The 55,988-nt window shown below is 61.3% G+C and carries 52 protein-coding genes (1 of these 52 running past the window's edge); 28 read left to right on the plus strand and 24 right to left on the minus strand.

All coding sequences use genetic code 11. The features are described from left to right. Positions 1 to 13: 13 nt before the first annotated feature. From AB5Y97_RS06540 to nudF, 8 genes are all read right to left on the minus strand, one after another. Positions 14 to 1,282, minus strand: a complete 1,269-nt coding sequence (locus AB5Y97_RS06540) for an IS4-like element ISAeme4 family transposase (protein WP_041206016.1) — start codon at positions 1,280 to 1,282, stop codon at positions 14 to 16. 83 nt (positions 1,283 to 1,365) lie between these two features. Further along, on the minus strand, positions 1,366 to 2,412 hold the full coding sequence (locus AB5Y97_RS06545) for an IS481-like element ISAs19 family transposase (protein ID WP_368157385.1): 1,047 nt from the start codon (positions 2,410 to 2,412) through the stop codon (positions 1,366 to 1,368). A 110-nt stretch (positions 2,413 to 2,522) separates the two neighbouring features. Then, positions 2,523 to 4,817: a DNA topoisomerase IV subunit A gene (gene parC, locus AB5Y97_RS06550; protein WP_368157386.1), complete on the minus strand. Its 2,295-nt coding sequence runs from the start codon at positions 4,815 to 4,817 to the stop codon at positions 2,523 to 2,525. Between the two features lie 83 nt (positions 4,818 to 4,900). Beyond that, positions 4,901 to 6,811: a DNA topoisomerase IV subunit B gene (parE, locus tag AB5Y97_RS06555; RefSeq protein WP_368157387.1), complete on the minus strand. Its 1,911-nt coding sequence runs from the start codon at positions 6,809 to 6,811 to the stop codon at positions 4,901 to 4,903. 132 nt (positions 6,812 to 6,943) lie between these two features. Beyond that, on the minus strand, positions 6,944 to 7,531 hold the full coding sequence (locus AB5Y97_RS06560; protein WP_159158138.1) for a YqiA/YcfP family alpha/beta fold hydrolase: 588 nt from the start codon (positions 7,529 to 7,531) through the stop codon (positions 6,944 to 6,946). Between the two features lie 12 nt (positions 7,532 to 7,543). Further along, positions 7,544 to 8,362 carry a 3',5'-cyclic-AMP phosphodiesterase gene (cpdA, locus tag AB5Y97_RS06565; protein WP_041202814.1) on the minus strand — a complete coding sequence of 273 codons (819 nt, stop codon included), beginning with the start codon at positions 8,360 to 8,362 and terminating at the stop codon, positions 7,544 to 7,546. A 22-nt stretch (positions 8,363 to 8,384) separates the two neighbouring features. Then, on the minus strand, positions 8,385 to 8,834 hold the full coding sequence (locus AB5Y97_RS06570; RefSeq protein WP_005335899.1) for a DUF1249 domain-containing protein: 450 nt from the start codon (positions 8,832 to 8,834) through the stop codon (positions 8,385 to 8,387). 1 nt (position 8,835) lies between these two features. Further along, positions 8,836 to 9,477, minus strand: a complete 642-nt coding sequence (gene nudF / locus AB5Y97_RS06575) for an ADP-ribose diphosphatase (RefSeq protein ID WP_058057940.1) — start codon at positions 9,475 to 9,477, stop codon at positions 8,836 to 8,838. Positions 9,478 to 9,781: 304 nt separating this feature from the next. On the opposite strand from nudF, the gene tolC reads away from it, so the two are divergent. After that, entirely contained in the window at positions 9,782 to 11,101 is a 1,320-nt protein-coding gene (gene tolC / locus AB5Y97_RS06580) for an outer membrane channel protein TolC (protein ID WP_236563475.1), read from the plus strand. A gap of 116 nt (positions 11,102 to 11,217) precedes the next feature. Here tolC and hldE read toward each other — a convergent pair whose 3' ends face one another. Further along, the gene (gene hldE / locus AB5Y97_RS06585; RefSeq protein ID WP_236322772.1) at positions 11,218 to 12,645 is read right to left on the minus strand and encodes a bifunctional D-glycero-beta-D-manno-heptose-7-phosphate kinase/D-glycero-beta-D-manno-heptose 1-phosphate adenylyltransferase HldE; all 1,428 of its coding nucleotides are present in this window, start codon (positions 12,643 to 12,645) and stop codon (positions 11,218 to 11,220) included. A 204-nt stretch (positions 12,646 to 12,849) separates the two neighbouring features. On the opposite strand from hldE, the gene lpxL reads away from it, so the two are divergent. From lpxL to AB5Y97_RS06620, 7 genes are all read left to right on the plus strand, one after another. Continuing rightward, positions 12,850 to 13,773 carry an LpxL/LpxP family Kdo(2)-lipid IV(A) lauroyl/palmitoleoyl acyltransferase gene (lpxL, locus tag AB5Y97_RS06590; protein ID WP_368157388.1) on the plus strand — a complete coding sequence of 308 codons (924 nt, stop codon included), beginning with the start codon at positions 12,850 to 12,852 and terminating at the stop codon, positions 13,771 to 13,773. Positions 13,774 to 14,400: 627 nt separating this feature from the next. Next, positions 14,401 to 16,323 carry a PTS mannitol transporter subunit IICBA gene (locus AB5Y97_RS06595; protein ID WP_368157389.1) on the plus strand — a complete coding sequence of 641 codons (1,923 nt, stop codon included), beginning with the start codon at positions 14,401 to 14,403 and terminating at the stop codon, positions 16,321 to 16,323. Between the two features lie 37 nt (positions 16,324 to 16,360). Continuing rightward, a complete protein-coding gene (locus tag AB5Y97_RS06600; protein WP_047436917.1) occupies positions 16,361 to 17,506 on the plus strand; it encodes a mannitol-1-phosphate 5-dehydrogenase in 1,146 nt (381 codons plus the stop codon). 133 nt (positions 17,507 to 17,639) lie between these two features. Beyond that, a complete protein-coding gene (locus tag AB5Y97_RS06605) occupies positions 17,640 to 18,161 on the plus strand; it encodes an MltR family transcriptional regulator (protein WP_047436914.1) in 522 nt (173 codons plus the stop codon). 190 nt (positions 18,162 to 18,351) lie between these two features. Beyond that, a complete protein-coding gene (locus tag AB5Y97_RS06610) occupies positions 18,352 to 20,139 on the plus strand; it encodes a cation:proton antiporter (RefSeq protein WP_368157390.1) in 1,788 nt (595 codons plus the stop codon). Continuing rightward, positions 20,136 to 20,708, plus strand: a complete 573-nt coding sequence (locus AB5Y97_RS06615; protein ID WP_368157391.1) for a DNA-J related domain-containing protein — start codon at positions 20,136 to 20,138, stop codon at positions 20,706 to 20,708. The genes AB5Y97_RS06610 and AB5Y97_RS06615 overlap by 4 nt, the downstream gene beginning before the upstream one ends. 64 nt (positions 20,709 to 20,772) lie before the next feature. Beyond that, positions 20,773 to 21,021, plus strand: a complete 249-nt coding sequence (locus AB5Y97_RS06620; RefSeq protein ID WP_005363113.1) for a hypothetical protein — start codon at positions 20,773 to 20,775, stop codon at positions 21,019 to 21,021. 61 nt (positions 21,022 to 21,082) lie between these two features. Here the strand turns inward: AB5Y97_RS06620 and AB5Y97_RS06625 are convergent, their stop codons facing one another. Both AB5Y97_RS06625 and zntB read right to left on the minus strand, forming a co-directional pair. Then, the gene (locus AB5Y97_RS06625; protein WP_368157392.1) at positions 21,083 to 21,595 is read right to left on the minus strand and encodes a mechanosensitive ion channel domain-containing protein; all 513 of its coding nucleotides are present in this window, start codon (positions 21,593 to 21,595) and stop codon (positions 21,083 to 21,085) included. Positions 21,596 to 21,608: 13 nt separating this feature from the next. After that, a complete protein-coding gene (gene zntB / locus AB5Y97_RS06630; RefSeq protein WP_005341467.1) occupies positions 21,609 to 22,574 on the minus strand; it encodes a zinc transporter ZntB in 966 nt (321 codons plus the stop codon). A 140-nt stretch (positions 22,575 to 22,714) separates the two neighbouring features. Here zntB and AB5Y97_RS06635 point away from each other — a divergent pair, with 140 nt between their 5' ends. Continuing rightward, positions 22,715 to 23,164, plus strand: a complete 450-nt coding sequence (locus AB5Y97_RS06635; protein WP_005335916.1) for a YaiI/YqxD family protein — start codon at positions 22,715 to 22,717, stop codon at positions 23,162 to 23,164. 125 nt (positions 23,165 to 23,289) lie between these two features. Beyond that, entirely contained in the window at positions 23,290 to 23,790 is a 501-nt protein-coding gene (locus tag AB5Y97_RS06640) for a metal-dependent hydrolase (RefSeq protein WP_368157417.1), read from the plus strand. A 64-nt stretch (positions 23,791 to 23,854) separates the two neighbouring features. Here the strand turns inward: AB5Y97_RS06640 and AB5Y97_RS06645 are convergent, their stop codons facing one another. Further along, entirely contained in the window at positions 23,855 to 25,060 is a 1,206-nt protein-coding gene (locus AB5Y97_RS06645; protein ID WP_005363118.1) for a NupC/NupG family nucleoside CNT transporter, read from the minus strand. Between the two features lie 542 nt (positions 25,061 to 25,602). Here AB5Y97_RS06645 and dbpA point away from each other — a divergent pair. Next, positions 25,603 to 26,982, plus strand: coding sequence for an ATP-dependent RNA helicase DbpA (gene dbpA, locus AB5Y97_RS06650; RefSeq protein ID WP_042053613.1), 1,380 nt, complete (start codon positions 25,603 to 25,605; stop codon positions 26,980 to 26,982). A gap of 89 nt (positions 26,983 to 27,071) precedes the next feature. Beyond that, entirely contained in the window at positions 27,072 to 27,362 is a 291-nt protein-coding gene (locus AB5Y97_RS06655) for a YkgJ family cysteine cluster protein (RefSeq protein ID WP_005341481.1), read from the plus strand. Positions 27,363 to 27,388: 26 nt separating this feature from the next. Here the strand turns inward: AB5Y97_RS06655 and AB5Y97_RS06660 are convergent, their stop codons facing one another. Next, positions 27,389 to 27,796 (minus strand): hypothetical protein, encoded by a 408-nt coding sequence (locus AB5Y97_RS06660; protein WP_005354927.1) that lies wholly within the window; start codon positions 27,794 to 27,796, stop codon positions 27,389 to 27,391. 268 nt (positions 27,797 to 28,064) lie between these two features. Between AB5Y97_RS06660 and AB5Y97_RS06665 the strand changes: the two genes are divergently transcribed. Continuing rightward, entirely contained in the window at positions 28,065 to 29,459 is a 1,395-nt protein-coding gene (locus tag AB5Y97_RS06665) for a PepSY-associated TM helix domain-containing protein (protein ID WP_368157394.1), read from the plus strand. A 75-nt stretch (positions 29,460 to 29,534) separates the two neighbouring features. Here AB5Y97_RS06665 and AB5Y97_RS06670 read toward each other — a convergent pair whose 3' ends face one another. Continuing rightward, positions 29,535 to 30,440 carry a 1,4-dihydroxy-2-naphthoate polyprenyltransferase gene (locus AB5Y97_RS06670; RefSeq protein WP_201948034.1) on the minus strand — a complete coding sequence of 302 codons (906 nt, stop codon included), beginning with the start codon at positions 30,438 to 30,440 and terminating at the stop codon, positions 29,535 to 29,537. A 208-nt stretch (positions 30,441 to 30,648) separates the two neighbouring features. Between AB5Y97_RS06670 and AB5Y97_RS06675 the strand changes: the two genes are divergently transcribed. The 9 genes from AB5Y97_RS06675 to AB5Y97_RS06715 all read left to right on the plus strand — a co-directional run bounded on the left by AB5Y97_RS06675 (position 30,649) and on the right by AB5Y97_RS06715 (position 41,950). Further along, complete coding sequence (locus AB5Y97_RS06675; RefSeq protein WP_368157395.1) at positions 30,649 to 31,971, plus strand: isochorismate synthase MenF; 1,323 nt, start codon at positions 30,649 to 30,651, stop codon at positions 31,969 to 31,971. Between the two features lie 32 nt (positions 31,972 to 32,003). Then, positions 32,004 to 33,761, plus strand: a complete 1,758-nt coding sequence (gene menD, locus AB5Y97_RS06680; RefSeq protein WP_368157397.1) for a 2-succinyl-5-enolpyruvyl-6-hydroxy-3-cyclohexene-1-carboxylic-acid synthase — start codon at positions 32,004 to 32,006, stop codon at positions 33,759 to 33,761. Then, complete coding sequence (gene menH / locus AB5Y97_RS06685) at positions 33,721 to 34,518, plus strand: 2-succinyl-6-hydroxy-2,4-cyclohexadiene-1-carboxylate synthase (protein WP_157161916.1); 798 nt, start codon at positions 33,721 to 33,723, stop codon at positions 34,516 to 34,518. The genes menD and menH overlap by 41 nt, the downstream gene beginning before the upstream one ends. Further along, positions 34,511 to 34,636 (plus strand): hypothetical protein, encoded by a 126-nt coding sequence (locus tag AB5Y97_RS06690; RefSeq protein WP_265114016.1) that lies wholly within the window; start codon positions 34,511 to 34,513, stop codon positions 34,634 to 34,636. Before menH ends, AB5Y97_RS06690 begins: the two co-directional genes overlap by 8 nt. A 4-nt stretch (positions 34,637 to 34,640) precedes the next feature. Then, positions 34,641 to 35,489 (plus strand): 1,4-dihydroxy-2-naphthoyl-CoA synthase, encoded by an 849-nt coding sequence (gene menB / locus AB5Y97_RS06695; RefSeq protein ID WP_197971580.1) that lies wholly within the window; start codon positions 34,641 to 34,643, stop codon positions 35,487 to 35,489. Further along, positions 35,489 to 36,418, plus strand: coding sequence for an o-succinylbenzoate synthase (gene menC / locus AB5Y97_RS06700; RefSeq protein WP_201937876.1), 930 nt, complete (start codon positions 35,489 to 35,491; stop codon positions 36,416 to 36,418). The genes menB and menC overlap by 1 nt, the downstream gene beginning before the upstream one ends. Continuing rightward, the gene (locus AB5Y97_RS06705) at positions 36,411 to 37,838 is read left to right on the plus strand and encodes an AMP-binding protein (protein ID WP_201937875.1); all 1,428 of its coding nucleotides are present in this window, start codon (positions 36,411 to 36,413) and stop codon (positions 37,836 to 37,838) included. The genes menC and AB5Y97_RS06705 overlap by 8 nt, the downstream gene beginning before the upstream one ends. Before the next feature lie 219 nt (positions 37,839 to 38,057). Next, a complete protein-coding gene (locus AB5Y97_RS06710) occupies positions 38,058 to 40,817 on the plus strand; it encodes a collagenase (protein ID WP_201948042.1) in 2,760 nt (919 codons plus the stop codon). A 185-nt stretch (positions 40,818 to 41,002) separates the two neighbouring features. Next, positions 41,003 to 41,950: a vancomycin high temperature exclusion protein gene (locus tag AB5Y97_RS06715; protein WP_201948044.1), complete on the plus strand. Its 948-nt coding sequence runs from the start codon at positions 41,003 to 41,005 to the stop codon at positions 41,948 to 41,950. A gap of 84 nt (positions 41,951 to 42,034) precedes the next feature. On the opposite strand, the gene AB5Y97_RS06720 is transcribed toward AB5Y97_RS06715, so the two are convergent. The 3 genes from AB5Y97_RS06720 to AB5Y97_RS06730 form a co-directional block, all read right to left on the minus strand. Continuing rightward, positions 42,035 to 42,649 (minus strand): superoxide dismutase, encoded by a 615-nt coding sequence (locus tag AB5Y97_RS06720; protein WP_201948046.1) that lies wholly within the window; start codon positions 42,647 to 42,649, stop codon positions 42,035 to 42,037. 17 nt (positions 42,650 to 42,666) lie between these two features. Further along, entirely contained in the window at positions 42,667 to 43,146 is a 480-nt protein-coding gene (locus AB5Y97_RS06725; protein ID WP_113739896.1) for a hypothetical protein, read from the minus strand. A 174-nt stretch (positions 43,147 to 43,320) separates the two neighbouring features. Then, positions 43,321 to 44,337 carry a chemotaxis protein gene (locus AB5Y97_RS06730; RefSeq protein ID WP_368157401.1) on the minus strand — a complete coding sequence of 339 codons (1,017 nt, stop codon included), beginning with the start codon at positions 44,335 to 44,337 and terminating at the stop codon, positions 43,321 to 43,323. A gap of 201 nt (positions 44,338 to 44,538) precedes the next feature. On the opposite strand from AB5Y97_RS06730, the gene AB5Y97_RS06735 reads away from it, so the two are divergent. Then, positions 44,539 to 45,258: an SDR family NAD(P)-dependent oxidoreductase gene (locus tag AB5Y97_RS06735; RefSeq protein ID WP_201948047.1), complete on the plus strand. Its 720-nt coding sequence runs from the start codon at positions 44,539 to 44,541 to the stop codon at positions 45,256 to 45,258. Here AB5Y97_RS06735 and AB5Y97_RS06740 read toward each other — a convergent pair. After that, on the minus strand, positions 45,245 to 47,311 hold the full coding sequence (locus AB5Y97_RS06740; protein WP_368157403.1) for a tRNA(Met) cytidine acetyltransferase TmcA: 2,067 nt from the start codon (positions 47,309 to 47,311) through the stop codon (positions 45,245 to 45,247). The two genes, AB5Y97_RS06735 and AB5Y97_RS06740, sit on opposite strands and share 14 nt — an antisense overlap. Further along, positions 47,308 to 47,619 carry an HlyU family transcriptional regulator gene (locus AB5Y97_RS06745; protein ID WP_150389778.1) on the minus strand — a complete coding sequence of 104 codons (312 nt, stop codon included), beginning with the start codon at positions 47,617 to 47,619 and terminating at the stop codon, positions 47,308 to 47,310. Before AB5Y97_RS06745 ends, AB5Y97_RS06740 begins: the two co-directional genes overlap by 4 nt. A gap of 136 nt (positions 47,620 to 47,755) precedes the next feature. On the opposite strand from AB5Y97_RS06745, the gene AB5Y97_RS06750 reads away from it, so the two are divergent. The 3 genes from AB5Y97_RS06750 (at position 47,756) to AB5Y97_RS06760 (ending at position 49,213) form a co-directional block, all read left to right on the plus strand. Continuing rightward, positions 47,756 to 47,962, plus strand: a complete 207-nt coding sequence (locus tag AB5Y97_RS06750; protein WP_005335965.1) for a bacterioferritin-associated ferredoxin — start codon at positions 47,756 to 47,758, stop codon at positions 47,960 to 47,962. A 144-nt stretch (positions 47,963 to 48,106) separates the two neighbouring features. Then, on the plus strand, positions 48,107 to 48,583 hold the full coding sequence (bfr, locus tag AB5Y97_RS06755; RefSeq protein WP_005354959.1) for a bacterioferritin: 477 nt from the start codon (positions 48,107 to 48,109) through the stop codon (positions 48,581 to 48,583). 171 nt (positions 48,584 to 48,754) lie between these two features. Further along, positions 48,755 to 49,213: a methylglyoxal synthase gene (locus AB5Y97_RS06760; protein ID WP_005363178.1), complete on the plus strand. Its 459-nt coding sequence runs from the start codon at positions 48,755 to 48,757 to the stop codon at positions 49,211 to 49,213. A gap of 89 nt (positions 49,214 to 49,302) precedes the next feature. On the opposite strand, the gene AB5Y97_RS06765 is transcribed toward AB5Y97_RS06760, so the two are convergent. Continuing rightward, entirely contained in the window at positions 49,303 to 50,454 is a 1,152-nt protein-coding gene (locus tag AB5Y97_RS06765; RefSeq protein ID WP_201948051.1) for an iron-containing alcohol dehydrogenase, read from the minus strand. Between the two features lie 143 nt (positions 50,455 to 50,597). Continuing rightward, the gene (locus AB5Y97_RS06770; RefSeq protein WP_019446593.1) at positions 50,598 to 51,053 is read right to left on the minus strand and encodes a hypothetical protein; all 456 of its coding nucleotides are present in this window, start codon (positions 51,051 to 51,053) and stop codon (positions 50,598 to 50,600) included. A 473-nt stretch (positions 51,054 to 51,526) separates the two neighbouring features. Between AB5Y97_RS06770 and AB5Y97_RS06775 the strand changes: the two genes are divergently transcribed. Further along, positions 51,527 to 52,999, plus strand: coding sequence for a C69 family dipeptidase (locus AB5Y97_RS06775; RefSeq protein WP_368157406.1), 1,473 nt, complete (start codon positions 51,527 to 51,529; stop codon positions 52,997 to 52,999). 60 nt (positions 53,000 to 53,059) lie between these two features. Here the strand turns inward: AB5Y97_RS06775 and AB5Y97_RS06780 are convergent, their stop codons facing one another. From AB5Y97_RS06780 to AB5Y97_RS06790, 3 genes are read right to left on the minus strand one after another with little or no spacing between them, the layout of a single operon-like run. Next, positions 53,060 to 53,806 (minus strand): SDR family oxidoreductase, encoded by a 747-nt coding sequence (locus AB5Y97_RS06780; protein WP_129503218.1) that lies wholly within the window; start codon positions 53,804 to 53,806, stop codon positions 53,060 to 53,062. A 57-nt stretch (positions 53,807 to 53,863) separates the two neighbouring features. Beyond that, positions 53,864 to 54,109 carry a DUF3624 domain-containing protein gene (locus AB5Y97_RS06785; protein WP_129503217.1) on the minus strand — a complete coding sequence of 82 codons (246 nt, stop codon included), beginning with the start codon at positions 54,107 to 54,109 and terminating at the stop codon, positions 53,864 to 53,866. A 31-nt stretch (positions 54,110 to 54,140) separates the two neighbouring features. Then, positions 54,141 to 54,662, minus strand: a complete 522-nt coding sequence (locus AB5Y97_RS06790) for an N-acetyltransferase family protein (protein ID WP_368157408.1) — start codon at positions 54,660 to 54,662, stop codon at positions 54,141 to 54,143. Between the two features lie 186 nt (positions 54,663 to 54,848). Here AB5Y97_RS06790 and AB5Y97_RS06795 point away from each other — a divergent pair, with 186 nt between their 5' ends. Further along, on the plus strand, positions 54,849 to 55,988 hold the 5' portion of the coding sequence (locus AB5Y97_RS06795; RefSeq protein ID WP_368157410.1) for a RimK family protein. The gene runs 300 nt beyond the window's last position; the window shows 1,140 of its 1,440 coding nt (coding positions 1-1,140); the start codon lies at positions 54,849 to 54,851; its stop codon lies off the right edge, out of view.

A 55,988-nucleotide genomic window follows, 5' to 3' on the forward strand; every position in this document is an offset into this window, starting at 1 on the left:
CATATACAGGACCTTAAGAAAACACTTCATTTGAAATTCCTTCTAAGGTCCTGTTCTGTATCGATTTTCGCTGCTTGGTTCGACGGGCATTTTTCGCCAAGTAAACGGCAGCCCATTCCAGACGCTCTCTTATTTCCACCAACACCCGATGAGCCACCGCTTCCAATAACGGGAACCACCAGGTTCCGCTATTTTTCGCCGCTTTCAGTGTGGATAAACCGTCCCCCATCAGCGTCTGAGCTACCCGTCTTTTCATCACCAGCGACAACAGGCTGGCCCACACCAGCCCCTCGGCAATGGCTTTCTGACCTGTCACAAAGCCCTTGAGCCGGTTGTGCGACTTCCACTCCTTAAACAGCAGCTCCACCTGCCAACGACAGCGGTACAGGCTCATCACCCGCTCTGCTGGCCATGCCTCTCGTGGCAGATTGGTCATCCAGATACAGAACCGTTTCTCCTCGGCAAACCAGCGTCGGATCAGCCGATACTCGAACTTGCCCGATTTCACCACCATATCCAGTACCTCTGCCCGACAGTGCCGCCGTCCAGCATCCTTGAGTGACAGGCCCGCCAGCTTCGGCACTTCCCGTTCGTCACCGCGCCATGCCCGGATAATCTTCGGGTTCAGGCTCTTACTACCCCTGACCAGATAGAAACCGCCCGCCTCGTTTAGTTTCGCAAAGTAGGCCATATCGATGTAACCCGCGTCCGCCAACAGCAGGCTGTTATTGAGCCGCTCGGGCTCAGGCAGGAACTGGCGCTCTGACGCCGTATCGGCAGAGACCTGCATGCAAACTGGACTTTGCTCCAATAGAGACATGAGCATATGACACTCGATTGCCGCCGGGCTAATGGTCTTGAACCTTCCCGGAAACACTTCGGCCAGGCTTTTGTGGACGGCAAAGGAAGTACCATCCTGCAACAACACCTGTTTGAATGCGCCAAGGGATGCAGTCTTCATCTGTTGGCCGATACGCAAGGCGATAGCCCGTTCAACCAGCGCCTTCATGAACAGGGCGAACGACGCTTTGCGCAACTGGTTGTGAAAGGGCTTGTAGGAAACCTGATGGGCATCAACCAGTTGCAAGGCATTGAAATGATGGTGCAATCCAGCGATACCATCGACCTGGTCGCAGCCAAGTGCCCGCAAGAGTGCAGTCACCAGCATGGCAGGCGTAATGGCTCGTTTGCGCAAGCAAAATTGGCAGTCACGGGCAATGCGGTCGAGTTCGGCAGGAGAGAGAAGTTGCTCAAGATAGTGGTTGGCATCGATAATGGTCATGGCTTCGTGCGTGGCGGTTTTGTTTGGCGATAAAATCAGATCACAATCGAAGCCATTTTTATATCTATTTCAATTGGTTGCTGCTAAAGATCCTGTACATGAGAGCGCACTTCCTTCGGTATCAATTTCAGACCCTTTTTGAACATGCTGTAGGGGGTTTGACCCTCCATCATCCTGCCCTGATGTGGCCGCTGGGTGTTGTAGTGATCCAGATAGCTGTCCAGGTCTGTCTGCATCTGCTCCACTGATTCATACCAGGTCGTCCTCCCCTTGATACGGAAGTGTTCATCCAGCAGGGTGCGATGTAGCCGCTCGATAAAGCCGTTGCTCTGCGGCCTGCGTACCTTGGTGGTCCGGTGCTCAATCCCCTCCAGTTGCAGGAACAGCTCGTAGGGATGATGGTCAGGGCGCCCGCAGAACTCGCGCCCATTGTCCGACAGGATGGTATAGACCCGTGCCTCATGAGCCTCGAAGAACGGCAGCACCGTTTCGTTGAGCACATGGACCGACGTCACCGGCAGCTTGCTGGTGTAGAGCCGTCCCCAGGCGTGGCGGCTGTAGCAATCGAGCACGGTTTGCAGATACACCTTGCCCACCCCCTTGAGTGCACCGACGAAGAAGGTGTCGACCGCCACCAGTTCCCCGGTGTAGTGGACCTCAATCTGGCGTTCGCGAAACTCGGGGCTGAAGCGCTCTAACAGGCGAATTTGCTCGTCATTGAGTTCAATGGTCTGCTCCCGGTGGGTTTTCTCGAGGCGCAACAAACGGTCGTGTTTAGAGAGCAAGTCATGACGTTGCCACACGCCACGCACACCGCCTGCACTGACGTTGATACCCTGCAAAGCCAGTTCTTGCACGACCCGCAGCGGGCCATGGGTTGGTCTGGTGAGAGAGTAATCGAGGATAGCCTGTTCAATCTCGGGAGCGACCCGGTTGGGATGCGCCCCTTTACAGCCGGGGAGTTTGTCGAGCAAGCCCTCAGCCCCATAGGTCTGGTAGTTACGGCGAATCTCGTAGAACTGCTGGCGGCTGTAGCCGATGAGCTTGCAGGCTTTGCTGACGTTATTGAGCTCTTTGGCGAGCTCTAGCAGGCTGAGTTTACGACGTGCTACTTTCTCGTTGGTGGTCATACGGTGACTCCGGATAACACGGTAGGGGTACCGTTTTGTTATCCGGTTTGAAGCCGTATGACCACTCCCTTTTGTGGGCAACTGTCAGGTAAATACCATCTCCATACAAATTACCCTTCCTGATTTTCCCCGGCTGCCGGCTCGGCGCCGGCGACGGGTTCAATCTCGATGCGATCGACCCGCTGCAAACCGCGGGGCAGTTTGGCGCCACGGCGGCCGCGCTCGCCGCGGTAGTAGTCAAGATCAGCTGGTTTTAGGGTGAGCTTGCGCTTGCCGGCAAACAGGGTGACCGACTGGCCCTGGGGGATGACGGCGGCCATCACCATAAACTCCTCCCGCGCCTTGACGCGCGCCGACGGGATGCTGATGAGCTTGTTGCCCTTGCCCTTGCCGAGTACCGGCAGGGTATTGAGCGGGAACAGCAGCATGCGCCCCTCGTTGGAGATGGCCATGCAGAGATCCGTGTCCGGCGCGCCTATCCTCTGGGGCGCCATGACGATGCCCCCTTCCGGCACGGTCAGCAGCGCCTTGCCGTTCTTGTTTTTACCGATCAGGTCGTCATATTTGCAGACGAAGCCGTAACCGGCGTCGGAACAGATGAGGTACGGCTCGCCTTCATTGCCCATCACCAGATGGCGTACCTCTTCGCCGGCCCCCAGCGCGAAGCGGCCGGTGAGCGGCTCGCCCTGACTGCGGGCCGACGGCAGAGTGTGAGCCTCCAGCGAGTAGGTTCTCCCCAGGGTGGAGAGGAACACCGCCTGCTGGTTGCTACGGCCATGGGCGTGGGCCAGATAACCGTCCCCCGCCTTGTAGGAGAGGCCCTCCACATCCACGTCGTGACCCTTGGCGGCGCGCACCCAGCCCTTGTCGGAGAGGATCACGGTCACCGGCTCACTCGGGGTGAGCTCCTTCTCGGTCAGGGCCACGGCGGTGGCGCGCTCCACCAGCGGGGTACGGCGATCGTCGCCGTACTTCTCGGCATCCGCCAGGATCTCTTTCTTCAGCAATGTGCTGAGACGGCGCTCGGAACCCAGGATCAGTTCCAGCTTGTCGCGCTCTTCCGCCAGTTCGTTCTGTTCGGCGCGCAGCTTGAACTCTTCGAGCTTGGCCAGGTGGCGCAGTTTCAGCTCGAGGATCGCCTCGGCCTGGGTTTCGCTGATGTTGAAGCGCTCCATCATCACCCGGCCCGGCTCCTCCTCGGTGCGGATGATCTCGATCACCTCGTCGATGTTGAGATAGGCGATGAGCAAACCTTCGAGGATGTGCAGGCGGGCCAGCACCTTGTCGAGGCGATACTGCAGGCGGCGGCGCACCGTCTCACGGCGAAAACTCAGCCACTCGGTGAGGATGGTCTTGAGGTCTTTGACCTGGGGCCGGTTGTCCAGACCCAGGATGTTGAGGTTGACCCGGTAGTTCTTCTCCAGATCCGTGGTGGCGAACAGGTGGGCCATCAGCCCCTCCACATCCACCCGGTTGGAGCGCGGCACGATCACCAGACGGGTCGGGTTCTCGTGGTCCGATTCATCCCGCAGATCGGTGACCATGGGCAGCTTTTTGGCCACCATCTGGGCGGCAATCTGCTCCATGATCTTGGCGCCTGAGGCCTGATGGGGCAGCGCGGTGATGACAATGTCGCCATCTTCTTCGCTCCACACCGCCCGCTGCTTGATGGAACCCTTGCCGGTCTCGTAGATTTTGCGGATATCGTCGCGCGGGGTGATGATCTCGGCGTTGGTCGGGTAGTCCGGCCCCTGAATGTGCTGCATCAACACATCGAGCCCCGCATTGGGGTTGTCGAGCAGCTCGGCACAGGCGTAGGCCACTTCCCGCGCGTTGTGGGGCGGGATATCGGTCGCCATGCCCACCGCGATACCGGTCACCCCGTTGAGCAGGATGTGCGGCAGGCGGGCAGGCAGCACCACCGGCTCCTTCATGGTGCCGTCGAAGTTGGGCGTCCACTCCACCGTGCCTTGCCCCAGCTCGGAGAGCAGCAGCTCGGAGAAGCGCGACAGCCGCGCTTCGGTATAACGCATGGCAGCGAAGGATTTGGGATCGTCCGGCGCACCCCAGTTGCCCTGACCATCCACCAGCGGGTAGCGGTAGGAGAAGGGCTGGGCCATCAGCACCATGGCTTCATAACAGGCGCTGTCGCCGTGGGGGTGGTACTTACCCAGCACGTCACCCACGGTACGGGCAGACTTCTTGTGCTTGGAGAGCGCCGACAGCCCCAGCTCGCTCATGGCGTAGATGATGCGCCGCTGCACCGGTTTGAGGCCATCGCCAATATGCGGCAAGGCCCGATCCATGATGACGTACATGGAGTAGTTCAAGTAAGCCTGTTCGGTAAAGGTGCGCATTGGCTGGCGCTCTACCCCGTCCAGACTGAGCTCGATAGCATCACTCATGTGATTTTCTCTTTCGGTTCGGGAGCCGCCACAGGGCGACTCCGGCTAAATGCTTGCCGGCCCCGACAGGGCCGGCCGACGGCTTAGATGATGGCGAGGTTCCCCTTCTCCTCTAACCACTCGCGGCGATCGCTCGCCCGCTTCTTGGCCAGCAGCATATCCATCAGTTGCAGGGTCTCGTCAGCCGCATCCCCTTCGCTCTCCCCTGCCGGCTCCATGGTGAGCTGCACCAGACGGCGGGTGTTGGGATCCATGGTGGTTTCCCGCAGCTGTTTCGGGTTCATCTCACCCAGACCCTTGAATCGGGTCACCATCACCTTGCCCTTCTTCTTCTCGGCTTCGACCCGCTGCAGCACGCCGTTCTTCTCGTCCTCGTCGAGGGCGTAGTAGACCTCTTTACCGATATCGATCCGGTAGAGGGGCGGCATGGCGACATAGACGTGCCCCTTCTCCACCAGCGTGCGGAAGTGCTTCACAAAGAGGGCACAGAGCAGAGTGGCGATGTGCAGACCGTCCGAGTCCGCATCCGCGAGGATGCACACCTTGCCGTAGCGCAGGCCGCTGAGATCCTCGGAGTCGGGGTCGAGCCCGATGGCGACCGAGATATCGTGCACTTCTTGCGAGGCGAGCACCTGACCGGCCTCCACCTCCCAGGTGTTCAGGATCTTGCCGCGCAGGGGCATGATGGCCTGAAACTCGCGATCCCGCGCCTGCTTGGCGCTGCCGCCTGCGGAGTCCCCCTCCACCAGGAACAGCTCCCCCTGCATAGGGTCGGCGCAGTTACAGTCGGTCAGCTTGCCGGGCAGCGCCGGGCCCTGGGTAATCTTCTTGCGCACCACCGTCTTGGCGGCGCGCATCCGGCGCTGGGCGCTGCTGATACAGATCTCGGCGATCTGCTCCGCCAGCTCGGTGTTGCTGTTCAGATAGAGGCTGAAGGCATCCTTCACCACGCCGGAGACAAATGCCGAGCTCTGGCGCGAGGAGAGGCGCTCCTTGGTCTGACCGGCGAACTGCGGATCCTGCATCTTGATGGAGAGGATGTAGGCGCAGCGATCCCAGATATCTTCCGGAGTCAGCTTGACCCCCCGCGGCAACAGGTTGCGGAACTCGCAGAACTCGCGCATGGCGTCGAGCAGTCCCTGACGCAGACCGTTGACATGGGTACCGCCCTGCGCGGTGGGAATGAGGTTCACATAGGATTCGGCGAGGCATTCGCCCCCTTCCGGCAACCAGCAGAGCGCCCAGTCCACCGCCGACTGTTCGGTACTGAACGCACCGACGAAGGGCTGCTCCGGCAGGCAGGTGAACTGCTTGACCGCATCGATCAGATAATCCTTGAGGCCATCTTCGTAGCACCACTCCAGCTTTATGCCAGTGTTCTTGTCGAGGAACTTGATAGTGAGGCCGGGACAGAGCACCGCCTTCGCTTTCAGCAGGTGTTCCAGCTTGGTGACCGAGAATTTGGGCGAATCGAAGTAGCTCGCCTGCGGCCAGAAGCGCACCCGGGTGCCGGTGTTGCGGCGACCGCAGGTGCCGGTGATGGTCAGCTCCTGCACCTTCTCGCCACGCTCGAAGGCGATGTCGTAGACCTGACCATCGCGACGTACCGTCACCTCGACCCGATCGGAGAGGGCGTTTACTACCGAAATACCCACCCCGTGCAGACCGCCGGAGAACTGGTAGTTCTTGTTGGAGAATTTGCCGCCCGCGTGCAGCTTGCAGAGGATCAGCTCCACCCCGCAGACCCCCTCTTCCGGGTGGATATCGACCGGCATGCCGCGGCCGTCGTCGATCACTTCGAGGGACTGGTCTTCATGCAGGATCACCTCCAGATTGCGGGCGTGACCCGCCAGCGCTTCATCGACGCTGTTGTCGATGACCTCCTGGCCGAGGTGATTGGGCCGGGTGGTGTCGGTATACATGCCGGGGCGGCGACGCACCGGTTCAAGGCCATTGAGGACCTCAATGGCATCCGCATTGTATTGAGTAGACATGGAGGGCCTTGCGAATTGACGTTTGGAGGGAATCTTAACTGCTAGGCGGGGGTAGAACAAACTCCCCGCACCGAAAGCTTGATCTGGAGAAGAACAAGCAGGGCGAGACCGCCCTTATTGACTCAAACCTGACTATAACCCGAGGAAACGGATGATCTGGGCGGGGTAACGCTCGAACGCCACGAAGGCGTGGTTGCCACCGCACTCCAGCGAGAGGCGGGCAAAGCGGTATTCATCCAGCGCCTTGCGATAGTCGAGCACCTCATCCCCCTGCTGTTGCAGGATCCAGAGTCGCTCCGGCGCCGTCACCGGTACCGCCAGTGCCCGCAGCTCATCCATATGTTCAGGCAGCAGTACATACTGCTCACCCGTATAGGGATTGGTCTGGGGGCCAAGGTAGTCACAGAGCAGCTCGTGCGGGCGCACCGCCGGATTGATCAGCGCGGCGCGGCAGCCGTACTGCTCGCTCACCCGGGTCGCCATAAAGCCACCAAGGGAACTACCCACGGCGCCGAGCTTGAATTCACTACCATAACGACGCTGCAGATCGGCAATGGTCTGTTCGATAGCCGCCCAGGCCGCCGCTGGCGTATTGGGCTGGGCCGGAATGATCACTTCGATGTCGGGCCGATTGGCGGCCACCCAGGCAGCCATCTGCTGCGCCTTGGCGGAGCCCGGTGAGGAGTTGAAACCGTGCAGATAGAGGAGAACCGACTTCATGGAGTGCTCTCCTCAATAACCGGTGGCGTTGGGGTCAGGCACAAACTGTCCCACCGGCAGGCGCCACACCTCGCTGGCCACCCGCCCATCCGGATAGAGGGTCAGATAGCGCCAGCCCGGGCCTGACTCGTCCAGCGCGAAGCCGTCGGATAGCGGTTTGAACTGAATGCAGGTGGAGGGGCTGGCAATCAGCCGTACCCCGCGGTGCACCTCGTCAAACTCCTGATGGACGTGGCCGAACAGGATGGTCTTCTGCTGCGGATGACGGGCCAGCACGGCGAACAGGTCGTCGGCATTCTTGAGATTATGCTGATCCAGCCAGGCGCAGCCCACCGGTACAGCCTGATGGTGCAGGGTGATAAGAGCGTGCCGATCAGGATATTGACGCAGGGCACGGTCGAGGGCGGCCAGCTGGTGATCGCCAATCATGCCGTGGGGTTTGCCGCGCACCTGGGTGTCGAGCAGGATCACCTGCCAGTGGTCGCCCACCAGCTGCTTGGATTCACTGATCCCGGCGGCATGGAGATATTCGGTCATCAGCGGGCTGTCATCGTGATTGCCCGGCAGCCAGTAGATGGGGCGGCCAAGAGGCGCCATCATGGAGGCGAAACGCTGATAGGATTCCGGGCTGTGATCCTGCGACAGATCGCCGGTCGCCAGAATCACCTCGTAGGGGTGTTCATTGGCCTGCACCTGTTCCAGCACGGCGGCCAGACTCTCTGCGGTGCGCACAGCCAACAGCCGCCCTTCGGCACTCGCGAAGAGGTGGGTGTCGGTAATTTGCAACAGGCGCACACTGCCGTCCTGCGCCTGGGGGAGCTCTGTTTCCAAAATCACGCTTCTTTTTATTTGTTCAACTGGAGATATTGATCGGGCTGGTACCATGTCTGAGACAAAATTTTAGCCATTCGGCCAGAAACAGATTTACCTGCTCCTTTTCGTCCCGCTGGTGCATCTTTTTATTGGGATAATCATAACGTGGTTGCAAACGGGAAATCTGTTGCGCTGCACACACTTCCGCCATCCGCACATCATGATACAAACGAATCTCTATCTGAGCTTGTAAATATTCGGGCAATTCGGGGTTGTGCTGGCTCAGGATCACCTGATTGGTGAAGCGACTCTCGCCAATGATGGTGAGCTGGAACTGCAGATCATTGCCGACCCGATAGCGGCGCTCGGCCCCGACTTCCCCATCTGGCGGCAGCAGTTTCATTAATGCCATGTAGTTGACCTCGCAGGTACGCTGCAAGGACATCAGATCAGGCACATAGCGCCTGCTCTGTTGCAGGGTCAGCGCCACCTCAGCGATCCGCCAGCCAGCGGGCGCGCAGCTCGCCATGGTTGAGGGCCAACCACTGCAGGGCAATGACCGAGGCCGCATTGTCGATGCGCCCCTCTTTGAGCCAGGCATAGGCCTGTTCGCGGCTCACCACGTGCACCCGGATATCCTCGCCTTCATCAGCCAGACCGTGCAGCCCCTCGGCCTTGCTGGCATCTACCTCGCCCACAAAGACCTCGATCCGCTCGGTGCTGCCGCCCGGGCTCACCAGATAGCTGATGGCATGCTCGCAGCGGGCCACCTCGATCCCGGCCTCTTCCACCGCTTCCCGGCGCACCACGTCTTCAGCGACCTCGCCTGGGTCTATGATGCCGGCCACCAGCTCCAGCAGCCAGGGGGTCGGGCTGGTCTCCATGGCGCCGATACGAAACTGCTCCACCAGCACTATCTGGTCGCGTACCGGATCATAGGGCAGCAGCGCGGCAGCATGGCCCCGCTCGAACAGCTCGCGCACGATGGGCTGGTTCCAGCCGCCCGCAAATAACCGATGCTGCAGACGATAGACATTCACCTTGAAGAAGCCGTTATATCCAGCTGATTTTTCAATGATTTTCACATCATCGGCGGCGTAATGCCGATCTTGCGGCAAGGGTTGCTGCGACATCCGGGGCTCCCGTCAGCTTGACTTGTATCAGTTTGACCATAAAATCCGAGGAACATGAATGAACGTTCATTCACTCGGCGTGCCATGGTAATGAGGGGTGGATTTTAGCAGCCACAGACCATTTGGCTAGGCGCGCGGGGAGAAAACTGCGTCCGGTTCTTGACGTTCCCGTCACCGGACCTGAGACTCTTAGCATTAAATTTTGCTTATAGTAGAGTGATTAAGCTGCAATCAAGCTTGGTCGGTGACAATATTTGCCTCTCCAGCAACCAGTTTGGGTTACTACATAAGGTTAAAACGATCTATGAAAAGAACACTTTTGTCAGTCATGGTGTTGCTGGGCGTCAGTGCCGGTGCCCATGCCGAAAACCTGCTCGACATCTACCAGCAAGCCCAGATCAAAGACCCGCAGTTGCTGCAGTCCAAAGCCGTTCGCGACCAGGCCTTCGAGAAGATCAACGAATCCCGTGCTCCTCTGCTGCCCCAGATCGATCTGGGTGCCGGGCTCAATTATCTGCAAAACAAGAACGATACCAATACCAATACCAACGCCAAGGGTGAGGTAAAGCTGTCTCAATCTCTCTATCGTCGCAGTGACTGGGTCAATCTGGATATCAGCGAGAAGCAGGCCACCCAGTCAGATGTCGCCTACAACCTCGAAATCCAGAGCCTGATGGTGCGCACCGCCAAAGCCTACTTTGATGTGCTCAAGGCGATGGATACCCTGGAGTTCGTCCGTGCCAACAAGGTTGCGGTAGAGCGTCAGCTGGAGCAAACCCAGCAGCGTTTCGAAGTGGGCCTGACCGCCATCACCGACGTCCATGAAGCTGAAGCCTCCCGCGACCAGGCGCTGGCTGACGAGATCAATGCCGAAAACTCGCTGGACAACAGCTACGAGACCCTGCGCGAGCTGACCGGTATCGATCACCGCAATCTGGACGTGCTGAACACCGATCGTTTCAGCCCGCAGAAGACCGCTTTCGGCTCCGACAAGTGGCTGGAGCTGGCGCTGGACAAGAACCTGCAACTGCACAGTGCCCGCATCAGCAAGGACATTGCCAAGGAGCAGATCGATCTGGCCAAAACCGGCCATGAGCCGACGCTGGATCTGGGTGCCGGACTGCAAACCAGCAATACCGATTACAAGCTGGATAGCATGCCGGGCGGCAATGACAATCAGGCCAATATCGGTCTGACCTTCAAGCTGCCCATCTACAGCGGTGGCGCCACCAGCTCCAAGGTGAAACAGGCTCAATACAACTACGTAGCGGCCAGTGAACTGCTGGAGAAGAACTTCCGCTCGGTGCAGAGCACAGTACGCTCCTCCTACAACAACGTGAACGCCAGCATCGGCTCGGTGCGCGCCTACAGCCAGTCTGTGGTCTCCGCCGACAGCGCCCTGAAGGCAACCGAAGCCGGTTACGAAGTGGGTACCCGTACCATCGTCGACGTGCTGGACTCTACTCGCAAGCTGTACGAGGCCAAGCAGAAGCTCTCCGAAGCCCGTTACAACTACATCCTCAATATCCTGAGCCTGAAACAGGCTGCCGGTATTCTGGAAGCGCAGGACCTGGTGGAAGTGAACCAGGGTCTGATGCCTGCCACGGCAAAAGCCAAAGGCTGATAGCCGCTATCGGACATGAAAAAGGCGACCGCAAGGTCGCCTTTTTGTTATCCGTATTTCTGTCGGCTTGCAGCCGCCGATAGTGAGCCCCGCCAGATTGCGGGGCCAGCAGAACGTTAGCCGCGCTCGCGGATCGTCTTGATGATGTCGGTGGTGGAGCAGCCATCCTCGAAGTTGAGAACCCGCACCTCGCCGCCATTGGCGGTCACCTCGGCGTAACCGGCGATATCTTCCGGCTTGTAGTCGCCGCCCTTGACCAACAGGTCGGGCAGGATTTCGGCGATCAGACGCTGCGGGGTATCTTCACCGAACGGCACAACCCAATCCACCGCGCCCAGCGCAGCCAGCACCGCCATGCGGCGCTCGGTCGGGTTGACCGGACGACCCGGCCCTTTCAGACGGCGAACCGACTCGTCGGTGTTGACCGCCACGATCAGGCGATCCCCCAGCTTGCCCGCGTTGGCCAGATAGGAGACGTGGCCGGCGTGCAGGATGTCGAAGCAACCGTTGGTCATCACCACCTTCTCGCCGCGCAGACGGGCGGCACGAACCGCCACTTTCAGCTGGGCTTCGGACATGACGCCGAAGCCTGTCTCCTGCTCGGTGTAGAGGGCATTGGCCAGCTCGACCGGGCTGACGGTAGAGGTACCCAGCTTGCCGACCACGATACCGGCAGCGGTATTGGCCAGTGCGCAGGCTTCGTCCAGGCTCTTGCCTGCCGCCAGCGAGGTGGCGAGGGTCGAGATGACGGTATCACCGGCACCGGTCACATCGTAAACCTCGTGGGCCTGAGCCGGCAGATGCAGCTCCGGCTGACCTTCGCGGATCAGGGTCATGCCGTTCTCGGAACGGGTGACCAGCAGGGCATCCAGCTCGAAACGCTTGACCAGACCCAGCCCCTTGGCGACCAGCTCCTCTTCGCTCTTCACCTTGCCCACCACGGCCTCGAATTCGGACATGTTGGGGGTCAGCAGGGTGGCACCGCGATACTTCTCGAAGTCGGTCCCCTTGGGGTCGACCAGCACCGGAATACCGGCGGCACGGGCGCGCTGGATCATGCCGGGCACGTCGTTGAGAGCACCCTTGCCGTAGTCGGAAAGGATCATCACGTCGCTATTCGGCAGCGCCTGCTCAACCTTGCTCATCAGCAGGGTGGCATCGACGGAGTGGAAGGGCTCTTCAAAGTCCAGACGCAGCAGCTGCTGGTTGCGGGACAGCACCCGCAGCTTGGTGATAGTCGGGAAGTCGGCCAGACGAACGAAATCACAGGCCACCTTGACGCCAGCCATCTGACCGGCCAGCGCATCGGCCGCTTCATCCTGACCGGTCAGGCCAAGCAGCACGGCGTGAGCGCCAAGGGCGGCAGAGTTGAGGGCCACGTTGGCCGCGCCACCGGGACGCTCCTCAATGTGTTCAACCTTGACCACGGGCACCGGAGCCTCGGGGGAGATCCGACCGGTAGGGCCATGCCAGTAACGGTCCAACATGACATCGCCAACGACCAGAACGCGGGCTTTTTCAAAATCGGGCAGGGTGATCTTCATCTGTATCGACTCTCAAAACCTGAAAAATCAGCGGGCGATTTTATCACACTCTTTTGTCCGGTGTAGAAAAAGCCGACCGCAGTTGCCGCCGCTGTCACGCTAACCGGACGCAGGCTACCCCTCTGACCAGCACACAGCCATTCGCCCCCGCCCCCCCTTTTCGGCTAGAATCCCCCGATTGTGTTTGCGAACAAGAGATTAGCCATGGCCCACGACAACGCTCCCCGCCTGGAGCCCCGCCTGTTTCATCCCCGTTACTGGGCCAGCTGGTTCGGCCTCGGCCTGCTCTGGCTGCTGACCCTGCTGCCGTGGCGTAGCCAGATGTGGCTGGGCCGTCAGCTCGGTCGTCTCGCCGCCAGGATATTGAAGTCCCGGGTCAAGATTGCCCGTCGCAATCTGGAGCTGGCGATGCCCGAGCTGACCCGAGATGAGCGGGAGAAACTGCTCAAGGCCAACTTCGAGAGCGTGGGCTGCGCCGTGTTCGAGGTGGGGATCGCCTGGTTCTGGCCAGACTGGCGGATGCGCAACCTGATGAAGGTGGAAGGGGAGGAGCACGTCATCGCCGCCATGGAAAAAGGTCAGGGCATGCTGCTGCTCTCCTGCCACTTCCTGACGCTGGAACTCAACGCCCGCTGTTTCGGGCTGGTGCGCCCCGGCGTGGGGGTCTATCGCCCCAACACCAATCCGGTGCTGGAGTATGCCCAGTACCACGGGCGCTGCGCCTCCAACAAATATCTGGTAGACCGGATGGACGTGAAGGGGATGATCAAGGCGCTGCGCAACGGTGACGCCCTCTGGTACGCGCCGGATCACGACTATGGCAGCCACGCCAGCGTGTTCGTGCCCTACTTCGCGGTAGAGCAGGCCGCCACCATCACCGGCACCGCCACCCTGGCGCGGGTGAAGAACACCGTCACCCTCCCCTGCTACAACATCCGCACCAGAGAGGGTTACACCCTGCATATCGGGGCACCGCTCGCCGACTACCCCAGCGGTGACGACATGGTCGATGCCGCCCGCGCCAACCGCGAGATTGAAGCCGCCGTGCGCAAGGCGCCGGAGCAGTACATGTGGCTCCATCGCCGCTTCAAGACCCGCCCCTCCTCCGAGGATACCGGCTTCTACTAAGCCGCTGCCCCGACAGGGCTCAGATCGCAAAAACCGACAAACCGCCTGCTGGCGGTTTGTTTTTATCTGCTATCAGCCCTGCGCGGCAAGCAAGCGCCCCGAACATCTGCCGCTCGATAACATCCTGCATGTTGGCGCCCATTCCCATCGGCCAGCAGCAAAAGAGACCTCATCACCGACCGTAAAAACTGAAAGCGGGTTACAAATTTATTGATTCATTGATAAGCAATGGAGTGTTTCGATAGATCCATCGTCACTACCCGCTGATGAGTGACTGAGTGATTTGTCCCATTCGAATACAAAAATTGAATTTGTGACGAAAGTCACCATTCAACAAGAGGGCCACAAAACAACTTTAGTGATTTGAGTCACAAAAAATGACCATGCAAAACAGAAAAGATCGAAATGTAGCCGAATTACAGCATGGGAATGTGATGCAGGTCACTGGTTATGGAGGAGGTATCGCTGGGTATCTGAGAGCTGGATCACAAGACACCCCGTTTTCAGCCTAATTTGATCGCAAGCTGGTAGATTGAAGTTGCTTAGACGACAGGGATGGAGGTTCGGCAAAACCGGCCATCCCGAACTACCACTTTTAATCAAACAGGCTTAAAACGGGGTCCCGACATGTTATCACCGGATACCAAAGTCAAGATACAGAATTTTGGACGCTTCCTGTCCAATATGGTCATGCCCAACATAGGCGCCTTTATCGCCTGGGGCTTTATCACCGCCCTCTTCATCCCCACCGGCTGGCTGCCCAATGAAACCTTGGCCAAGCTGGTCGGCCCCATGATCACCTACCTGCTGCCGCTGCTGATTGGCTACACCGGTGGCAAACTGATGGGCGGTGAGCGTGGCGGCGTGGTCGGTGCCATCACCACCATGGGCGTCATCGTGGGCACCGACATCCCGATGTTTATGGGCGCCATGATGGTCGGCCCGCTCGGTGGCTGGGCCATCAAGCGCTTCGACAAGGCGATGGACGGTCGCGTCAAGAGCGGCTTCGAGATGCTGGTCAACAACTTCTCCGCCGGGCTTATCGGCATGCTGCTGGCGATCCTCGCTTTCTTCGTGATTGGCCCCTTCGTCAAGGTGCTCTCCGGCCTGCTGGCCGGTGGCGTCGGCTTCCTGGTAGAAAACCACATGCTGCCGCTCACCTCCATCTTCGTCGAACCGGCCAAGATCCTGTTCCTCAACAACGCCATCAACCACGGCATCTTCTCGCCGCTGGGGATCCAGCAGGCCACCGAGCACGGCAGCTCCATCTTCTTCCTGATTGAAGCGAACCCGGGCCCAGGCATGGGCGTGCTGCTGGCCTACATTGTGTTCGGTCGTGGTGCGGCCAAGCAGTCCGCGGCTGGCGCCTCCATCATTCACTTCTTCGGTGGCATCCACGAGATCTACTTCCCGTATGTGCTGATGAACCCGCGCCTCATTCTGGCGGTGATCGCCGGTGGCATGACCGGGGTCTTTACCCTGACCCTGTTCAACGCCGGTCTGGTCTCCCCTGCCTCACCGGGCTCCATCTTCGCCGTGTTGTTGATGACGCCGAAAGCCTCCCTGATCGGGGTCGCCCTCTCCATCATCAGCGCGACTCTGGTCTCCTTCCTGGTCGCCGCCGTGTTCGTTCGCGCCCAGCAACCGGAAGCCGACGAGGCCGATGCCCTCGGTGAAGCCACCCGCAAGATGAAAGCCATGAAGGGCGGCAAGCCCGAAACCGCAGCGGCCAAGAAGCCGGGCGGCGAACTGATGGCGGTACGCAATATTGTGGTCGCCTGCGATGCGGGCATGGGTTCCAGCGCCATGGGCGCCGGCATGCTGCGCAAGCGGGTACAGGCCGCCGGGCTCGATATCAGCGTGACCAACCGCGCCATCGATCAGCTCGACGATCAGGTGGACTGGGTCATTACCCACAAGGATTTGACCGAACGGGCCCGTCGCCATGCGCCGCATGCCCACCACATCTCGCTCACCAACTTCCTCGACAACGGCCTCTATCAGGAGCTGGTACAGAGCCTGACTCAGGCCGCCAACGATGATGTCGCCAACCCGCAACTGCTGGTGGCGGCCAACGACGACAGCTATGAGCCGCAGGCAGCCGAAGTCTTTACCCTGAGCCGTCATGACGTGCATCTGGGACTGAAAGCGGACAACAAGGAGGCCGCCATCCTGACCGCAGGCCGACTGCTGGCGGAGCGGGGCTACGTGGCGCCCGACTACGTCAACGCCATGCTGGAACGTGAACAGCTGGTCTCCACCTACCTCGGCGAATCCATCGCCGTGCCGCACGGCACCATCGCCGCCAAGGAGTTTGTGAAGCGTACCGGCATCGTCATCTGCCAGTACCCGGCCGGGGTCGCCTTTGGCGAGGCTGCCGATGAGGTAGCACGGCTGGTGATCGGTATCGCCGCCCGCAACGACGAACACATGCAGGTGATAACCCGCCTGACCAATGCACTGGATGAACCCGGTCTCATCGACCGGCTGGCCAGCACCACGGATCCCCAGGCCTTCCTGGATCTGCTGGGTGCCGAACAGGCTGCGTAATCATCTTTCATCGTCTTTGGTTCAAGAGGTTAATATCATGAAAACATTGCATTTTGGTGCTGGTAACATCGGTCGCGGCTTTATCGGTAAAGTGCTGGCGGATGCCAGCCATCAGGTCACCTTCGCCGACGTCAACGACACCCTGATCGACCAGCTCAACCACCGTCAGGAGTACAAGGTCCATGTGGTGGGAGCGGATCAGAAACTGGATGTGGTGCGCAACGTGGCGGCGGTGAGCTCCGCCGGTCACGAGGTGATCGCCCGTATCATCACTGCCGATCTGGTCACCACGGCAGTGGGCCCCAACATTCTGGACAAGATTGCCAGTACCCTGGCCAAGGGGCTGCAGGCCCGTTTCGATGCTGGCAACCTGACTCCGCTCAACGTCATCGCCTGCGAAAACATGGTGCGCGGCACCAGCCACCTCAAGCGGGAGGTACTCAAGTACCTGCCGGTCGCGTATCATGCCACGCTCGAATCCTGTATCGGCTTCGTCGACTCGGCGGTGGATCGCATCGTGCCGCCCGCCGCGGCTGCCAACGATGATCCACTGGAAGTGACGGTAGAGAGCTTCAGCGAGTGGATCGTCGACCAGACCCAGTTCAAGGGGGAACTGCCACAGGTGGCGGGCATGGAGCCCACCGATAACCTGATGGCCTTCGTCGAGCGCAAGCTGTTCACCCTCAACACCGGCCACATCGTCACCGCCTACCTAGGTAAACTGCGGGGCTACCGCACCGTGCGCGAGGCGATCGAGGATCCGGTGATCCGCAGCAAGGTACGCCGCGCCATGGAGGAGAGTGGTGCCGTGCTGGTGAAACGCTACGGCTTCGACCCGCGCCTGCACGCCGCCTACATCGAGAAGATCCTGGCCCGCTTCGCCAACCCCTATCTGGTGGACGAGATTGACCGGGTCGGTCGTCAGCCGCTGCGCAAGCTGGCGGCGGGAGATCGACTGGTGAAGCCGCTGCTGGGCACCCTGGAGTACGGCCTGCCGAGCGATCAGTTGCAGGAGGGGATCGCCGCGGCGCTCCACTATCGCAATGCCGATGACCCGCAGGCGGTGGAGTTGCAAGCCCTGCTCGCGGAGCTTGGCCCGGCCAAAGCGCTGGCCCGCGTCACCGGACTGGATGAAGAGAGCGAGGTGGTTCGCGCCATCGTCGCCCGTTACGAAACCCTGTAATGACCCTGCTTGCGGCGCATTCAGCCACCACTGATAGCGCACCAAGCGCTTGAATGGCAAGGGAATGTGCCCCATATGATAAAAACCGGGAGAGAGGCCCACTCTCTCCCTGTCAGCTGGACCCAATGCACCTATGACCACACACCAGGAAGATGAAGTACTGGAACGACTGAACGAGCAGGATGGCCCCCGCGGCTTCTTTCTCGAAGCCGTGACCATCCTGGAAGAGGCGGTCGACTCCCTGATGCGACGCGCGTTCCGTCAGGAGGAGTATGCCGTCAAATACGCCATCGAACCCCTGCTCAACCAGAGCGGCCCCCTCGGCCAGCTGGAGGTGCGCCTCAAGCTCATCTTCGCCCTCGGCCTCATCTCCCTCGAGCGCTATCAGGATATCGAAGCCTATATCAAGATCCGCGACTTTCTGGTGCGCGACCCCAAGGATTACCGCTTCAGCGACAAGCCGATCCGCGATCTGCTCGACCGCCTGCACGGGGTCAATCAGGGCGGCATGATGAAGCTGGAGCCCCCCGCCAGCGAAGAGGATTGGGCCTTCTACCAGATGCAGCTCAACCGGCTCGATCAGATGGTGCGCTCCGCACTGGTACTGACGCTGGCCGACTGTGTCGGCGAGCTCCACAAGGAGAGCCCCATCTAATCCGGCCCCAAGGCCACCCCATCACCACGGTTGGCGTCTGGCTGGCGCCCTGCACACCACCGCCAGCCACCATGACGCCGACTGTCGCACATCTCCCCATCCCGGCCATGACGCCCGCTCCTTCGGGTGTCAATCTGACCAACTTAGCCACTACACTAGCTCCATACTCACTGCCTGAATCGAGGTCTGCATGATTGCCCTCTCTCTGGCCGGGATCGCCCTGGTCTCCGTGCTGGCCCAATGGCTTGCCTGGTCGCTGCGGGTACCCGCCATCCTGTTTCTGCTGCTCACCGGCCTGACTCTGGGCCCGGTCAGCGGCCTGCTCGACCCCGATGCCCTGCTCGGGGATCTGCTGTTTCCGCTGGTCTCCCTGTCGGTGGCCATCATCCTGTTCGAGGGGGCACTGACCCTCCATCTGGCCGAGCTCAAGGGGATCGGCAAGGTGGTGCGCAATCTCTGCTCCACCGGCATGCTGGTCAGTTTCGCCGTCATCGGCAGCGCCGGTTACTTCCTGCTGGGGCTGGACTGGCGGGTCGCCACCATGCTCGGCGCTGTGCTCGTGGTAACAGGCCCGACGGTGATCGCCCCCATGCTCAACGTGATCCGCCCCACCCGGGAGGTGGACCGTATCCTGCGCTGGGAGGGGATCGTCATCGACCCTATCGGTGCCCTGTTTGCAGTGCTGGTGTTCGAGGCGGTGCGCCTCGGCAGTCAGGGGGATCTCATCAGCCATACCCTGCTGGCGCTGGGCAAGACAGTGCTGGTCGGTTCCCTGATCGGGGTGGCGGCAGGCTGGCTCACCACCCTGCTCATTCGCAAGGACTGGCTACCGGTCAGCCTGCACAAGTTCGGCGTGCTGGCGCTGGTGCTGGTCACCTTCAGCCTCTCCAACTGGCTCAGCCACGAATCTGCCCTGCTGGCGGTGACCGTGTTCGGCATCTGGCTCGCCAATCAGGAGGGACTGGATCTGGAGGAGGTGCTGGCGTTCAAGGAGGATCTCGCGGTCATCCTTATCTCCAGCCTGTTTATCCTGCTGGCGGCCCGCCTCGATCTGGCCCAGCTCTGGCAACTCGGCCCCATGGTGCTGGCGCTGCTCTGCGTGGTGCAATTCGTGGCGCGTCCGCTCTGTATTCTGGTCTCGACCTGGGGCTCGGATCTCTCCTGGCGGGCTCGCGCCCTGCTGAGCTGGATCGCCCCGCGCGGCATAGTCGCGGCGGCGGTCAGTGCCTCGTTCGCCATCAGCATGCACGAGGCCGGCATTGCGGATGCCGACAAGCTGGTGCCGCTGGTATTTGCGGTGATCATCTCCACCGTGGTGTTGCAGAGCCTCACCTCGGCACCGCTGGCAAGCCTGCTCAAGATGCGCCAGAGCGCCCCCAATACCTGGCTCATCATAGGGGCCAACTCGGTGGCGCGAGCCATAGGCCGGGCGCTGGCGGATCAGGGTGTGCCGGTGCAACTCTGCGATCCCGCCTGGGAGTTCTGCAAACAGGCGCGGATGAGCAACCTGCCCTGCTACTTCGGCAACCCCCAGTCGGAACATGCCGAGCTGCACCTGCCGCTTACCAGCATCAGTACCGTGCTGGCACTCTCCCCCAACCGCCACAACAACGCCCTCGGGGTGCTGCACTTTGCCCACCTCTACGGCGAGGAGCAGGTCTACTCCCTGCGATCCAGCGAGCAGCACGGCAAGGCTAACCGGGAGAGCGCCACCTTTCGCGCTCGCCAGAACCTGTTTGGGCCCGATATCAACTATGCCCGCTTGAGCGGCCTGCTGAGCCGGGGCGGCCAGATCAAGGCGACCCGCCTGAGCGAGGCGTTCGACTGGGCCCAGTATCAGGTCGCCAATCCCGGCGCCATCCCGCTGTTCATCATGGATGGCAAGGGCAAGCCCCAGATCGTCACCGGCCCCGTCACCCCGCAGGCGGGTGAGCTGCTGATCGCCCTGCAGCCGCCCAGAGAGCAGGGCGCCGAATGAACGAAGCCAACCACAATCCGCTGCTCGCCCCTCTGCTGGTGCTATTGCAACAGGCGGCGGGCAGCTACAAGGTGCATGAACTGATGGCCGCCCTGCGCCAGCAGGGGGCGATCCCCCGGCTGGCCGACGACGAGCAGTTGCAGCTGTTTCGGGTCAACTTTCTGATCATGAACGCCCTCTACCAGTTGCAGGCCGAGCTCTGGCAAGAGGGATGGTGGCTGGTGATCAGCACCCTGGATATCCGGCTCGAACCGCTGGCCGGGAACCAGGAGGTCAACCACGGCTTTGCCCTTGGCGAAAATCTGCGTAGCTACTATCTCGACTGGCAGGTGTTCTGGCAGACCGATCGTGCCGAAGTTGAGGCCCTGCTCAACCGCTTCTGGCGCGCTTACGACGGTGAGGGGCACAAAGCCGAGGCGTTGGCACTGTTCGAGTTGAATGAAGGGGCGAGTCAGGAGGCGATCCGCCGCCGCTGGCGGGAGCTGGCATTGCAGCACCATCCGGATCGGGGCGGCAATGCCGAGACCTTTATCCGCATCCGCTGGGCATGGGAGGTCCTGCGGGGATGATCCCGTTGCCGCATATAAAGGGCAGGCATAGACTGGAGCTGGATATTCCCCACAGGAGAGCATCATGACAGTCAGTGAACTTCGTAAGCTCTATCAGCAACAGATCCTGCAAGAGGCTGAAATACTCCACGATGTGGCTATTCCCGGCTGGCTCATCGAATTCAGAGGCAAGGATGGCGCCCTCTACGAGCTGACCGACACCCTCGGCTGCCCGGTCAGCTTCGGCACCGTCGAGCAGGCCCGCGAACATCTGCATCAGGTGGCCGACTGCCCGGTTCAGGTGGAGCACCTCTACCGCTTCTTCGAACGCTAGCGCCATCCACCACACACTAAAAAGGCTCCCGAGGGAGCCTTTTTGTTATCCCGGTTGCTTTCTATTCCGGTTGCAGCGGTTCCGCCACCTTGCCCTCCAGCTTTCTTACCGGCTTTTGCAGGATCAGGTTGGCCGGATAGGTGACCAGATCGCCGTTGTCATCACGCACCCGCACATAGAAGAGACCAATCTCGGTGATGACGCCAGTGACCGAATCATCCTTGTCGAGGATACGGATCCGGTCGCCAATCTTGTAGGGGAAGGCGAAGAAGATGGTGATGCTGGCGGTGATGTTGGAGAGGATCGACCACTGGGCGACCATGGCGACCCCCAATACCGCAAAGAAGGAGGAGGCGAGCACCACCAGTCGGGAGAAGTCGAGCCCCCACACCCCGGCCAGTACCAGCAAGGTGGCGCAGCCGAGCAGGAAGTGGAACACATGGGCCACGTAGAGCACCCGGTTCTCGCTCACCTGCCTGCTCTCGCCGAGCGCCAGCAGGCTCTTGTGAATCAGCCGCCGGATCAGGGTATGCCCCAGCAACAGCAGCAGGGTCAGGCCAATTGATTGCCACATGGGTTATGCCTCCTTACCACCAGCGCCGATGCTTGAGCCAGATAGCCAGCCCGCTGGCCAGCGCCACCAGCGAACCACAGAAGACCCAGAAGGCAGTCGGATTCTCGGCCCCGGGGATACCGCCAAGGTTGATGCCAAACAGGCCGGTCAGGAAGCTGGCGGGCAAAAAGAGCAGCGCCATCACCGACATCTGGTAGGCGCGGCGGTTGGTCGCCTCCGCCATCAGATTGTTGATCTCGTCTGCCAGCACGGCGGTGCGAGCCACCCCGGCATCGAGGTCATCGAGCCAGCGCCGCAGTCGATCGGCGATATCGAGCAGACGACGGCGGTCATCCTCATCCAGCCAGCTGATCTTCTCGTTGGCAAGGCGCGCCACCAGATCCCGCTGCGGCGAGAGGTAGCGGCGGATCATGATGAGCTGCTTGCGGATCAGCGCCAGCCGGCCATTGGCGGGCATGTCGCGCATCAGCACCATCTCCTCCAGATCGAGGATCTTGTCGTGCAGCTCCTCGACAAACTCCCCCGCCCGATCGGTCAGGGCATCGCAGATCTCCACCAGCCAGTCGGCCGGGGTATCGGCGCCCCCCCCCAGCTTGAGCTGGTTGAACACATCCTGCTCGGAGAGCAGCGGACGACGACGGCTGCTGATGATGAGATCCGGGGTGATGAAGATGCGCAGCGCCACCATCTCTTCGGGCCTGTGATCCTTGTTGTGGTTGATGCCACGCAGGATCAGCAGCACCGTCTCCCCCATCCGCACCAGCTTGGGACGATTGCTCTGGCCGAGCAGCGACTCCCTGGCCGCCTCGCTGAGCAAGGGGGTCTGCAACAGCCAGCGCGCCGAATCGGGATTGCCGTAATCCAGATGCAGCCAGCCGGGATGTGCCGCCGGGACTTCGCTTCCCGCCGTCAGCGGCGCCATGCCACCCTTGCCATCCAGGGTCAGGGCATAAATCACTTCACCGGGCACCCGATCCATCTCGTCTCCTTCTCGTTTCATGTGCAGGCCCCAGCTTACACCAAAGGCTGGGCCGACTCAGCCCCGCGCCGGGAAGGGGAGGCCTGTGTTAACATGCCCGCTCTCGTTTTCCATCCGCTTTCACTACAGGAAACCATGCCATGCCCATCTGGGTTGATGCCGATGCCTGCCCCATTCCGGTCAAGGAGATCCTCTACCGCGCCGCCCACCGCGCCCAGGTCGTCACCACCCTGGTGGCCAATCAGGGGTTGCGGGTGCCCCCCTCGCCCTTCATCAAAACCCAGCAGGTGGAGAAGGGATTCGATGTGGCAGATCATGTCATCGCCCAGCAGGTTCAGCCCGGCGATCTGGTGATCACCGGTGATATTCCCCTCGCCTCCTGGGTGATCGATGCCGGTGGCGAGGCGCTCAACCCCCGCGGCGAGATCTACACCCGCGAAACCATCAAGGCACGGCTCGGCATGCGCAACTTTATGGAAGAGCTTCGCTCGGCCGGCGTGCAGACCGGCGGCCCGGCCCCCTTCAATGCCGCTGACAAACAGCGCTTCGCCAACGCCCTCGACAAGTGGCTGGTCAAAGGCAAGCTGTAAAGAGACCCTAAAGGCGCCCTGCTTGGGCGCTTTTTCGCCGTAACATCCTGATTTTTAAAATAAGAGCTGACCACAACCGTCAGGCTGGTAAGATGCGCCGCCATCTTGTCCACGCCGTAATCATCATGACCGCCCAAGGGCACCTGCTCTTCTCCGTTACCTGCACCCTGATCGCCCATAAACTGCAGCTCACTCCGGCGCTGGCCGATACCAGCCTGTGGCAGACCATCCCTGCTGCGCTGGCCAGCGCCCTGTTGCCCGACCTCGACCACCCCAAATCGGTGCTGGGGCAGCGCCTGCCGTGGCTCTCGAAACCTCTGTCGCGGCTGTTCGGCCATCGCGGCTTCACCCACAGTCTGCTGGCAGTCGCCGCCGCTGTCTGGGGGCTGAACCAGAGCCTGCCGCCGGGCACCCTGCCCATGGGGGTCAAGGATGCGCTTATCGTCGGCTACCTCAGCCATCTGCTGGGGGACTGGCTCACCCCGGCGGGCATTCCGCTCTTCTGGCCCATCAAGCGCCGTTACCGCCTGCCGGGCTGGCCGCTGCGCAGTGGCGGCGCCATCGAAACCGGCTTTTGCACCCTCACCCTGCTGGTTGCCGGCTGGTGGTGCGGCTGGCGCCTGTAGGCCAGAAACGAAAAAGCCCCTGACGAGGTCAGGGGCTCAAACCGTGGCGGGTGCCGCCAGAGGATCAGATCATGATGCCTGCGATAACAGCAGAGAGCAGGCTGACCAGGGTAGAACCGTAGACCAGCTTCAGACCGAAGCGGGAAACCATGTTGCCCTTCTCTTCGTTCAGCGCTTTTACCGCACCGGCGATGATACCGATGGAGCTGAAGTTGGCGAAAGAGACCATGAAGATGGAGAGGATGCCGACGGTGCGCGGAGAGAGCTCGGCAGCCACCTTGCCCAGATCCATCATCGCCACGAACTCGTTGGTTACCAGCTTGGTCGCCATGATGGAGCCCGCTTGCAGCGCTTCACCACTCGGGATGCCCAGGATCCAGGCGATCGGGTAGAAGAGGTAGCCCATGACGAACTGGAAGTTCACGCCAAATGCCATCTCGAACAGATAGTTGATCAGGGCAATCAGGGCGATGAAGCCCACCAGCATGGCACCCACGATCACGGCAACGGTGAAACCGGCCATGATGTACTCGCCCAGCATCTCGAAGAAGTTCTCTTTCTTCGGGGTGTGGTGCTCGTCACCTTCGGCAATGGCCTTGATGTCGGTCACGGAGTTATCCGGCTCGTAGGGGTTGATCAGCGAGAGCACGACGAAGGTACTGAACATGTTGAGCACCAGCGCGGCAACCACGTAGCGCGGCTCGATCAGCTGCATGTAGGCACCGACGATGGACATGGAGACGGTAGACATGGCAGTCGCAGCCAGGGTGTACATCTGCTTCTCGTTCAGGTGCGGCAGGATGTTCTTGAGGGCGATGAAGTTCTCGGATTGGCCGACGATCATCGAGCTGATGGCGTTGAAAGACTCCAGCTTGCCCATGCCGTTGATCTTGGCCAGCACGGTACCGATACCGCGGATCACCAGCGGCAGCAGGCGGATGTACTGCAGAATACCGATCAGCACGGAGATGAAGACGATGGGCATCAGCACCATCAGGAAGAAGGAGAAGGCCCCTTCGTTGACCAGACCACCGAACACGAAATCGGTACCCTGTTTGGCAAACTCCATCAACTTGGTGAAGCCGGCCGCAAAGCCACCCACCACCGCCAGACCCACTTCAGAGTTCAGCATGAACCAGGCCAGCGCCAGTTCGACCACCAGCAGTTGGCCGATATAACGCAGCTTGATCTGTTTCCAGTTGTGGCGGTTCGCCAGCAGAGAGAGAGCAAGGACCATCACCAGTCCGAGCACAAAGTGAACGTATTCCATACCTGTAGCACCTGAGTAAATTGTAATTTTTGACCGGCGCCATCATAGACATTTGCACATTTAAAAATCAGATAGCCATCACAATCCCGCGCAATATTATGGAGGCAGGATAATACAAACGTTTTTAAATTAATTGTGCAATGAACTGATATTAATCGCGCAACACAGATAACATAAATCCTTTTAAAACATAATGTTGAGTAGTGGTGGCGCCGTTTTCATATTCTTTGAAAATATTTAATCAGCATTTTCGCAACATTCCTTGTGGCGCAGTAACTGCTCGTAGAATATTTTCCAGTCATTATATTAAAATACTGAAAATAGAAAACGTTTATCCATGATAAATAATTAGATGTGTGTTTGAAAAATAGTCCTTATTTCATTGTCAGTGCTCGCCCGCGATCGGTTTGGCAACAAATGAACCTTTCATGGCCCCTAGTGACCAGCCGTTCAAAAATCCGCCACATCCGGTGCCACATTCTGGTATGATGCGCGGCCTTAGCGCTCGCGCATCCCCGTTTTCTCCGAAATAGAGTCCTTTTGTGAACAACAGCGAATTTAGCAGCCTCAATCTCTCCCCCGCCCTGCAAGAGAACCTCACCAGCCTGGGTTACCTGCAGATGACCCCGATCCAGGCCCAGAGCCTGCCCCTGGTGCTCGATGGCAAAGACCTGATTGCCAAGGCAAAAACCGGCAGCGGCAAGACCGCCGCCTTCGGCCTCGGCCTGCTGGCCAAGCTTAACGTCAACCGCCTCGAAGTGCAGGCGCTGGTGCTCTGTCCGACCCGCGAACTGGCGGATCAGGTGGCCACCGAGATCCGCCGTCTGGCGCGCGCCCTGCCCAACGTCAAGCTGGTCACCCTGTGCGGCGGCACCCCGACCGCACCGCAGTCCGCCACCCTGAGCTTTGGTGCCCACATCGCCGTCGGCACCCCGGGTCGTATTCTCAAGCATCTGGAGCAAGGCACGCTGGAGCTATCCGGCCTCAAGACGCTGGTGCTGGATGAAGCGGATCGCATGCTGGACATGGGCTTTGGCGAAGATATCAACCGGGTCATCAGCTATGCCCCCCAGCAGCGTCAGACCCTGCTCTTCTCCGCGACCTATCCGGAAGGGATCGCCCAGATGAGCCGCGGCGTGCAGCGCAATCCGGTCGAGGTGAGCGTGGAGTCCCTGCACGAGGGGAGCGCCATCGAACAGAAGCTTTACGAAGTGCCTGCCGGCCAGCGCCTCGACGCCCTCACCTGGCTGCTGAGTCACTACCAGCCAAGCTCCTGCGTGGTGTTCTGTAACACCAAGCGCGCCTGTAACGACGTGGCCGACCATCTGGCCGCCAAGGGCTTCTCGGCGCTGGCGCTGAACGGCGATCTGGAACAGCGCGAGCGGGATCAGGTGCTGGTGCGCTTTGCCAACGGCAGCGCCACCATTCTGGTGGCCACCGATGTGGCGGCCCGCGGTCTCGACATCAAGGAGCTGGGCGCCGTCATTAACTACGAGCTGACCTATGATCCGGAAGTGCACGTGCACCGCATCGGTCGTACCGGTCGCGCCGGCCAGCAGGGTCTGGCCCTGAGCCTCTATCAGCCGAACGAGGCCCAGCGCGTCAACTTTATCGAAGAGTACCAGCAGGCCCCGATGCCGCTGGGTGATCTCGACAGCATCGGCCGCGACATCAAGCCGATCGCGCCGCAGATGGTGACCCTCTCCATCGATGCAGGCCGCAAGACCAAGGTGCGGGCCGGTGACATTCTGGGTGCCCTGACCGGTGAAGGCGGCATTGCCGGCGCCGACGTCGGCAAGATCCAGATCTCCGAACAGTACTCCTACGTCGCGGTGAAGCGCAGCGTGGCGAGCGCCGCCCTCAAGCGGTTGCAGGAAGGCAAGATCAAGGGTCGCAGCTACCGCGCCCGCAAACTGGGCTAAGGTTTTTTGCAAGCCGTTAGCCAGACCACAGGCGCCTGACAGGCGCCTGTTTCATATCTCCGATGCCGCCATGCGGCAAGACAGGCACCATGACCCAAGCAATCCAAACCGATGTGAGCTGCCAGAACTGCGAAGCCTGCTGCTGCCGCCTCGAAGTGATGCTCTTTACCGATACCGGCGTGCCGGACCGTTATGTACTGGAACGGGATGGCGAGATACCGGTCATGCGCCGGCTGGACGATGGCTGGTGCGCCGCCCTCGACCGCAACACCATGATGTGCCGTATCTACGAGGTGCGGCCGCTGATCTGCCGCGAATTCGAAATGGGTGAACCCGACTGTGTTGACGAGCGGGACAAGTGGTTTATCAAGCTGGATTGAGCCAAGGCCAGTCAGGATAAGGGTGGTCAAGCGCTCGCAGGTTCACAGGGAGCTGTGTTGAGCTGCTCCCCCAGCCACTGGATCGCCGCTGCCTCCTGCTCGAAGTAACGTACCGCCCGAAAGGGCAATCCCGTGAAGATGTTATCCGCCAGATAGCGCTTGAAGCCCCCTACGAAAACCACCGCCAGAAACTGACAGCCACTCTCGGCACACCAACCAAACTGGCGACGAAAACGGGCCAGCACCTCGGGCCCGGCCGCTTCAAACTCGGTCGCGACCTCGACAATCCCCCAGGGGCCATCCATCAATCCGGCCAGTTCGTGACGAAAGCGCGCCTCATAGGCCATGGCACCCGCCAGATTGAAGGGGCCACTCGGGCGGCAGATCAGCATCTGGCCCCTGCGCTCCATGTCGAATTGCCCATGTGGCTGCATGACTGCTCCCATTCCGTTACCACCACCATCACCTGCAAATTGTTACCACAAGGTAATAATTTATAAGGAAAAGTCCAGCAGCAAACAGGCTTTTCCCAAAGCGTGCTCATCCTATCCGACAAACCGTCGGCACCTCATGTTACCGACATCCCGCACTGAATCGATCTCAAGATGTGCGATTGCAGTTAACGAAACGTTACTGCTATTATCCGCGCCGCCACAAACATTCCACCAGCTGAAAGGTTTAGCGCCCCAACAAGGATGTGCAATGAAAAACAGGGACTCGAGTCATTACCAACGGATCTGGCGCTGGCACTTCTACGCCGGTCTCTTTGTCGCCCCTTTCCTGATCCTGCTGTCACTGACCGGGATCGTCTATCTGTTCAAACCCCAGCTCGACAACCTGATGTACCCCGAGCTGATGAAGGTCGCCCCCGCCAGCCAGACCCTGAGTGCCGACCAGCTGCTGGCCAAGGCGATGATGACCATGCCCGATGCCAGCCTGCGTAAATACCTGCCGCCTGTCGCACCCGATCAGAGCGCCCAGTTCATCGTCAATCAGGGGGATCGCGAGCTGACTCTGTTTATGGATCCCGCCAGCGGCGCCCTGCTCGGCACCATGGATAACAAGTGGAATCTGCAAGCGGTGGCTCGCTCCCTGCACGCCGACCTGCTGCTCGGTACCACCGGAGATCGGCTGATCGAGCTGGCAGCTGGCTGGGGCATTGTGTTGCTGTTGAGCGGACTCTATCTCTGGTGGCCACGCAAGGGGCCCGGGGTGGGCGGTATTCTCTGGCCCAGAGTCAGCCAGCGTGGCCGTCTCTGGTGGCGCGATCTGCACGCTGTGGTCGGCTTCTGGGGCGCCGGTTTCCTGCTGCTGCTGTTGCTGAGCGGCATGACCTGGACCGGCTTCTGGGGCGATCAGTTCGCCGCGGTCTGGAACCGCTTCCCGGCCGCCATGTGGAATGAGGTGCCCAAATCGGCACCGCTGGCCCGCACCCTGAATCAGGCACATGAGCAGACCGTTCCCTGGGCGGTGGAGAACACCCCCATGCCTAGCTCGCAGCCGGTCGATGAGGGGCACGATCACGGCGCAATGAACCACGGCGAGCTCGAGGGAGTGGTGATGGCCAGCCAGCGCATTGCGCTGCAACAGGTGGTCGAGATCGCCCATGAGCGGGGAGTCCAACCGGGTTACAGCATCACCCCGCCGGTCGGCGCCACCGGCGTCTACACCATCGCCCTGTTTGCCGACGATCCGCGCAACGACGCCACCCTGCATATCGATCAATACAGCGGCAAGGTGCTGGCCGATGTGCGCTGGCAGGATTACGGCCTGGTCGCCAAGACGGTGGAGAGCGGCGTCATGCTGCACATGGGCAAGCTCTACGGCTGGCCCCATCAGCTCGCCATGCTGCTTATCTGCCTGATGGTGCTGGCCAGCGCCGTGAGTGGTCTGTGGATCTGGTGGTGCCGTCGTCCGCAGGGCCGTCTCGCCGCGCCGCCGCTGCCTGCCAAACTCCCGCCGATGCGAGGTGCCATCACCCTGCTTATCCTGCTGGGGATCGCCTTCCCGCTGGTGGGCGCCTCCATGGTCGCCATCTGGCTGCTGGATACTCTGCTATTCTCCCGCCGCACGCTCAAAGTGGCTCGAGCCAGCTAAACCGGCCAAAACCAAAAAGGGCTCCCATCTCGGGAGCCCTTTGTATTGTTCACCTTGGCGCGCTGCGACCAGCTGTCAGGAGAGCGCCAACCCGATGGAGAGCAGCAGGCTGAACAGAAAGGCGCTGATGGCGGTCTTCTTGAGGGAACCGGTCAGCACCTCGCCATCGTAGCTTTCGCGAAGGGTGCGAGCCGCATCGCTGAGAGGCTTCATGGCGGGCAAAAAGATCCACGGCCAGAAGCTGGCGGGCTGGATCAGGATAAAGGCAATAGTTGCCAGCAGCGCCGCCCCCAGCAACACCCAGTGATAGGCGATGGCACGGTTGCGGCCAAGGCGCACCGCCAGAGTGATCTTGCCGCTGGCGGCGTCGGTCTCGATATCGCGCACATTGTTGATATTGAGCACGGCGGTTGCCAGCAGGCCACAGGCGGTGGCGGGTAGCAGCAGATCCCACTCCAGCGTCTTGGTGAAGAGGTAGTAGGAGCCGAGCACCCCGAGCAGGCCGAAGAAAAGGAACACCGAGATATCGCCAAACCCGCGATAGCCGTAAGGGGTCTTGCCGACGGTGTAGGTCACCGCCGCCACAATGGCCGCGCCACCCAACACCACAAATGCCAAAATCTGCAGCCACTGGCCGCCGAAGGCGCAGCCCAGCAGCAGCAGGCCACTGGCCACCGCCGCCAGCGCGGTCAGCCCCATCGCCACGCACATCTGTTTTTTGGTGATAAGGCCGGAGACCACCGCCCGCTGCGGACCGATCCGCTCGCCGTTGTCGGCGCCGGAGACCGCATCGCCGTAATCGTTGGCCAGATTGGAGAGGATCTGCAGCAGGATGGCGGTCAGCAGGGAGAGCGCCATGATGGTGCCATCGAAGGCACCACGACTGGCAGCCAGCCCCGAGCCCAGCAGGATGGAAGAGCAGGCGAGCGGCAATGTTCGCAAACGCGCCGCCAGCAACCAAACAGAGAAGGTATTTATCATTTTGTGATGGCCAAACAATCGGATATTGATCGTGTTAAGGGTTATCGAACCGGATTTGGGTATACTTGGCCCCGGAGAGTGAAGCTCCCGCGGGCGATTTACATGGACGAATGGGCAGATAATATATAGGAAATCATCGCCCTTTGGCATAAACCTACGGCATCCAGCTACCGGATCGCTCGTTACTACCCGGCTCAGACAAGAATCCATGTTGGCTCAGACCCATATCAAGCAACAACTGGACGCCCTGCGTCACAGCAACGTCAGCGGCTTCGTACGGTTGCGAGTGGCGATCGAAATCCGCTCCTTTCTGGGCTGGCTCGCGGCGCAAACCCTCTATCCCCGCATCTACTGGCAGGCTCGTGGAGAGGCTCGTCCCGAGTATGTCGCGCTGGGCGCCATCCATGAACTGACCGAACCGCACGCCATCAAGCAGGTGTGCACTAATACAGCCAACCAGCATCATGACGACAGCCCTCGCTACTATGGCGGGCTGGCGTTCGATCCGGCCCAGTCCGGCTGGCAAGGGTTTGGCCCCTGCCGTTTCGTACTGCCCCGCATCGAGCTTGTGCGCCGTGGCGAGTGCGTCAGTCTCTGCCTCAACCTCTGGCTGGATAACGACAATCTCGAGGCCGAACTGCAGGCGGCCGAAGCCGCCCTCGATGCCCTGCACCCGGAAGCCCCGCTGCCAGCCCTGCAAAAGCAGCCCTGGCAGCGACAGGATTGCCCCGGCCCCGCCCAGTGGCAAACGCTGGTGGAGCGCGTCACCGCCTCTGATTTTCAGGCCCACACTCCCAAGGTGGTGCTGTCGCGGGAGAGCGTGCTGACCAGTCCGAACCATGATGCGGATATCAATCCCTGGGCCATGCTCGACCAGTGGGCCCGCCACGCCCAGGACTGCTTCCACTTCGGTTTTCAATTCTCCCCCGAGCAGGCCTTTATCGCCTGTTCTCCCGAGCGGCTCTACCGCCGGGAAGATCGCCACCTCTTTACCGAGGCGCTGGCGGGCACCATTCGCCGCTCCGGCGATGAAGAGGTCGATGCCCAACTGGCCGCCGAGCTGCTGGCCGACAGCAAGAACCGGCTGGAGAACCGGCTGGTACACGCCGACATCCTCAGCCGTCTGGCACCACTGACCCACGATGCCACCCTGACCGAGCCGCGCATTCTGAAACTGCGGCTGCTGCAACACCTCAAGTGTGATATTGAGGCCGAGCTCAAACCCGGGGTCTGCGACTGGCAGCTGCTCGATGCCCTTCATCCGACTCCTGCGGTGGGCGGTGCCCCGCGCGAGGCGGCGCTCGCCTTTATCCGCGAGTTCGAGCCCTACGATCGGGGCTGGTACGCCGGTGCCTGCGGCATGCTGAGTAGGGAGACCTCCGAGTTCTCGGTCGCCATTCGCAGCGCCCGCATTCAGCCGGGCAGCGTCACCCTGTTTGCCGGTGCCGGCATTGTCGCCGGTTCCGAGCCTGTCGCCGAGTGGGCCGAGCTCGACAACAAGATCGCCAATGTGCTCTCCCTGCTGGGATAGTCATTCACCCTTTTCACGCTACGAGAGCCCCTATGCCCACCCGTAAAGAGCCTGCCAGCGAAGAGTTTGCCTGCACACCGTTTTCGAGCCAGCACGCCACCTTCAACCACGTCTGGTCCTCCCTCTTGCTGGAGGAGCTCTTTCGCCTCGGGGTGCGCGACATCGCGCTGGCCCCCGGCTCCCGCTCCGCGCCGCTGACCATGGCGGCGGCCGCCCATCAGGGCTTTCGCCGTCACCTGCACTTTGATGAGCGCGGTCTCGGCTTTATGGCGCTGGGGCTGGCCAAGGGGAGCAACCGGCCAGTGGCGGTGATCATGACGTCGGGCACCGCGGTAGCCAACCTCTGGCCCGCCGTGGCAGAGGCCCAGCTCACCGGCGTACCGCTGATTATTCTCTCCGCCGATCGCCCTCACGAGCTTATCGACAACGGCGCCAATCAGGCGATCGACCAGCAGGGGATCTTCGGCCGCTACCCCGTCTATCAGCAGAACCTGCCGAGCCCCACTCCGACCATTCCGGCGGCGTTTGTGCTGAGTTCGGTGGACCAAGCCTTGGCCAAACAGGCGCTCACCCCCGGGGTAGTGCACTTCAACTGCATGTACCCCGAGCCCCTCTACCCGGGCGAGCACTATCAGGATTTCTTCGACTATCTGGCCCCCCTCGGTGACTGGCTCGCCTCGCGCAAGCCCTGGAGCCCGTGGCAGCAAAACGAGCCGAGCTGCCCCCCTCAGGCGGAGTGGGAAAGCTTTCGGCAACAGCGCGGCATCGTTGTGGCTGGTCGCATTACAGACCCGAAGCAGGCACAGACTGCCGCCGCGCTGGCGGAGCAACTCGGCTGGCCGCTGCTGGCAGATCTGCAGAGCCAGATCCGCTTCGATAGCCGCAACCTCATCCACATGGATATGGCGCTCAACGACCCTGAATTCGTCGCCGAGCTGGGCCGCGCCGAGGTGCTGCTGCAATTTGGCGCACGGCTTGTCTCCAAGCGGCTCGGCCAGTTCATCAAACACCATTCATGGCAGGATTACTGGTTGGTGGATCCGCAACCGGCGCGGCTCGATCCCGACTACCGGCTGCGCAACCGGCTGCTCTGCAGTGCCAGCGCCTTTGCTGCGGCCCATCCGGTCACCACACAAGCCCCTTGGCACACATTGGCCGAGCTGCAACACAACGCCAGCCAGCAGATCGCCGCTGCCTGCGAGCACTTCTCCGAGCTTGGGGTCTGCCATCGCCTCAATTCCCTTATCGAAGGACAGCTGTTTGTCGGCAACAGCATGCCAGCCCGACTGATGGATATGCTCGGCGAAACGGGCAAGGGGCCGAGCCGGGTGATGACCAACCGCGGCGCCTCCGGCATCGATGGTCTGATCGCCACCGCCTACGGTTTTGCCCAATCAATCGAGCAGGACAGTGATGAGCCCACCACCCTGCTGCTTGGCGATCTCAGCGCCCTGCACGATCTCAACAGCCTCGCCCTGCTCAGCAAGGCGAGTCGACCGCTGGTGGTGATCCTGCTCAACAACGATGGCGGCAGCATCTTTCGTATGTTGCCGGTGCCCACCGAAGGGGAGCTGCTGGAGAGCTACTATCGGCTGCCCCACGGCCTCAGCTTTGAACATGCCGCCGCCATGTTTGGCCTCGGCTATCGGGCGCCGACCACCCTGCTCGAGTTCGAGCACGATTACCGCGCCGCCCTCCAACATGGCGTTACCTTGATCGAGATCCGGGTACCGAGCGAGCAGGTGGCCGATGATCTCAAGGCGCTGGGGGCCGCCATCCGTGGTGAATAAAGATGCCAATATGCCGCTGGTTCTGCTGCACGGCCTGCTGGGGGATAGCGGCGACTGGCAACCGGTGATCGACCGGCTGCCCGCCATCCACTGCATCGCCCTCGATCTGCCGGGTCACGGCCAGCATAGCGATCTCAACGTCAGCGACTTTGAGCAGAGCCACCAGTGGCTGGTCACCGAGCTGGCCAGCCGCAACATTGAACGCTATCTGCTGGCGGGTTACTCGCTGGGTGGGCGACTGGCCCTCTATCACGCCAGCCGCGAGCCCGCCGGGCTCCGGGGGCTGCTGCTGGAGAACTGTAACCCGGGACTACCGGCCAGTGAACGGGCCGCCCGCATCCAGCACGATGAACTGTGGGCGCAGCGTTTCGAGCATGAGCCCCTGGCTGACGTGCTGGCAGACTGGTACCGGCAAGGGGTGTTTGCCGATCTTGACGATGCGGCCCGGGCCCGCCAGATCGCCCGCCGCCTTGGCAACGACGGTCAGGGCATCGCCACCATGCTGCGCGCCACTTCGCTAGGCAAGCAGCCGGATCTCGCCCCCTGGCTCATGGCGAGCCAGCTGCCGGTTACTTATGTGAGTGGCAAGCGGGATCACAAATTCCATCAGCTGGCTTGCCAGCTGGCGAACCAAAATCGCAGAATCAACCACTTGGTGCTGGATGGCGGCCATAATCTGCACGCCCATCAGCCTGATAACTTTGCCCGACTCCTCGCGGAGTGGGTCAACCAACAAGAAGAGACGAGTCATGATTGAAGCAATGACGGAAGCTGAACTGTATGCACCTGTTCAACATGCCGGGATTGCTCAACTCAGAGTTCAACTCGGTGCTCAACTGCACTCTCCCAGATCAGAAGGAAAAAACCATGATTGAAGCAATGACGGAAGCGGAACTGTACGCTCCGGTTGAGTGGCAGGATTGCTCCGCCGGTTACGAGGACATCCTCTATCACAAGTCCAACGATGGCATTGCCAAGATCACCATCAACCGTCCCCAGGTGCGCAACGCCTTCCGCCCCCGCACCGTCAAAGAGATGCTGCAGGCGCTGGCCGATGCCCGTTATGACGATCAGATCGGCACCATCATCCTGACCGGTTTTGGCGAGAAAGCCTTCTGCGCCGGCGGCGACCAGAAGATCCGTGGCGACTACGGTGGATACCGTGATGACGAGGGAACTCACCACCTCAACGTGCTCGACTTCCAGCGCGACATCCGCACCTGCCCGAAACCTGTGGTTGCCATGGTGGCCGGTTACGCGGTCGGTGGCGGCCACGTGCTGCACATGATGTGTGACCTGACCATCGCAGCCGACAACGCCCAGTTTGGCCAGACCGGCCCGAAAGTGGGCTCCTTCGACGGCGGTTGGGGTGCTTCCTACATGGCTCGTATCGTCGGCCAGAAGAAAGCCCGCGAAATCTGGTTCCTCTGCCGCATGTACGATGCCCAGCAAGCCCTCGACATGGGGCTGGTCAACACCGTCGTGCCGTTGGCCGAACTGGAGCGTGAAACCGTGCGCTGGTGCCGCGAAATGCTGCAAAACAGCCCGATGGCGCTGCGCTGCCTGAAAGCCGCCCTCAACGCTGACTGTGATGGTCAGGCGGGCTTGCAGGAGCTGGCGGGCAATGCCACCATGCTGTTCTACATGACCGAAGAGGGTCAGGAAGGGCGCAACGCCTTCAACGAAAAGCGTCGCCCCGACTTCTCCAAATACAAGCGGAACCCCTGATGACACTCGCCCTGTATCGCTATCAACTGCCTTTTACCCAGCCACTGACCTTTCACGGCAAAGTGGAGGTGGCGCGAGAGGGGCTGTTGGTGCGCATCAACGACGGCTGGGGGGAAATCGCCCCCCTGCCCGGCTTCTCGAAAGAGAGCCTGCAACAGGCAGAGGCAGAAGCCCTTGCCACGCTGGCGGCCCTGGCCGCCGGTGACACCCCGAACCCCGTGCTGCCGTCGGTGCAATTTGGCCTCGACTGCGCGCGCCGGACATGGCCCGAGCAGCGCAACCCGCTGCCGGAGCCCTATCCCCTCATTCAAGGCTCCCCCCAGGAGCTGCTGCGCAACTGGAAAGAGTGGCTGCACCGCACGCCCGGCAAGGCCAAGCTGAAGGTGGCACGCTACCCGATGCGTGACGAGCTGGCACTGATCCGCCTGCTGTGCGATCGCCTCCCCTCCCTCAAGCTGGTGCTGGATGCCAACCAGGGCTGGACCCGCGAGGAGGCATGGACCTTCTGCGGCCATCTCGACCCGAATCGCATCGAGTATCTGGAAGACCCTTGCGCCGACTTTGCCGACATCGCCTTTGTCGCCAACCGCACCGGCATGCCGGTGGCGCTGGACGAGCTGCTGGCACAAGGCAAGGCGTGGGAGCCGATCCCGCAACTGCGCGCGCTGGTGCTCAAGCCTACCCTGCTCGGTTCACTCGCCAACTGCGAAGCGCTGATCGCCCGCGCCCGCGAACTGCGGCTCAAGGTGATCATCTCCTCCTGTTTCGAATCAGATCTGGGCCTGAACCAGCTCTTTCATCTGGCAGGCGAGTGGGCACCGGAACAGGCGCCGGGGCTGGATACCCGCCGCTGGATGGCAGGCAACCTGCTGGGGGAAAATGGCAAACCGGATTTGAGTCGACTGGAGCAACTGTATTACCGTGATTGACCCCTCCAGCTCATCCGAACAGACGCCTTGCCCGGTACGCCACCGGGCAATCACAGCCCCGAACCGCATTGCCATCCACACAGCCTCGCCCCTCAGTTATCGCCAGCTCGATGCCCGCCTCAACAGCCTGTGCCAACAGTTGGAACAGGCTGGAGTGCGCCGTGGCGGTCATCTGGCTGCAGTGGTGCGCGGTGCGCTGGAAGATGTGCTGCTGGCATGGACCTGCGTGCGCAGCGGCGTGGTATTCTGCCCGCTCAATCCCGCCTTTCCTCTCGAAAAGCAGCGCGAGCTGGCGGTACAACTCGATGCCGATGCCTTCTGGTCGGCAGGGGAGATCCCGGCAGGCAACTGGCAGCCCCTGCAGCTCGACTTCACGCACGAACTGCCGGCAAGCGAGGAAACATGGCCGCTGGCATCGACCCAGCTCAACAACATGATCCTCACCTCGGGCTCCAGCGGCACGCCGAAAGCGGTGGTGCACCGGCTCTGCAACCACCTGGCCTCGGCACGCGGCTCTGCAACTCTCATTCCCCTCGATGAGGCCTGCGGCTGGCTACTCTCCCTGCCGCTGTTTCATGTCGGCGGCTACGCCATCCTGTTTCGGGTCTTTCTGGCGGGTGCCACGTTGGTGCTAGACGATCGCAGTCAGCCGCTCAAGGCGCGGCTTGAACAGCAGCCCATTACCCATCTCTCGCTGGTGCCGACCCAGCTCTGGCGCCTGCTGGCAGAGGGTTTTGATCCCGCCCGTACCCGCCTGCGCGAGCTGCTGCTCGGTGGCGCAGCCATCCCGCAGCCGCTGGTGAGCCGCCTCTGCTCCATGGGGCTCGAACCCAAGGTGAGTTATGGTCTCTCCGAGATGGGCAGTCAGGTCTGCACCGCTATCCCCGGCGATACAGGCGTAGTTGGCAAACCGCTACCGGGGCGGGAAGTGTGCATCAGGGAGCAGGAGATCTGCGTGCGCGGCGCCACCCTGTTTGCCGGTTACTACCGAGATGGAGAGCTGGAACTGCCTCTCGATGACGAAGGCTGGTTTCATACCCGCGACAAGGGGCGCTTCACTGCGGCAGGGGAACTGCTGGTAGAGGGGCGGCTCGATAACCTCTTTATCTCGGGTGGCGAAAACATCCAGCCCGAAACCATAGAGCAGCGACTGGTGGATCATCCCGCTGTCGCCCAGGCGCTGGTGGTGCCGGTGCCGAGCGACGAGTGGGGGCAACGCCCCGCCGCCTTTATCGGCTGGCACGGCGAGCCGGTCCCCTACCCCGAACTGGCCGCCTGGATCCGCAACGCCCTGCCCGGCTTTATGGTGCCCGACCACTGGCTCCCCTGGCCCGATCTTGGCGGCAATCTCAAACCCTCCCGCCAACTGCTGGGCAAGGTAGCCCGACAACAAACCACTCGGGCACGACAAGCTGAATGAGAGCGGACTCACAATTTCCCGACCTGCTCTGAAAACAGAAAAAGAAACATGTGAGTCCTCACTGCGGCGCCAGCCCACGAGAATCCGATCAGACTCCAAAAGCCATCATCTTATTGATTTATCTGATTTTTAATTGGAAATTGATATCCCTTTGGAACCAGTTAAATTGCCTTGCGATTACTCGCAAGACAATACACAAACAACAACAAAGGGATAAAAATGAACCGTTCAGGTACCGGGTGGCTGCTGCTGGCAGGCCCCCTGCTTTTGGCGACATCCTCGGCACAAGCCAACTACTCCCCCAATGACTGGCGACAGTATCAGCTGACTGGCGAATCGAGCCGGCAACTGGCTGCGCGCATCACCGAGATCACCTACGAGCTCAAGGCGCGCAGCAGCAATGCACCTTACCAGCAGCTCAGGGTCTACCGTCGCTTCGACTGGCAGAGCAGCGATCTCGCCGCACTGGCCGAGCAACAGTGTGGCGAGCCGCAGCTCAAGGTAGATGCGGGTTGGCAGATCCGCTTCGTGCGCTGTGAAGATCGGATTCCGGCGGGCAAGCTCATTCCCGCCAGCAGTTATGACTTCGGTTATGGCCTCAAGCAGGGTCGCTGGGAGCAGCTGGCGGGCACGCCGACCGCCCAGCGGCAGGATCGTCTGCCGCTGCCACAAGCCATCATCCTGGGTCAGAGCGAAAGGGAGCTGGATCGCTGCGAACTCAACGCACAAGGCGGCTGCGCAGAGTCGGAGTGGCACTATCAGCTGCAGGATTGGCAGCAGTTGCAGGTACTTGAAGAGACCCCGAGTGAGCGGGATGGCCGGTTGGAGCAGATATTTTTCCGTCTGCAACCGGTGGCAGGCAGTCAGGCAGCCGCTCAGGTCAGCGAGATCCACGTCTGGCGCCGTTATCAGTGGCAGCTGGATCAGCTCACGCCTCAGCAGGAGTGTGATGAGCCACAGGAGCGCAAGGAGGGGAGCAACACCATCCGTTATCGCATCTGTCGTCAGGTGATCCCCGCTGGCAGCGAGGTTCAGGTAACGTTGCAAGATAGCGGCTACCAATACCCGGTCGCCGGCGGCGAGTGGCAACCCCTGCCAGAGAGCAAAGAGTGGCAGGAGAGCCGGGTGCTCAATCGCCCCATCGTGCTGGCCAGCAAGGAGGAGCAGCTGGAGTGCCGCCGCGCCAACGGTCGTCTCTGCTCCGAGCCCGAGCAGCCCGATGTGGATCTGCTCGACAGCGATGCCGCCAAACTGGTGGCCGACGTGAGCGGCCAGAACAGCCCTGCCTGGCAGGCGGATTACGGCCACGATGACGCCAAGCTGATGGCGGTGGTGCGCGGCATGCGTGCCCTGCTGGCGGCCAACCAGCCGACCCATCCGGCAATGGACAAGCTGCTCTACTATGTGCGCGCCCACAACTACCACGGCGGCGTTGGCAAAGAGAGTGATCAGGTCGCCCGGGCACTGGCCGGGGTAATGATTGATCTGCTCAACCACCCATTGCTGCTGGGAGCTGAACCACAGGAGCAGGCTGGCACAGTGCTGGAAGCCTGGAGCGTGGCGGCGCAGGGACAACTTGGGCAAGCCGCCTTCCGCCAGAGTGCCGCCCCCATGCTGGCCCAGCTCAACCAGGCGCTCGGCTATGCGGTGCAACATGCGGCACAGATCAATGGCCACAAACCCTGGGCCGATGGCCTGTTCGAGCTGCTCAATCTGGTCGATCAGAGCGCCTCTTACGGTCAGCAGGCAGACTTCAGCGCAGCTGTGCTGCAACAGGAGGCGGCATTGCGCCAGAGCCTGCTGCAACTGGGCCTGAGCGAGCTGGCCCTCTGGAAACAGCGCGATGGCTCACGGGATCTGTTTATCTTCAACAACATCCTCGATGCCCATAGCCGTCTCTACCAGATGATGCGCTACCTCCATCACACCAGCCCGGATAAGGCGATCGCCTATCGCCAACAGCTGGATCGCGATGTGATCGCCATCATGCGCCAGCAAGGGCTGATCCCGGGCGGACAGCATCCGGCTGCCATGCTGGAAGAGGTCTCCCTGACTCTCTCCAGCTACTACCTCACCTACACGGATCGCACCAGCGAGGCTTGTGTCAGCGGCGAGTTTACCGGGCTTTGCACACCGATCCGCATGGAAGATATTCTGCCGTTCGAGCACACCTGCTCGCCCACCCTGCGTCTGCGCGCCCAGGATCTGACCTTGGCTCAGGCCGAAGGGATCTGCCGCGAGCTGGGTGATGAAGAGCAGCGCTTCCACCAGCAGATGGAGACTGGCTGGCAACCGGTAGCCGATGATCACAACGAAGCGCTGGAACTGGTGATCTTCAACTCCTCCGCCGACTGGGGCCGCTACGGCAGCGCGCTGTTTGGCGTCTCCACCGACAATGGCGGCATCTATATCGAGGGGGATCCGGCTCGCCCCGGCAATCAGGCCCGCTTCTTCGCCTATGAGGCGGAGTGGAAACGCCCTGCCTTCCAGGTGTGGAACCTGCGCCACGAGTATGTTCACTATCTGGATGGCCGCTTCAACCAGTACGGCAGCTTCGGCCACTATCCGCTCAACCGCACTACCTGGTGGGCCGAGGGGGTTGCAGAGTACATCGCCCACGGTCAGTGCTTTGCCCGAGGTCTGGATAACGTGGCAAACCGCCCTGCCAACCAGCGCCCGACACTGGCGGCGATCCTCCACCTTGACTACGACCAGGGTGGCGAGATGGTCTACTCCTGGTCCTATACCGTGCACCGCTTCCTCAACGATACCGGTCGCGGCGCCAGCTGGCTGGCGCTGGCACAGGCGCTGCGCAATCCGGATCGGCAGCAAGCGATGAGCGACTTCGAAGGGGAGCTGGACCGGCTGATCGCCAACGACAGCGACGCCTATCAGGCGTGGCTCGCCCGGGATCTGCTGCCCTGGTGGCAAGCCAACAAGGAGTCAGACGCCTGCAAGGGTAACGACTCCGCCCACTGATAGACATCCAACACAAAGAGGGGCAGCCACCGCAGCCCCTCGCTTTTTCCCCCGCACTCCCTCTTCAGCTGCGACAACCTCTGCCCGAATGAGGTGCCCGCCCGTTATCAAGCCTGACGCCGGCGGCCGAGTTGTAATAGAATGCCGATAGCCACTCCCAACTTCAGACCCTGACCGCACCGCGCATGAAGAAGTTTGCCAAGATCCTCCTCGCCTGCCTTGTTTTGCTGCTGGCCCTGATTGCCATGCTGCTGGGCTACAGCGAGTGGATCGTCTCGGATGCCCGTCACTACACCTACGATCGGGTGGACAAGGTGCCCTACAACCGGGTTGCGGTGGTGCTGGGTACCTCCAAATATCTCTCCGGTGGCGGCCCCAACCACTACTTCAAATACCGCATCAAGGCGGCGGCCGAGCTCTACAACAATGCCAAGGTGGACTTCATCATCGTCTCCGGTGACAACGCCACCGTGCAGTACAACGAGCCACGCCAGATGCGCCGCGCCCTGATCAAGGCGGGCATCCCCGCCTCCGCCATCTATATGGATTTCGCCGGATTCCGCACCCTCGACTCTGTGGTTCGCGCCAAGGAGGTGTTCGGCCAGGAGCGCTTTACCGTGGTCTCCCAGGGCTTTCACAACGAGCGGGCCATCTTCATCGCCCGCCATTTCGGTATCGACGCGGTTGGCTTCAATGCCGAGGATCCCAGCGCCTATCAGGGGATCCGCACCCGGGTGCGGGAAGTCTTTGCCCGCCTGATGGGGCTGCTCGACCTCTATGTGCTGGACAAAGGGCCCAAGTTCCTCGGCGCTCCTGTGCCCATCGGTCTGCCTGTGCCTTGCCAGTCACTGAGCACCATCGGCAGCCTGCAACCCTGCCTCAAACAGCCCAAACCGGCGGTGGATGAGGCAAAGCCAGCGGCAGTTTCTGCCGCGGTTGCCACCGAGTCGGCTACTCCATATGCCTCGGCCGCGACAGCACAACTCAACCCTGCTGTATCCGCTGCGGCAACGACTGAGCCGGCCACTCCCGCCAAATCCGCGGCAGAAACCGCCGCCGAGATGCCCAGCGCGGCCTTACCCACATTGCCGATGACCCCTTCAGCCGCCAGCTTCAGCACTGCCACACCATAAACAGACGACCCGCCAACTGGCGGGTCTTGTTATTACTGCGCGGGTTGTGGCGGCTGTACTGCAAACCAATTCCCAGCGACCAAGTCAGCCTCGCGCCGCTTGATAACGGCGGGCCACTTCGGCCCAATCCACCACCTGATAGAAGGCAGCGATATAGTCAGGACGCTTGTTCTGGTACTTGAGATAGTAGGCGTGCTCCCACACATCCAGCCCCAGGATCGGGGTATGGCCATGCATCAGGGGACTATCCTGATTGGCACTGCTCTCCACCTGCAATCTGCCCGCCTTGTCCACCACCAGCCAGGCCCAGCCGCTGCCAAAGCGGCTCAGGGCAGCCTGAGTGAAAGCCTGCTTGAAGGCATCAAATCCCCCCAATTCCCGCTCGATGGCCAGAGCCAGCTCACCACCCGGCTCACCGCCCCCCTGCGGGCTCATCACCAGCCAGAACAGGGAGTGATTGGCATGGCCGCCACCATGGTTGCGGACCGCCCCCTGCAAGGTGGCAGGCAGAGTATCGAAGCGGCGCAGCAGCTCCTCTACCGGCAGTACGGCCAGCTCGGGCGCCCCTTCCAGCGCGGCGTTGAGGTTGTTGATATAGGTCTGGTGATGACGGCTATGGTGGATCTCCATGGTCAGGGCATCGATATGGGGTTCTAGTGCGTCGTAGGCATAGTTCAGGGCTGGCAGGGTATGGCTCATGATGACCTCTGTTCGGATTAATGGAGCCGGGATGAGGGCTCGCTCTGACACAGGCAGTGACCGAGCGAACGCATGATCCCGGCGTGGCTGCCGTGGCGCTGTACGAACGTCAGCAACTCGGCACGGGTTGTGCAGGTATGGCGCAACGCGGCCTCTCGCAGCCGAGAGGAGCAAGCGGGGGAGTGACAGGTCGCCAGCAGGCAGTCGTGCACATAGCAGAGCAGGTCGGCGGCGCGATCGGGCAGAGTCATGGCCACCAGCAGATCCGCCAGATTGTGGTGAGCCACAACCAGCGCAGCCACCGCCTCATCGGCGTCATGCCACTGCACCAATTGCTGACGAGCCAGCCAGAGCGCCTGCTGATAATGGGCCAGCGCCTGATGATACTCGCCGCAATCAAACAGCCGGTTACCCTCTCGGGTCTGCTGTTTCCAGTGACTCATGCTGCTGCCACCTTCGGTCGACTCGACCCACCCCTTCACCCAGGTTGCTGTCATATGCTTCACACCAACAAATGATAATAATTATCATTACATGAATCATGTCCGGGAGACAAGGGGCGTCGGGATCGCAGTAAACAGCCAAAACAGCGCGGCCACCCCTTGGCAAGGAGTGGCCGCTTGAGGCACCGGTCAGTGGATTCGACCGGCTAATTGGAAGTTAACGGCAGGTCAGATGTTGTTGGCTGGCGAAGGCGGGGCGATCCCCAGCAGCATATGGTCCATCATCCCCACCATGCGCCCTATCTCGGGCTTGGTGATGGTATCGTTGGCCCCCAGTTGCAGCGCTTTCTGGCGGTTGTCATCGCTCATCAGGGAGGAGAACATCACGATGGGCATCTCCTTGTAGGAGGGGGTATCCCGCAGCCGCTTGAGCAGGTGCATACCATCCATGCGCGGCATCTCCACATCGGTGATCACCGCATTGACGAAGCCGGTCACCGGCATCCTCTCCTCCTGGGCCAGACGATCGAAATCCGTCATCATCTCCAACCCCTCGCCGCCGTCCTTGGCCGTAATCACGTTGTAGCCAGCAGTGCGCAGGGTGGTCTCGATCATCTTGCGGATAAAGGCCGAGTCATCCACCACCAGAATGGTCTTGCCCTGGCGCAGTGCCATCATGCGATCGTCGATGAGCACCTTGCGGTCCTGAGTGGCGTCGTACTTCTCCATGCTGAGCTCGGGGTTGATATCGGCGATGATCTTCTCGAAATCGAGGATCATGATGAGGTTGCCATCGCGCCTGACCACGGCCACCACGCAGTCGTTCTCCCCCGCTTCCAGAAACTGGCTGGGGGACTCCACATCCTCCCAGGAGACCCGGTGGATCCTGCTGACGCTATCGATCAGAAAGCCGTTGGCCATCTTGTTGAAGTCGGTGACGATCACCACCTTGTGGCTGGGGTCAGGGTTGGTCTTGATGCCGAGCCAGCCCGCCAGATCCACCAGCGGGATGAGGCGATCCCGCAGGGAGAAGACCCCCACCATATGACGCTGGGCGTTGGGGTAATCTGTGGTCTCCGGCACCCGGATCACCTCGCGCACCTTGGCGACGTTGATCCCGTAATAAGCGGTTTTTTCACGACCGTCCGGTAGCTGCTTCTTGAGGTGAAACTCGATGATCTCAAGTTCGTTGGTGCCACTTTCGGTCAGGATAGATTTACGCTCTTCCCCATCTTTGGACATCATGGTGACTCTCATTCTGGTTGCGCGGGCAGCAGACCGCTGCGGTTTTCCCTCAGTATAGGAATGGATTTCACCCAGCGGCTCGGATCTCGGCAAGATTGCAGCCTTAACCGCTTGATCCCGCAGGCTGGCGGGATCGTATCTGCCAATCAGGACAACATTGGCGGATGGTGAAATCCATCATGTACTCACAAGGAGCCTGAGATGAGTGAAGGCATAGTCGTGATTGGCGCTTCTGGCGGTATCGGGGCGGCTCTGGTGACACACTGGTTGGCGGCGGGTGTCGGGCCAGTGATTGCCATAAGCCGTCAGCCCACACCTGCTGGCCTCTCGTCGCTGGGTCTGCACTGGCTATGTTGTGATTACAGCGATGAGCAGATGACAGAAGTGGTGGCGCGCATCGCGGAATTGGCGCCGCGACCCCATCGGGTGGTGATCTGCAACGGCATCCTGCATCAGGGGGAGATCCAGCCGGAGAAGCGGCTCGAAGCAATCAATCTGGATGCCATGACCCGTCTCTACCAGACCAACGCCCTGCTGCCGCTGCGCTGGATCTGCCAGCTGTTACCGCTGTTTGGCCGCGAGCCTTGCACCTTGGCCGTTCTCAGTGCCCGGGTCGGCAGCATTGGCGACAACCGAGCAGGCGGCTGGTATGGCTATCGCGCATCCAAGGCAGCCCTCAACATGCTGCTCAAGTGTGCCGCCATCGAGCTGGCCCGGCGGGCCCCCGGCGTCAAATTGCTGGCCTTCCATCCCGGCACAGTGGATACCCAACTCTCTCGCCCGTTTCACGCCAATGTACCGCCAGGAAATGTGCAGAGTCCCGAGCTGGTAGCCGACCATCTGATTAACCTGATGAACCGGCTGCAACCGGATGGCGAGCTGAGCTTTCTCGACTGGCAGGGCAAACCTATCGAGTGGTAGAGGAACTCAAGAGACGTGCCAGCAGTGCCCGCAACCTCTTGATCACGGCGGGCTTGCCCGCCAGTTGCAACCTCGCGGCCAGCATTCCCCAATCTGCATATTGCCAGATGGTTGCGATCAGCAGATAACGCTCGTCAGGAGTCAGCGAAGCCAGCACATCCAGATTGCGCGCCAGCCACAACTGCAGGCTCGACTGGCTCAGTTCGAACGGCTTGTGATGCAGGGCAAAGCACTCAACCTCATCACGCTCGAACTCGCCAAGCTCAGCCGCGGTGATGGTGCTGCCTTGCAGACATTGCCATACCAGCTCGGGATCCAATCCTTTCAGCTCGCCTGCCAGCAGGGTCGGCAACTGGCGAATGAAACGCTGCTGCCATTGATTCAATTCGATCTCATGTTCGGGTTTCAGCGCTTTGAGCAGCAGGGCTGCGTGGCAGCCGCTGGCGGCATCCCGCTGCAGGCCGATGCGCAGCACCGCCAGCCCGGCCTTTCGCCAGAAGGGGAGCAGGTCGGCGCTGGCCGAAAAGGCCGAGCCGAGGTAGTCGATGCCAATCTGGCGATAGTGCTCCTCAAGCTTGCCAAGCAGCAGCGACCCCAACCCGAGACGATGCAGCTCGGGATGGATGGCGATACGCATCACCCGGGCGTAGCTGTGCCCCCCCGCAGTTTTGAAACCGGCGTGGGCCAGCAGCGACTGGGGCAGCAGATGGCCACGCGGACGGCGACGCCCGGCCCAGATCGCCTCGGCAAGTTCAGGGTCTATCCCCCCTTCCCGCGCAACCAAGGCCACTCCCAGCAGGCTCTCATCCTGCTCCAGCAGATGGATGTCGAGATCCGGGCTCTCCAGCAGGGATCTAAGATCGCTCGGCGTGGTCTGGTAGTGAGCCAGCACCAGCAGGCCAAACAGCTGGCTGAGCAACGCCTCGTCGCTCGCCAGCACCTCCTGACTGACCAGACGCCAGCTTGGGCTGGCCGGCGGCAAGGGCGTTGCCACTTCGGCATTGAGGCCGAGCAGGCGGAAAATCAGTGGCTCCAGCGGATCGCGCTCACTCCAGCGAATGGGCTCAGAGAGGTGGATCTCCTGCCACTCCGGGGTCTGGCTATCGAGCACCCGCTTGAAGCGCAGGTGAAAACCGCGACCCGTCCCCTCGTAACCATGCTCGGTGGTGGCAAACACGATGCGGCTGTGGCGGGCCAGCATGGCCTCGAGCAGCGGGGTCGGAATGGCGGCCGCTTCATCCACCAGCAGCAGATCGGGATTAATCGCCTCGTGCACCAGCCGATCTGGCGAGCAGTAGCTCAGTCCGGTCAGCTGTTCCGGCGTGGTATCTAGCCCACGAGCGGCGTGGGCAAACAGGGTCGCTACCGTTGCCTGCGAGGGGGCCGTCACCACTATGTTCAGCCCTGGCTGCTGGCGCAGCAGCTCGGCGGCAGCCAGCCCCAGCAGCGCACTCTTGCCACGACCGCGGTCGGCACTCAGCACCTGCGGCCGGCGGCGATGACCGTGCAACACCTTGTGGATGGCGGGCAGTGCCCGCGCCTGATCGCAGCTCAATGGCTGCTCGGGCCCAAGCGGTTGCCACGGCTGCGAGCAAATCGGCGGCGCCAGCGAGAGGGCAGGATCCCCGTCCAGCAACCGCACCAGCCGGGCGATAAAGCCGTGACCGACCCGGCTCACCTCCTCCGCCTGCGCCACCAGCCGGATCCGGTCGGGATCCGGCCATGCGGGCCACTGCGCTCTGGGTGGCGTCAACAGCAACAGCAAGCCACCGGCGCGCAGAGTGCCAGCCAGCGCCCCGAAGGCGTCGGGATGAAAGCCGCTGAAGGCGTTGAACACCAGCGTGTCGCACTCCTGACCAAGCCGCTGCAGCGCCTTGGCGGCCGGTTGCGGGGCATAGCACTCGGGCCCGGCTCCCAGCCAGAAGACCGTCTCGCCGAGCAGGGATTGGGCGCGGGCAATGCAGTCGGCCTCCTCCCCCTCCAGCCAGATCAGGCGCCGTTCACCGGCGCGGGCCAGCGCCTCGCGCAGGCTGTTGAGCTCTTGCGGCGTCATGAAGCCTGGCTGTCAGCCGGTTTGCGGGGCTCGAACATGCGCTCCCCCATCTGATCGATAAAGGTGTGAGCCTTCTGCACCATGAAGCGCTCGGCATCGGCCGGGTTGGCAAACAGATCGGAGCGGATAAAGCGGTGGGTTTGCAGCACGCCGTCCACCTCTTTGGTGATGCGGCCTGCCAGCCGATACTGGCCACCTTCGGCCATGGGTTCCGGATAGATGAGATAGCCGGCATATTCGGTGGGAGTGACTTCCGGCGCCTTGGTCGGCTCCCCCCCGAACAGGGCGCTGAACAGTTTCTTGAGCATGGTGATCTCCTCTGGTTGCCAGCATTGTCCCCAAGGGGTTGCACAGTGGCAAGCAGGGGATCTTATTACCAATGGTTATTTGCACTACGAACCATTCTCATTTAGATTTCATCTCATTACACAAGAGGTGATCATCATGTACGTCTGTTTGTGCCGCGGCATCACAGATACCCAGATCCGCAAAGCGGTGCAGTCAGGTAAAAGCGAATTCCGCCAACTCAAGCAGTCGCTCGAGGTGGGCGCCCAATGTGGCAAATGCGTGCGCATGACCATGGAGATCATTGCCGCCGAGCTCGACAAGATGGAGCAGGAGCAACCCGTGCTCTACTACGAAGTGGCCTGATCCGGACACCTCTTTTCTGATGTGACCCGCCAACAGGATCACCCCTTTTCTCAGGCGAGCTGGCTCGCCAGACCTCTTGTTGTCACTTTTCTGGACTAAGCTCTAACGATCGGAGCCTCAGGCACGAACCAAGGAGCACTGTCGATGAAAGGAGATCCCAAGATCATTGCCCACCTCAACAAGGTGCTGGCCAATGAGCTGATTGCCATCAACCAATACTTCCTGCACGCCCGCATCTACGATGACTGGGGCCTCAAGGCGCTCGGGCACAAGGAGTATCACGAGTCTATCGATGAGATGAAACACGCCGACGAGCTGGTCAAGCGCGTGCTGTTTCTCGAAGGGCTGCCCAATTTGCAGGATCTGGGCAAGCTGCGTATCGGTGAAACGGTGGAAGAGATGCTGCGCTGCGACCTGTCGCTGGAGATGGATGCCATCCCTGACCTCAAGGTAGCCATCGCCTACGCCGAGTCGGTGCAGGACTACATCAGCCGCGACCTGTTCCAGGAGATCCTGGAGGATGAGGAGGAGCACGTGGACTGGCTGGAGACCCAGCTCGATCTTATCGATCGCATCGGGCTGGAGAACTACCAGCAGTCGCAACTGCATCACGGCTCCTGAGCCAGCAGGCCAGCAAGCAAAGAGACCCGCCAGCGCGGGTCTCTTCATTTGAGCAGCCATGACCCGAAAACTTTTCGACAGGATCACAGTTAATACGCCCGACACAGCATCTGTCATGGCTTTCGATTAGGATACGACTCTCTTCCAATAACAATGCTACGGACGATTTCCATGGAACAGATTGCACGCGAGATGGCGCCCCACAAACGGGTGGCACTGGTGGCTCACGACAACATGAAGACCCCCCTGCTGAACTGGGTGATGCGCCGCAAGGAGGAGCTCAAGCTCCACCATCTCTATGCGACCGGCACCACCGGCACCATGCTCGGCAAGAAGGCGCAGCTGCCCATCACCTGCCTCTTCTCCGGCCCCATGGGGGGTGACCAGCAGCTCGGCGCCCTGATCGCCGAAGGGAAGATCGACGTGCTGATCTTCTTCTGGGATCCCCTCAATGCGGTGCCGCACGATCCGGACGTGAAGGCACTGCTGCGCCTTGCGGCGGTCTGGAACATCCCGGTCGCCACCAACGAAGCGACCGCCGACTTCATCATGGACAGCCCCCATATGCGGCAAGCGTTCAGCGTACAGATCCCGGACTACGCCGGCTACCTCAAGGCGCGTACCGAGTGATCGGCTAACCCGTCATGCAAGAGGGCCGCAACAAGCGGCCCTCTTTAATTGGGAAAATGCATCAGCCAGGGAAACAAATCGACGCTGGCTTATAGCGCCCGGGCGAGAATGCGCGCCACCCGATCCGGGTCGATATCCTGCTGCTCACCGAGCGCGGTGCGCCCCACCCGCTTAAGGTTGGAGCAGACCGCCGGAATGCAGCTTTCGCTGAGGCCATAGTCGGCCAGCCGGGTCCCCAGTCCCATCTTCTGGAAGAACTGCTCGGTGCGGATGATCGCCTCCTCGATGCGCAGGGCCTTGTCCTCGCGGGTCGAATGCCACACCCGCTCGGCAAACTGGGCCAGCTTGTCCTGCTTCTGGCTCGCCCGCTCACGCAGCAGTGAGGGGAGCACCACCGCCAAGCTCTGGCCGTGATCCAGCCCATAGAGCGCCGTCAACTGATGGCCAATAGCGTGAGAGGCCCAATCCTGCGGCACCCCGCAACCGATAAGCCCGTTGAGCGCCAGACTGGCGGCCCACATCAGATTGGCCCGTACCTGATAGTTGGTCGGCTCCGCCAGCGCCTTGGGGCCGTTCTCCACCAGCACCTGCAGCAAACCTTCTGCCAGCCGATCCTGTACCTCGCCTCCCACCGGAAAGGTGAGGTACTGCTCGGCAATATGGACGAAGGCGTCCACCACGCCATTGCCGGTCTGGCGCGGCGGCAGGCTGTAGGTGGTGGTCGGGTCGAGCACCGCAAATTGCGGCTGCACCAGCGGGCTTCTGAAGGAGACCTTCACATCCCCCCGGCTCACCACCGAGGTGGGATTGCTCTCGGAGCCGGTGGCTGGCAGGGTCAGCACACAGCCCATCGGCAGCGCCTTGTGCACACTCGCCTGTTTACCGCAAATATCCCAGGGATCATCCCCATCGTAGCAAGCGGCCGCCGCAACAAACTTGGTGCCATCCACTACCGAGCCGCCACCGACCGCCAGCAGGAAGTCGATGCGCTCGCGCTTCACCTGCGCCACCGCCTCCATCAACAGCTCGTATCTGGGGTTGGCGCCGATGCCGGAAAACTCCTGCCACGTCACCCCCTCCAGCGCCCGGGTCAACTGCTCATAGACGCCGTTTTGCTTGATGCTGCCTACGCCGTAGAGCACCAGCAGCCGGCTGCCGGGCGGGATCAGTTCGGGCAGGCTGGCGATCTGCCCCTCGCCGAAACAGATACGGGTCGGATTGGCATATTGGAAGTTGTACACGGCGGGCTCCTCGACTGGCTCAATGCGCGGACATTGTGCGCCTGTGGGGAGGTGAGGTCAAAAGAGGTGGCAGAAGCTTGCCCATCGGCGGTCGACACTGGCCCATCGGTGCCGACCGGGTAGATCTCAGAACAGCGGCAGGATCAGGCAGTTTTGGCCTCATCTTTGGATGAGCTCTTCTTGCCGGTCAGGCGATCCATCGCCTCCTTGAGCATCGCCTCTCGCTGTTCGTTGAGCGGCTTGCTCTGCTCCGCCCGCTCTTCCGGCGTCAGCTTCTTGTTATCGGCGATGGTCTTGAGCTTCTCTTCGATCTCGTTGAACTTCTTGCGATCGAAACCAAGCGCCTTGTCCACCAGCTGCTGCACCACGCCCCCCTTGTCGGAGCTCATATCCAGCGCCGGTGGCAACTTGTTGTTCTTGGCCAGATGTTCGTAGGTCAGCACCTGCTGGGCCTGGCCGGTCATGCGCTGGGTGGAGAGGCTGACCATCTCCTCCCAGCCACCGCCCTGACCGCCGCTACTGGCACTGTTGAGGGTAGCGAGTGCACGGTTGTTAGATGCGCTCTGGGCAAGCTGCTGGCTGTAGGGTTTGATATCCATGGGGGCTCCAATTCAGTGCGCATCTGCGGCAATGGGCACAGGCTGATCCGGTCACATGGGGCGTCATGCCCCACCATTATCAATTAAACCAGCAAGTTACAGGCCAACTTGTCAGATAGTGCGAGATCCAGAGATATGGCGGATCTCACCACGCATCCCTCGCAAGCAGGCGTCAGAATCATGACTCATCTGCTGCCAGCTCACGCTGTTTTGGCACATTTTGCCGTCCACGCGCCACGATGCCAGAGAAAACTCAGGAACCGCAGCCCGATCACAAAATAAACAACCATTCGGGAATACAATTTTGGCGCACATCACAACCAGCCAGCCGTGTCATGGATGATCTGTTCGAAAAACCAATAACAGGCAGACCAATCTGTCGTGCTCACTCCGCTGCCAGTTCGGAGTTGCAGCCTCCCCACACCTCATCCCCTCGTCTGGCTCTCACTCACCGCAACCCTTCGGGTACACCTATGAAAAAACACACCTTGAGTCTTCTCTCCGCCACCCTGCTCACCCTGCTTGGCACCAGTGCCGACGCCTGTACCGGCCTCATCGTCGGCAAGGGGGCCAGCGCCGACGGCAGCGTGATGATCGCCAGAAACGAGGATTTTGGCGTCAACAACTGGAACAAGTACCTCGCCTTCCGGCCCGCGCAACAGAACGAGGGCAAACTCTGGAAACTGGGCAACGGGCTGGAAGTGCCGATGCCCAAGGCATTTTTCGCCTACTCCTCCATCCACGACTGGGATGCCACAACCAGCGACCCGGCAGGCAAATATTATGAAGAGCGCGGCATCAACGAGTTCAACGTCGCCATCTCGGCCACCACCAGTGCCGAGGTCAACGACAAGGCCCAGAAAGCCGATCCGCTGATCGAGAAGGGGATCATCGAGGCCATCATCCCGACCCTGATCCTGCCGCAGGCCAAGACGGCCAAAGAGGGGGTCGAGCTGCTCGGTCGCTATGTGGAGCAATATGGCGCCGGTGAGGGTAACAGCCTCTATCTGGCGGATGTGAACGAGGCCTGGCTGATGGAGATTGGCTCCGGCCACCACTGGATCGCGGTGCGGGTGCCGGACGACAGCTACGCCATGGTGGCCAACGGCCTGCGCATCCATGGCGTCAATCTCGACAGCGCCGATGTGCTGCACTCGCCCAAGCTGCTGGAATTTGTACGCGCACACAAACTGCTGGATAACGCCGATCCGAAAGATTTCAACTTCGCCAAGGCGTTCGGGGTGATTGCCGATCCCTACAACGTGGATCGAGAGTGGCTCGGCCAAAAAATGCTGACCGCCTCCCACAAACAGGCGACCCGGCAGGCGCAATATCCACTGTTTATGAAGCCGGATGCCCCCATCGCCGTACCGGACGTGGCCAGGCTGCTGAGCGCTACCTATGAGGGCACGCCGCTCGCGGGCAAGGCGGAGCGGCCAATCCGTGTCGATCGCCAGCTGGAATCCCACGTCATCCAGCTGCGCAAGGAGATGCCCAAAGAGCTGCAGGGATTGATCTGGCAGAGCTATGGCGTGCTGGCCGAATCTGTGATGGTGCCGCTCTACAACACCCTGGAAAACTATCCCCTGCCCTATCGCACCGGCAGCGACAGCTACTCCGATGATTCCGCCTACTGGCAGTTCCGCAGCCTGACCGCGCTGGCCAGCGCCGATCCGGACAAATACCTGCCGCTGCTGCGAAACGTCTGGAGCAAGGAGAGCAACAAGCTTTACAAGGAGGTGGCCCTGCTCGACCAAAGCCTGAAGCAGGCCTATGCCAGCGACAAGGCTACCGCCATCGGGCTGGCCGCCGACTACTCCTACGGCCAGCTGGAGCAGACCTATCAGATGGCCAAAGATCTGCGCTACAAGCTGATGACGGATCTCACCAAGCGCAGCGAGAAGAAGTATTCGCCGGAGGAGTTCAAGAAGATCATGAGCCTGTAATCGGCTCGCCAACGCAAAGAGGCTCCCACGGGAGCCTCTTTGTTTCAACCAATGCAGCGATCAGCGACGGCTGATATTGAGCGGGCCGAAGGTCTGCGCCACCGGCATGATCTCGATGCTGTTGATGTTGACGTGGGCCGGTTGCTGGCTCACCCAGAGCACGGTATTGGCGATATCTTCCGGCTGGATCGCCTCCACCCCCTGATAGACGGAGGCCGCCTTGGCATCGTCACCGTGGAAGCGCACGTTGGAGAACTCGGTGCCGCCGCACAGGCCCGGTTCCACGTTGGTGACGCGGATGGCGGTGCCAGCCAGATCGGCGCGCAGGTTGAGGCTGAACTGCTTCACGAACGCCTTGGTGGCACCGTAGACATTGCCGCCCGGATAGGGGTAGGTACCGGCGATGGAGCCGATATTGATGACGTGGCCGCGATTGCGCGCCACCATGCCCGGCAGCAGCAGGCGAGTGAGCAGGGTCAGACCGCTGATGTTGGTGGCGATCATCTGCTCCCAATCTTCCAGATCCGCCTTGTGGGCCGGCTCCAGCCCCAGCGCCAGACCGGCGTTGTTGACCAGCAGATCCACCTCGCTCCACTCGGCTGGCAGGCCGGCGATGGCAGCGCGGGTGGCCGCCTTGTCCTGCACGTCGAACGCCAGCGGCAGAAACTGCTCGCCCAGCTCGTCGGCCAACGCGGCCAGCCGCTCGGCACGGCGACCGGTACCGATCACCTTATACCCCGCCAGCACCAGCTGGCGGCTGATGGCTTCACCAAAACCGGACGAGGCGCCCGTTACCATTGCAATCATCTGAACCTCCATTATCTCAACCGATATTGTTATTTATGTTGTTGAAACCAATCTGATTTATTCATCGCTCAATTCCCGTCCGGTCGCCTTGCGCCAGACAAATACCACCAGATGGAGCAGCAACAGGCCCGAGCCACCCAGCGCAAACAGCAGGCCGGTGAGGGCGTTGACCGAGGTGTCGGCGCCGCACCACCACCAGACCAGCCAGCCGATCAGGCCGATGACAAAGGTCTGGATGGCACAGACCGGGCAGCGCCCCAGCTTGGCCCTGATGGCGGTGGCAAGACAGTTGTCGCAGCTCATCCTGCTCCTCGATTCTGCTCGTGCAACATGATCAGTTGGCCTGCGCAGGCGGCTTGCGCGCCTGAGTGCGAGCCACTCTGCGCCGCTCACGCTCCTCGTCGCTCACCAGCGGCAGCACCAGCCGGTGGGCGTGCTGGTCGCGGCCATAGTAGTCCGCCAGCCGCTGCTGGGGACGAAATCCCAATCCCTGATAGAGCGCCAGCGCCTCTTCGTTGGCGTCCGCCACCTCCAGCCGGATCGCCCCCCAGCCAGCGGCCTTGCCCTCGCGGATCACCTGCTCCAGCAGGCGCCGCGCCCAGCCCAGACGACGCACCGTCCAGCGGATAGCCAGCGCCTGAATGACCAGCCGATCCCAGCCTCTGTGCTCCAGCAGGCAGAGATAGCCCATCAGCTGATGTTTCTCGTCCAGCAGTAACAGGGTGCGCCCCTTGGCGTGGGCCAGCAGATAGTGCCAGCGGCTGCGGCCAAAGGCGACTTCGGGAGGAAAACAGTAGCGTTCCAGATTAACGATGGCGCCCAGATCATCGGTTCGGGCCGCACGTACGGTCAACACGGGGAGTCCTTGTTCGGTTATTTATCCTCAGCACCAAAAATGCGACTTGTATCACAAGTTACCAAGGCGTCATATTAGGCACTGTAACCTCTTGTTTCCCCTCGCGCCATTGTCGTGCTTGTCGGTGCATCGAAGCCCACTGGGGATCCTGCCTGTTCAGGCAGTCTGATCTGTGGAGCCGAAAATATGAGTACCTATGTCATCGTCGAAGAGCTGGGCGACTGGCCTTGCCATGCCGATTATCTGCTGACCGCCCGCACCTATCTGCAACATGGCGTGCCGACCACCGGCGGGAGGCCCCGCATCATCAACCTCTGCCGCAATCTGGAACACCTTAGCGCAGGCTACTACTGCTCGCTGCTGGCCCAGGCCCGCGGCCACCACTGCCTGCCGGGTCTGCAGGCCATCAGCCGACTGCAACCCCAGCAGCCACCGGCCAAGCTGTGGCGCAAAGCGCAAGGGTGGCTGGCCCAGCAGAGCGAGGATCGGATTAGAGTCCGCGCCATCTTCGGCCAGTGTGAACAGAGCGAGCTGGCGGGGCTGGCCCGCTACTACTATGGCCTGAGCCAGTTGCCGCTGCAGGAGCTGACCCTCAAGCGCGGCCGCCACGGCTGGTCGGTGCGCCAGCAGCAGAGCCTGTCACCGCTGGAGCTGAGCCCAAGCGAGAAAGAGGTGATGCTGCACCACGCCCAGGCACTGGTGGGGACCGGTGACGAGGAGCAGGCGGCGCCGCTCTACCAGCTCGCCATTCTGGTGGATCCCGATGATGGCCGTGCCAGCAGTGACGGGTTGGCGCTGGAGCGCTTTATCCGGGCTGCTGCCGCCCAGGGCATCCGGGCCGAGATCCTGCCACCGTCAGCCATAGAGCGGCTGCCGGAGTTCGACACCCTCTGGCTGCGCGCCGAAACCGCGGTCGGCCACTACACCTTCGAATTTGCCCACCGTGCCGAACAGCTGAAGATGCCGGTGATCGACAGCTCCCGCGCCATCCTCGCCTGCAGCAACAAGCTCTACCTCTACGAGCTGATGGTGCGCAGCGGCGTGCCCATGCCGCCCACCATGGTGGTCACCCGCCGCGGCCGCCACCATGTGGATGAGCTGGTACAGCGGCTCGGCCTGCCGCTGATGGTGAAGGTGCCCGACGGGGCACAGGGGCGCGATCTCGCCATGGCCAGCGACGAGCAACAGCTGGCCCGCCTGCTGGACGAGGGGCTGGGCCGCTCCGCCCTGCTCTTGGTGCAGAGCCGGATCCCCGCCGAGTTCGACTGGCGCATCGGCTTTCTCGATGGATCTCCGCTGTTTGCCTGCCGCCGTTTCCGGCCCGAG

This window comes from Aeromonas sp. R10-2 (genome assembly GCF_040908445.1).
GTDB classification, from domain to species: domain Bacteria; phylum Pseudomonadota; class Gammaproteobacteria; order Enterobacterales; family Aeromonadaceae; genus Aeromonas; species Aeromonas veronii.

What these genes read in the sequence shown, in the direction of transcription:
- AB5Y97_RS06540 (WP_041206016.1), bottom strand. Translation starts at nt 1,282, where the DNA reads ATGACCATTATCGATGCCAACCACTATCTTGAGCAACTTCTCTCTCCT.
- AB5Y97_RS06545 (WP_368157385.1), bottom strand. Translation starts at nt 2,412, where the DNA reads ATGACCACCAACGAGAAAGTAGCACGTCGTAAACTCAGCCTGCTAGAG.
- parC (WP_368157386.1), bottom strand. Translation starts at nt 4,817, where the DNA reads ATGAGTGATGCTATCGAGCTCAGTCTGGACGGGGTAGAGCGCCAGCCA.
- parE (WP_368157387.1), bottom strand. Translation starts at nt 6,811, where the DNA reads ATGTCTACTCAATACAATGCGGATGCCATTGAGGTCCTCAATGGCCTT.
- AB5Y97_RS06560 (WP_159158138.1), bottom strand. Translation starts at nt 7,531, where the DNA reads ATGAAGTCGGTTCTCCTCTATCTGCACGGTTTCAACTCCTCACCGGGC.
- nudF (WP_058057940.1), bottom strand. Translation starts at nt 9,477, where the DNA reads ATGTCGCAGCAACCCTTGCCGCAAGATCGGCATTACGCCGCCGATGAT.
- tolC (WP_236563475.1), top strand. Translation starts at nt 9,782, where the DNA reads ATGAAAAGAACACTTTTGTCAGTCATGGTGTTGCTGGGCGTCAGTGCC.
- hldE (WP_236322772.1), bottom strand. Translation starts at nt 12,645, where the DNA reads ATGAAGATCACCCTGCCCGATTTTGAAAAAGCCCGCGTTCTGGTCGTT.
- lpxL (WP_368157388.1), top strand. Translation starts at nt 12,850, where the DNA reads ATGGCCCACGACAACGCTCCCCGCCTGGAGCCCCGCCTGTTTCATCCC.
- AB5Y97_RS06595 (WP_368157389.1), top strand. Translation starts at nt 14,401, where the DNA reads ATGTTATCACCGGATACCAAAGTCAAGATACAGAATTTTGGACGCTTC.
- AB5Y97_RS06600 (WP_047436917.1), top strand. Translation starts at nt 16,361, where the DNA reads ATGAAAACATTGCATTTTGGTGCTGGTAACATCGGTCGCGGCTTTATC.
- AB5Y97_RS06605 (WP_047436914.1), top strand. Translation starts at nt 17,640, where the DNA reads ATGACCACACACCAGGAAGATGAAGTACTGGAACGACTGAACGAGCAG.
- AB5Y97_RS06610 (WP_368157390.1), top strand. Translation starts at nt 18,352, where the DNA reads ATGATTGCCCTCTCTCTGGCCGGGATCGCCCTGGTCTCCGTGCTGGCC.
- AB5Y97_RS06615 (WP_368157391.1), top strand. Translation starts at nt 20,136, where the DNA reads ATGAACGAAGCCAACCACAATCCGCTGCTCGCCCCTCTGCTGGTGCTA.
- AB5Y97_RS06620 (WP_005363113.1), top strand. Translation starts at nt 20,773, where the DNA reads ATGACAGTCAGTGAACTTCGTAAGCTCTATCAGCAACAGATCCTGCAA.
- AB5Y97_RS06625 (WP_368157392.1), bottom strand. Translation starts at nt 21,595, where the DNA reads ATGTGGCAATCAATTGGCCTGACCCTGCTGCTGTTGCTGGGGCATACC.
- zntB (WP_005341467.1), bottom strand. Translation starts at nt 22,574, where the DNA reads ATGGATCGGGTGCCCGGTGAAGTGATTTATGCCCTGACCCTGGATGGC.
- AB5Y97_RS06635 (WP_005335916.1), top strand. Translation starts at nt 22,715, where the DNA reads ATGCCCATCTGGGTTGATGCCGATGCCTGCCCCATTCCGGTCAAGGAG.
- AB5Y97_RS06640 (WP_368157417.1), top strand. Translation starts at nt 23,290, where the DNA reads ATGACCGCCCAAGGGCACCTGCTCTTCTCCGTTACCTGCACCCTGATC.
- AB5Y97_RS06645 (WP_005363118.1), bottom strand. Translation starts at nt 25,060, where the DNA reads ATGGAATACGTTCACTTTGTGCTCGGACTGGTGATGGTCCTTGCTCTC.
- AB5Y97_RS06655 (WP_005341481.1), top strand. Translation starts at nt 27,072, where the DNA reads ATGACCCAAGCAATCCAAACCGATGTGAGCTGCCAGAACTGCGAAGCC.
- AB5Y97_RS06660 (WP_005354927.1), bottom strand. Translation starts at nt 27,796, where the DNA reads ATGCAGCCACATGGGCAATTCGACATGGAGCGCAGGGGCCAGATGCTG.
- AB5Y97_RS06665 (WP_368157394.1), top strand. Translation starts at nt 28,065, where the DNA reads ATGAAAAACAGGGACTCGAGTCATTACCAACGGATCTGGCGCTGGCAC.
- AB5Y97_RS06670 (WP_201948034.1), bottom strand. Translation starts at nt 30,440, where the DNA reads ATGATAAATACCTTCTCTGTTTGGTTGCTGGCGGCGCGTTTGCGAACA.
- AB5Y97_RS06675 (WP_368157395.1), top strand. Translation starts at nt 30,649, where the DNA reads ATGTTGGCTCAGACCCATATCAAGCAACAACTGGACGCCCTGCGTCAC.
- menD (WP_368157397.1), top strand. Translation starts at nt 32,004, where the DNA reads ATGCCCACCCGTAAAGAGCCTGCCAGCGAAGAGTTTGCCTGCACACCG.
- menH (WP_157161916.1), top strand. Translation starts at nt 33,721, where the DNA reads ATGATCTCAAGGCGCTGGGGGCCGCCATCCGTGGTGAATAAAGATGCC.
- AB5Y97_RS06690 (WP_265114016.1), top strand. Translation starts at nt 34,511, where the DNA reads ATGATTGAAGCAATGACGGAAGCTGAACTGTATGCACCTGTTCAACAT.
- menB (WP_197971580.1), top strand. Translation starts at nt 34,641, where the DNA reads ATGACGGAAGCGGAACTGTACGCTCCGGTTGAGTGGCAGGATTGCTCC.
- menC (WP_201937876.1), top strand. Translation starts at nt 35,489, where the DNA reads ATGACACTCGCCCTGTATCGCTATCAACTGCCTTTTACCCAGCCACTG.
- AB5Y97_RS06710 (WP_201948042.1), top strand. Translation starts at nt 38,058, where the DNA reads ATGAACCGTTCAGGTACCGGGTGGCTGCTGCTGGCAGGCCCCCTGCTT.
- AB5Y97_RS06715 (WP_201948044.1), top strand. Translation starts at nt 41,003, where the DNA reads ATGAAGAAGTTTGCCAAGATCCTCCTCGCCTGCCTTGTTTTGCTGCTG.
- AB5Y97_RS06720 (WP_201948046.1), bottom strand. Translation starts at nt 42,649, where the DNA reads ATGAGCCATACCCTGCCAGCCCTGAACTATGCCTACGACGCACTAGAA.
- AB5Y97_RS06725 (WP_113739896.1), bottom strand. Translation starts at nt 43,146, where the DNA reads ATGACAGCAACCTGGGTGAAGGGGTGGGTCGAGTCGACCGAAGGTGGC.
- AB5Y97_RS06730 (WP_368157401.1), bottom strand. Translation starts at nt 44,337, where the DNA reads ATGATGTCCAAAGATGGGGAAGAGCGTAAATCTATCCTGACCGAAAGT.
- AB5Y97_RS06735 (WP_201948047.1), top strand. Translation starts at nt 44,539, where the DNA reads ATGAGTGAAGGCATAGTCGTGATTGGCGCTTCTGGCGGTATCGGGGCG.
- AB5Y97_RS06740 (WP_368157403.1), bottom strand. Translation starts at nt 47,311, where the DNA reads ATGACGCCGCAAGAGCTCAACAGCCTGCGCGAGGCGCTGGCCCGCGCC.
- AB5Y97_RS06745 (WP_150389778.1), bottom strand. Translation starts at nt 47,619, where the DNA reads ATGCTCAAGAAACTGTTCAGCGCCCTGTTCGGGGGGGAGCCGACCAAG.
- AB5Y97_RS06750 (WP_005335965.1), top strand. Translation starts at nt 47,756, where the DNA reads ATGTACGTCTGTTTGTGCCGCGGCATCACAGATACCCAGATCCGCAAA.
- bfr (WP_005354959.1), top strand. Translation starts at nt 48,107, where the DNA reads ATGAAAGGAGATCCCAAGATCATTGCCCACCTCAACAAGGTGCTGGCC.
- AB5Y97_RS06760 (WP_005363178.1), top strand. Translation starts at nt 48,755, where the DNA reads ATGGAACAGATTGCACGCGAGATGGCGCCCCACAAACGGGTGGCACTG.
- AB5Y97_RS06770 (WP_019446593.1), bottom strand. Translation starts at nt 51,053, where the DNA reads ATGGATATCAAACCCTACAGCCAGCAGCTTGCCCAGAGCGCATCTAAC.
- AB5Y97_RS06775 (WP_368157406.1), top strand. Translation starts at nt 51,527, where the DNA reads ATGAAAAAACACACCTTGAGTCTTCTCTCCGCCACCCTGCTCACCCTG.
- AB5Y97_RS06780 (WP_129503218.1), bottom strand. Translation starts at nt 53,806, where the DNA reads ATGATTGCAATGGTAACGGGCGCCTCGTCCGGTTTTGGTGAAGCCATC.
- AB5Y97_RS06785 (WP_129503217.1), bottom strand. Translation starts at nt 54,109, where the DNA reads ATGAGCTGCGACAACTGTCTTGCCACCGCCATCAGGGCCAAGCTGGGG.